49 protein-coding genes, 2 tRNA genes, 2 pseudogenes and 2 riboswitches (2 of these 55 running past the window's edge) are annotated in these 57,671 nt (G+C 59.2%); of the genes and pseudogenes, 18 read left to right on the top strand and 35 right to left on the bottom strand.

Annotation, left to right across the window (positions count from 1 at the left end; all coding sequences use genetic code 11):
• Both D8779_RS18085 and D8779_RS18080 read left to right on the top strand, forming a co-directional pair.
• On the top strand, positions 1-979 hold part of the coding region annotated (locus D8779_RS18085) for an Ig-like domain-containing protein (RefSeq protein WP_205895843.1) (this coding region is incomplete at its 5' end). 2,677 nt of the annotated region lie to the left of the window's left edge; 979 of 3,656 annotated nt are visible.
• Positions 980-1,052: 73 nt separating this feature from the next.
• A complete protein-coding gene (locus D8779_RS18080) occupies positions 1,053-1,391 on the top strand; it encodes a tryptophan synthase subunit beta (RefSeq protein WP_136665860.1) in 339 nt (112 codons plus the stop codon).
• A gap of 140 nt (positions 1,392-1,531) precedes the next feature.
• Here D8779_RS18080 and D8779_RS18075 read toward each other — a convergent pair.
• From D8779_RS18075 to D8779_RS18065, 3 genes and pseudogenes are all read right to left on the bottom strand, one after another.
• Positions 1,532-1,711: pseudogene (locus D8779_RS18075) on the bottom strand (EAL domain-containing protein); the annotation flags it as partial.
• Between the two features lie 113 nt (positions 1,712-1,824).
• Positions 1,825-2,076 carry a DUF1145 domain-containing protein gene (locus tag D8779_RS18070; RefSeq protein ID WP_136665859.1) on the bottom strand — a complete coding sequence of 84 codons (252 nt, stop codon included), beginning with the start codon at positions 2,074-2,076 and terminating at the stop codon, positions 1,825-1,827.
• A gap of 125 nt (positions 2,077-2,201) precedes the next feature.
• Complete coding sequence (locus D8779_RS18065; protein WP_136665858.1) at positions 2,202-3,989, bottom strand: alkyl/aryl-sulfatase; 1,788 nt, start codon at positions 3,987-3,989, stop codon at positions 2,202-2,204.
• Between the two features lie 96 nt (positions 3,990-4,085).
• Between D8779_RS18065 and D8779_RS18060 the strand changes: the two genes are divergently transcribed.
• On the top strand, positions 4,086-5,012 hold the full coding sequence (locus tag D8779_RS18060) for a LysR family transcriptional regulator (RefSeq protein ID WP_136665857.1): 927 nt from the start codon (positions 4,086-4,088) through the stop codon (positions 5,010-5,012).
• Positions 5,013-5,030: 18 nt separating this feature from the next.
• Here the strand turns inward: D8779_RS18060 and D8779_RS18055 are convergent, their stop codons facing one another.
• Together D8779_RS18055 and D8779_RS20570 are read right to left on the bottom strand one after the other, a co-directional pair.
• Entirely contained in the window at positions 5,031-5,486 is a 456-nt protein-coding gene (locus tag D8779_RS18055; protein ID WP_136665856.1) for a hypothetical protein, read from the bottom strand.
• 188 nt (positions 5,487-5,674) lie between these two features.
• Positions 5,675-5,845 carry a hypothetical protein gene (locus tag D8779_RS20570; protein WP_167492591.1) on the bottom strand — a complete coding sequence of 57 codons (171 nt, stop codon included), beginning with the start codon at positions 5,843-5,845 and terminating at the stop codon, positions 5,675-5,677.
• A gap of 244 nt (positions 5,846-6,089) precedes the next feature.
• Positions 6,090-6,211, top strand: a riboswitch (guanidine-I (ykkC/yxkD leader).
• Positions 6,212-6,266: 55 nt separating this feature from the next.
• Here D8779_RS20570 and D8779_RS18050 point away from each other — a divergent pair.
• Positions 6,267-7,343: a putative urea ABC transporter substrate-binding protein gene (locus tag D8779_RS18050; RefSeq protein WP_136665855.1), complete on the top strand. Its 1,077-nt coding sequence runs from the start codon at positions 6,267-6,269 to the stop codon at positions 7,341-7,343.
• A 122-nt stretch (positions 7,344-7,465) separates the two neighbouring features.
• On the opposite strand, the gene D8779_RS18045 is transcribed toward D8779_RS18050, so the two are convergent.
• The 10 genes and pseudogenes from D8779_RS18045 to bcsR form a co-directional block, all read right to left on the bottom strand.
• Positions 7,466-8,611 (bottom strand): alginate O-acetyltransferase AlgX-related protein, encoded by a 1,146-nt coding sequence (locus D8779_RS18045; protein ID WP_136665854.1) that lies wholly within the window; start codon positions 8,609-8,611, stop codon positions 7,466-7,468.
• A gap of 11 nt (positions 8,612-8,622) precedes the next feature.
• A complete protein-coding gene (locus D8779_RS18040; protein ID WP_136665853.1) occupies positions 8,623-10,038 on the bottom strand; it encodes an MBOAT family O-acyltransferase in 1,416 nt (471 codons plus the stop codon).
• 10 nt (positions 10,039-10,048) lie between these two features.
• Positions 10,049-10,726, bottom strand: coding sequence for an alginate O-acetyltransferase AlgF (locus D8779_RS18035; protein WP_405121100.1), 678 nt, complete (start codon positions 10,724-10,726; stop codon positions 10,049-10,051).
• Positions 10,723-11,382, bottom strand: coding sequence for an SGNH/GDSL hydrolase family protein (locus D8779_RS18030; RefSeq protein WP_136665851.1), 660 nt, complete (start codon positions 11,380-11,382; stop codon positions 10,723-10,725). Before D8779_RS18030 ends, D8779_RS18035 begins: the two co-directional genes overlap by 4 nt.
• 20 nt (positions 11,383-11,402) lie before the next feature.
• Positions 11,403-15,368: a cellulose biosynthesis protein BcsC gene (locus tag D8779_RS18025; RefSeq protein ID WP_136665850.1), complete on the bottom strand. Its 3,966-nt coding sequence runs from the start codon at positions 15,366-15,368 to the stop codon at positions 11,403-11,405.
• Complete coding sequence (gene bcsZ, locus D8779_RS18020) at positions 15,347-16,528, bottom strand: cellulose synthase complex periplasmic endoglucanase BcsZ (RefSeq protein ID WP_136665849.1); 1,182 nt, start codon at positions 16,526-16,528, stop codon at positions 15,347-15,349. Before bcsZ ends, D8779_RS18025 begins: the two co-directional genes overlap by 22 nt.
• Positions 16,529-16,536: 8 nt before the next feature.
• On the bottom strand, positions 16,537-18,807 hold the full coding sequence (gene bcsB, locus D8779_RS18015; RefSeq protein ID WP_240789759.1) for a cellulose biosynthesis cyclic di-GMP-binding regulatory protein BcsB: 2,271 nt from the start codon (positions 18,805-18,807) through the stop codon (positions 16,537-16,539).
• Positions 18,804-20,987, bottom strand: coding sequence for a UDP-forming cellulose synthase catalytic subunit (gene bcsA, locus D8779_RS18010; protein WP_136665848.1), 2,184 nt, complete (start codon positions 20,985-20,987; stop codon positions 18,804-18,806). The genes bcsB and bcsA overlap by 4 nt, the downstream gene beginning before the upstream one ends.
• Positions 20,984-21,877 (bottom strand): cellulose biosynthesis protein BcsQ, encoded by an 894-nt coding sequence (gene bcsQ / locus D8779_RS18005; RefSeq protein WP_205895842.1) that lies wholly within the window; start codon positions 21,875-21,877, stop codon positions 20,984-20,986. The genes bcsA and bcsQ overlap by 4 nt, the downstream gene beginning before the upstream one ends.
• Before the next feature lie 204 nt (positions 21,878-22,081).
• Positions 22,082-22,183: pseudogene (gene bcsR, locus D8779_RS21170) on the bottom strand (BcsR/BcsP family cellulose biosynthesis protein); the annotation flags it as partial.
• 628 nt (positions 22,184-22,811) lie between these two features.
• Positions 22,812-22,913: riboswitch (guanidine-I (ykkC/yxkD leader) on the top strand.
• Positions 22,914-22,979: 66 nt separating this feature from the next.
• Between bcsR and D8779_RS18000 the strand changes: the two are divergent.
• The 11 genes from D8779_RS18000 (at position 22,980) to D8779_RS17950 (ending at position 35,070) form a co-directional block, all read left to right on the top strand.
• On the top strand, positions 22,980-24,047 hold the full coding sequence (locus tag D8779_RS18000; RefSeq protein ID WP_136665847.1) for a putative urea ABC transporter substrate-binding protein: 1,068 nt from the start codon (positions 22,980-22,982) through the stop codon (positions 24,045-24,047).
• An 86-nt stretch (positions 24,048-24,133) separates the two neighbouring features.
• Positions 24,134-24,949 (top strand): ABC transporter permease, encoded by an 816-nt coding sequence (locus tag D8779_RS17995; protein WP_136665846.1) that lies wholly within the window; start codon positions 24,134-24,136, stop codon positions 24,947-24,949.
• On the top strand, positions 24,946-25,755 hold the full coding sequence (locus D8779_RS17990; protein ID WP_136665845.1) for an ABC transporter ATP-binding protein: 810 nt from the start codon (positions 24,946-24,948) through the stop codon (positions 25,753-25,755). The genes D8779_RS17995 and D8779_RS17990 overlap by 4 nt, the downstream gene beginning before the upstream one ends.
• Positions 25,756-25,764: 9 nt before the next feature.
• The gene (locus D8779_RS17985; RefSeq protein ID WP_136665844.1) at positions 25,765-26,493 is read left to right on the top strand and encodes an urea amidolyase associated protein UAAP1; all 729 of its coding nucleotides are present in this window, start codon (positions 25,765-25,767) and stop codon (positions 26,491-26,493) included.
• 10 nt (positions 26,494-26,503) lie between these two features.
• Positions 26,504-27,139, top strand: coding sequence for an urea amidolyase associated protein UAAP2 (locus tag D8779_RS17980; protein WP_136665843.1), 636 nt, complete (start codon positions 26,504-26,506; stop codon positions 27,137-27,139).
• 245 nt (positions 27,140-27,384) lie between these two features.
• Positions 27,385-31,023, top strand: a complete 3,639-nt coding sequence (gene uca, locus D8779_RS17975; protein ID WP_136665842.1) for an urea carboxylase — start codon at positions 27,385-27,387, stop codon at positions 31,021-31,023.
• 221 nt (positions 31,024-31,244) lie between these two features.
• Positions 31,245-32,720 carry a sensor domain-containing diguanylate cyclase gene (locus D8779_RS17970; protein ID WP_136665841.1) on the top strand — a complete coding sequence of 492 codons (1,476 nt, stop codon included), beginning with the start codon at positions 31,245-31,247 and terminating at the stop codon, positions 32,718-32,720.
• Positions 32,713-32,919 carry a cysteine-rich CWC family protein gene (locus D8779_RS17965; protein WP_136665840.1) on the top strand — a complete coding sequence of 69 codons (207 nt, stop codon included), beginning with the start codon at positions 32,713-32,715 and terminating at the stop codon, positions 32,917-32,919. Before D8779_RS17970 ends, D8779_RS17965 begins: the two co-directional genes overlap by 8 nt.
• Positions 32,920-32,921: 2 nt before the next feature.
• The gene (locus D8779_RS17960; RefSeq protein ID WP_136665839.1) at positions 32,922-33,614 is read left to right on the top strand and encodes a pseudouridine synthase; all 693 of its coding nucleotides are present in this window, start codon (positions 32,922-32,924) and stop codon (positions 33,612-33,614) included.
• A 402-nt stretch (positions 33,615-34,016) separates the two neighbouring features.
• Positions 34,017-34,901 carry an alpha/beta fold hydrolase gene (locus D8779_RS17955; protein WP_136665838.1) on the top strand — a complete coding sequence of 295 codons (885 nt, stop codon included), beginning with the start codon at positions 34,017-34,019 and terminating at the stop codon, positions 34,899-34,901.
• 95 nt (positions 34,902-34,996) lie between these two features.
• Positions 34,997-35,070, top strand: a tRNA-Gly gene (locus D8779_RS17950).
• A gap of 371 nt (positions 35,071-35,441) precedes the next feature.
• Here the strand turns inward: D8779_RS17950 and D8779_RS17945 are convergent.
• A complete protein-coding gene (locus D8779_RS17945) occupies positions 35,442-36,125 on the bottom strand; it encodes an NPP1 family protein (protein ID WP_205895841.1) in 684 nt (227 codons plus the stop codon).
• A gap of 454 nt (positions 36,126-36,579) precedes the next feature.
• Positions 36,580-36,654 (bottom strand) — tRNA-Arg (locus tag D8779_RS17940).
• Positions 36,655-36,788: 134 nt separating this feature from the next.
• Here D8779_RS17940 and D8779_RS17935 point away from each other — a divergent pair.
• The gene (locus tag D8779_RS17935) at positions 36,789-37,268 is read left to right on the top strand and encodes a GNAT family N-acetyltransferase (protein ID WP_136665836.1); all 480 of its coding nucleotides are present in this window, start codon (positions 36,789-36,791) and stop codon (positions 37,266-37,268) included.
• A gap of 80 nt (positions 37,269-37,348) precedes the next feature.
• Here D8779_RS17935 and D8779_RS17930 read toward each other — a convergent pair whose 3' ends face one another.
• On the bottom strand, positions 37,349-38,401 hold the full coding sequence (locus D8779_RS17930; protein ID WP_136665835.1) for a Glu/Leu/Phe/Val dehydrogenase dimerization domain-containing protein: 1,053 nt from the start codon (positions 38,399-38,401) through the stop codon (positions 37,349-37,351).
• A 198-nt stretch (positions 38,402-38,599) separates the two neighbouring features.
• Positions 38,600-42,067, bottom strand: coding sequence for an indolepyruvate ferredoxin oxidoreductase family protein (locus tag D8779_RS17925; protein ID WP_136665834.1), 3,468 nt, complete (start codon positions 42,065-42,067; stop codon positions 38,600-38,602).
• A 201-nt stretch (positions 42,068-42,268) separates the two neighbouring features.
• Between D8779_RS17925 and D8779_RS17920 the strand changes: the two genes are divergently transcribed.
• Entirely contained in the window at positions 42,269-42,736 is a 468-nt protein-coding gene (locus tag D8779_RS17920; RefSeq protein ID WP_136665833.1) for an Lrp/AsnC family transcriptional regulator, read from the top strand.
• A gap of 115 nt (positions 42,737-42,851) precedes the next feature.
• Here the strand turns inward: D8779_RS17920 and D8779_RS17915 are convergent, their stop codons facing one another.
• The 14 genes from D8779_RS17915 to phnC form a co-directional block, all read right to left on the bottom strand.
• Positions 42,852-44,045, bottom strand: a complete 1,194-nt coding sequence (locus tag D8779_RS17915; protein WP_136665832.1) for an MFS transporter — start codon at positions 44,043-44,045, stop codon at positions 42,852-42,854.
• A gap of 112 nt (positions 44,046-44,157) precedes the next feature.
• Entirely contained in the window at positions 44,158-44,922 is a 765-nt protein-coding gene (gene phnP, locus D8779_RS17910; protein ID WP_136665831.1) for a phosphonate metabolism protein PhnP, read from the bottom strand.
• The gene (phnN, locus tag D8779_RS17905; protein WP_136665830.1) at positions 44,913-45,518 is read right to left on the bottom strand and encodes a phosphonate metabolism protein/1,5-bisphosphokinase (PRPP-forming) PhnN; all 606 of its coding nucleotides are present in this window, start codon (positions 45,516-45,518) and stop codon (positions 44,913-44,915) included. Before phnN ends, phnP begins: the two co-directional genes overlap by 10 nt.
• Positions 45,518-46,663: an alpha-D-ribose 1-methylphosphonate 5-triphosphate diphosphatase gene (locus tag D8779_RS17900; RefSeq protein WP_136665829.1), complete on the bottom strand. Its 1,146-nt coding sequence runs from the start codon at positions 46,661-46,663 to the stop codon at positions 45,518-45,520. Before D8779_RS17900 ends, phnN begins: the two co-directional genes overlap by 1 nt.
• Entirely contained in the window at positions 46,653-47,372 is a 720-nt protein-coding gene (gene phnL, locus D8779_RS17895; protein WP_136665828.1) for a phosphonate C-P lyase system protein PhnL, read from the bottom strand. The genes D8779_RS17900 and phnL overlap by 11 nt, the downstream gene beginning before the upstream one ends.
• Positions 47,373-47,544: 172 nt before the next feature.
• Positions 47,545-48,354, bottom strand: coding sequence for a phosphonate C-P lyase system protein PhnK (gene phnK, locus D8779_RS17890; protein ID WP_136665827.1), 810 nt, complete (start codon positions 48,352-48,354; stop codon positions 47,545-47,547).
• Positions 48,351-49,238 carry an alpha-D-ribose 1-methylphosphonate 5-phosphate C-P-lyase PhnJ gene (locus D8779_RS17885; protein WP_136665826.1) on the bottom strand — a complete coding sequence of 296 codons (888 nt, stop codon included), beginning with the start codon at positions 49,236-49,238 and terminating at the stop codon, positions 48,351-48,353. The genes phnK and D8779_RS17885 overlap by 4 nt, the downstream gene beginning before the upstream one ends.
• A complete protein-coding gene (locus D8779_RS17880; RefSeq protein ID WP_136665825.1) occupies positions 49,235-50,326 on the bottom strand; it encodes a carbon-phosphorus lyase complex subunit in 1,092 nt (363 codons plus the stop codon). The genes D8779_RS17885 and D8779_RS17880 overlap by 4 nt, the downstream gene beginning before the upstream one ends.
• Positions 50,326-50,937: a phosphonate C-P lyase system protein PhnH gene (gene phnH / locus D8779_RS17875; protein ID WP_136665824.1), complete on the bottom strand. Its 612-nt coding sequence runs from the start codon at positions 50,935-50,937 to the stop codon at positions 50,326-50,328. The genes D8779_RS17880 and phnH overlap by 1 nt, the downstream gene beginning before the upstream one ends.
• Positions 50,937-51,383 (bottom strand): phosphonate C-P lyase system protein PhnG, encoded by a 447-nt coding sequence (phnG, locus tag D8779_RS17870; RefSeq protein ID WP_240789761.1) that lies wholly within the window; start codon positions 51,381-51,383, stop codon positions 50,937-50,939. Before phnG ends, phnH begins: the two co-directional genes overlap by 1 nt.
• 27 nt (positions 51,384-51,410) lie before the next feature.
• Positions 51,411-52,115 carry a phosphonate metabolism transcriptional regulator PhnF gene (phnF, locus tag D8779_RS17865; protein WP_136665822.1) on the bottom strand — a complete coding sequence of 235 codons (705 nt, stop codon included), beginning with the start codon at positions 52,113-52,115 and terminating at the stop codon, positions 51,411-51,413.
• Between the two features lie 36 nt (positions 52,116-52,151).
• Complete coding sequence (gene phnE / locus D8779_RS17860) at positions 52,152-52,946, bottom strand: phosphonate ABC transporter, permease protein PhnE (RefSeq protein ID WP_136665821.1); 795 nt, start codon at positions 52,944-52,946, stop codon at positions 52,152-52,154.
• A gap of 79 nt (positions 52,947-53,025) precedes the next feature.
• On the bottom strand, positions 53,026-54,030 hold the full coding sequence (phnD, locus tag D8779_RS17855; RefSeq protein ID WP_136665820.1) for a phosphonate ABC transporter substrate-binding protein: 1,005 nt from the start codon (positions 54,028-54,030) through the stop codon (positions 53,026-53,028).
• A 57-nt stretch (positions 54,031-54,087) separates the two neighbouring features.
• Complete coding sequence (gene phnC, locus D8779_RS17850) at positions 54,088-54,924, bottom strand: phosphonate ABC transporter ATP-binding protein (RefSeq protein WP_136665819.1); 837 nt, start codon at positions 54,922-54,924, stop codon at positions 54,088-54,090.
• A 391-nt stretch (positions 54,925-55,315) separates the two neighbouring features.
• On the opposite strand from phnC, the gene D8779_RS17845 reads away from it, so the two are divergent.
• Complete coding sequence (locus D8779_RS17845; RefSeq protein ID WP_136665818.1) at positions 55,316-55,633, top strand: Arc family DNA-binding protein; 318 nt, start codon at positions 55,316-55,318, stop codon at positions 55,631-55,633.
• Between the two features lie 164 nt (positions 55,634-55,797).
• Here the strand turns inward: D8779_RS17845 and D8779_RS17840 are convergent, their stop codons facing one another.
• Both D8779_RS17840 and oadA read right to left on the bottom strand, forming a co-directional pair.
• Complete coding sequence (locus D8779_RS17840; protein WP_136665817.1) at positions 55,798-56,937, bottom strand: sodium ion-translocating decarboxylase subunit beta; 1,140 nt, start codon at positions 56,935-56,937, stop codon at positions 55,798-55,800.
• Positions 56,938-56,949: 12 nt separating this feature from the next.
• Positions 56,950-57,671 carry the 3' portion of a sodium-extruding oxaloacetate decarboxylase subunit alpha gene (gene oadA, locus D8779_RS17835; RefSeq protein ID WP_136665816.1) on the bottom strand. The gene runs 1,048 nt beyond the window's last position, so only the last 722 of its 1,770 coding nucleotides appear in the window; its start codon lies off the right edge, out of view; the stop codon is at positions 56,950-56,952.

Raw genomic sequence — 57,671 nt, 5'->3', positions numbered from 1 at the left:
CGGCAGCGCCATGCTGTACGGTGCCCCAATTGCACTCCTACTCGCAGCACAGCTGGTCGACAAAGATGGCTCTGAGTCTCTGAGCCTCGTGCTTTCGGGGCTGCCCAATGGTGCCAGCCTGAGCGCGGGTACCAACAATGGCAACGGTAGCTGGACGCTGGCCGCCAGCGATCTAAGCAACCTGCACTTGTTGCCGCCTGCTGGCTACACCGGCACGCTGAACCTAACGCTAACCGGCACCGCGACAGAAACGGCTAATGGCAGCACGGCCAGCAGTACGCAGTCGTTTAGCGTGACTGTCGATGAGACCACCAACACTGTGACCACAGCGACTGCCGGTAACGACACACTTACAGGCACATCAGGCAACGACCTAATCCGTGGTTACAACGGCGATGACACCCTTAACGGCGGCGCCGGTAACGACCTGATCTATGGCGGTGCAGGCAATGACACGCTAAACGGTGGAGCCGGTAACGATCACCTTTATGGCGGTATCGGTAATGACACGCTGAATGGCGACGCCGGTAACGATTACCTCAGCGGTGATGCCGGTAACGACATCCTCAATGGGGGCGAGGGCGATGACATCCTGCGCGGCGGCCTGGGCAACGACACCCTCACAGGCGGTGCGGGTAGAGACCTGTTGCTCTGGCAGCGTGGCGACCTGGGGAATGACGTGGTCAAAGATTTCAATATCAGCGGCACATCGCGAGACACCATCGACTTGCATGACCTGCTACAAGGCGAGAATGACGGCAATATTCTCAACTACCTGCGCGTAGACACCGCCACCTCCACTCTGCAAATCAGCACAACTGGGGTGCTCAATGCCACAGGTAGCAACGCCGACATGACGATCAAACTGGAAAATGGTGGTAATCCGGTCAATATCAACCCTGGCAACCTGAGTCAGGCCGATCTGGTCAACTCGCTGATCGCCGGTGCGGACCCCATGATCAAAGTCGACCACACCTGATCAACCCAACCCCGCTACCATAAGGTGGCGGGGTTGTATTATTCGGGGCAGCCAACAAGGCAAGGAGCGGTCGATGTTGTATGTAAAGCGGGACGCCTGGGGCAATTTGCAGCAGGTGGAAGCAGCGCCTTTCGAAGGTATGGACGGCGAACTACTGGCCGATAGCCAGGAAGCTCAAGCCTGGTATGCCAATCAAACAGTCGAAAGCAGCCTGTTGCAACTCAAGCAAAGCGATCTGGACATGATTCGGGTGCTGGAAGATTTGATCACCGTACTGATCCGTAAAGGCGTAGTGCGCATTACTGATCTGCCGGAGGCGGCGCAGGGCAAGCTGGTAGGCCGCAGTAAGGCGCGGGATGCACTGGGTGGTTTGCACCGGTTGATCAATGACGATGAGTCAGAGCTTATCTAACGGTTTGCTACCCAGGCGGCTTCTGGATCGCACGCCCCATTGTTACTGCGAAATGGAAGCCTATCGTCGCGACGGTCTGCTCATAACAAATCGTCCCCAATCCCTATAGTCATTGCTCAGGCTGCCGCACCGCACGTCACTCAGCGCCAAGGTCCTGGCTCATCGAATAGGCGCCCTTGTACGCCGTTGATGCCCATAACACGCAGCATTCGCCACTCCCCTTCGCTTTCCACTCGCTCGGCAATCAGCGGCAGATCGATGCTGTTGGCTGCACGCTGCATGGCCTCGATAAACAGACGTTTGTCATTCTCCTGATCGATGTCCACAGCACTTGCGAGGGTAGTTGGCCGCAAACAATAAGGGCTGTTTGCGATGGCGGTCGCATTGCCCGCAGCAGGTAATGCGACCGCTAATCAAACACAGGCTTGGCCGTTTAAAGCTTGGGTAAACCACGCAGATGGATAAAGCCGAACAGCAGCACTTGCACGCGGTGCCACCAAGGTTGCGGCAGATTGACCAGGCGGGCATTGAACAGCAGCAGCTCGCCAACATGGGCCAGCAACATGGCACCGGCAATCAGGTTGACTGTCAGGTACCAGCCCTCTCCCATGGGGTAAATCAGGTTGAGCAACGCGAGCAACCAGAACGTCGCCAGTGCGCCTCTGACAAACAGCAGAACAGACATGAATCACTCCGTGGTCAGGTGAATAACCGCAGGCCAGCAGGCCATGAATAACGCCCTGCTAGTCTGCCCTGAACCTGCTCGGCGCCTATCCGCACTTTGGTCGGGTCGAGCCGCTATCAACTCATTCAGCGCAGCGTCAGAGCAATCGGCGCTTCGCTGAAATCGAAGCAGCCGAGGAACGATTTGATCTCCAGCAAGCTGCCATCGACCTTCACATCACCCAACAGCGCGCCCTTGAGTAAACCGTTCTCGCCGCTCATCACGGTATCCAAGTATGTCTTGTCGAGGGTCAGCTTGAGCGTGGTGCCCGCGGGAATGCCCTGATGCAGTTGCACCACACCGCGGCGCACTTCTAACGCCCACTCCTCGCCAATATCCGGGAAGCTGAAGCCCAGGGTCAGTTCGACATCATTGGCCTTGTCTGGGTCGACCCGAGTAATCCAGTTTTGCAGGAAGACTCGCGCCGGAAAGGTTTTCAGCATGTCGGCCGAGAGAAATGCGCTGCGCATGCTCAGTGCCATCTGCTGCACCTCATCACCGTCCAGCTTGCCTTCCAGCTCCATAGCACTCATCAAGTACCAGTTGCGCCAGTTGATATTCATGCTCGCGTAACCGAGTTTGCGGAAGCTGCGGGCCTTGATATCGCGGGCCAGCGGGTCATCGTGATCAAGACGGATGGCATAGCCTGACAATTCGGCGGCCCACTGATAATCGCCTTCGAGGTACGCATCACCGGCAGCCAACAATACCTTCTCACGCCCGCCCATCAGGGCAACCAGACGCTGCGCCTTATCCTGCGGTGGCAGTGGGTCCAGATCCACCGGGTCACCTTGAAACCAGCCCAGGTAGCCGTTGTAGATCTGCCGCACGCTGTGTTTCACGGTGCCGTAATACTCACGCAAATAAGGCGTGTAACCCGCTAGATGTGGCGGAAGTTTGACCTTCTCGACCAACTCATCCGGGGTCAGACCCTTATTCATCCAGCGCACGGTTTGATCATGGATATAAGCAATACCGTCGCGGGTCATGCGCAGCACTTCCTCAACGTTTTGCTCGCCACTGACGGGACGCCCATGCAACGGCACCATATGTTCGGCCCGGTAGGCGCGCAGTTTGTCCAGACTCTCGACCCACACCACCGGGTCGCGGAACTTGGTGCCGCGCAGCGTATGGATGTTCGGCAGGGTCGGCCCCTGCTCCACTTCGGCGCTAATCAGCACACGATTATCCGCTAGGTAAACGATGATCTCGTCCGGCGCTTCGCTAGGCACATGTAAAAATTGCAGGTCCAGACCGGCGATGCGGGTGTCGAGCTTGTCTTTGAAGGTCAGAGTCGGCGCAATAAACGTCGAGGCCTCAGCCTTGGCCAACGGACCGATACCCGCGTTCATCTGTTCATGGTCAGTGGCCGGTAACGCAGCCCCGAAGCTGTAGCCGGAACGCACCGAGAGTATCGGGCCAACCAGCGCACCTTGGGCCACCACATTAGCCAACAAGGTTTCATGGGCAATGATCTGCACCTCGCCACTGCGCACCTGCTCCTCCGTGACGAAGGCCTTCACGCCATTGATATGGTCCGGATGAAAGTGGGTGTAGACCACCGCCTTAACCGGTTTGTCGGTGATTTTGCGGAATTCAGCCATGATCTTGCGCGATTCACTGACCGACTCGCCGGTATCGATGATGATCAGCCCTTCCGGCGCCTCAATCATCGCTACGTTACCCAGCTGCCAACCAACGGCGGAGTAGACGTTGTCGGCAATCTTGTAGACCTTTTGCGCAAAATGCTTGGTGTGTTCGGCCAGTTCCGGGTTGATCGAGGCCGAGATCTGTTCATCCGGCAGGGCCGCGTGGCTCGCCAAGGGTAACGTCAGGCTCAGCAGCACCGCAGCAATTCGAGTGAGTGGAAACATGTGAGAGGCTCATTGTGATTGGCAGTGCTGGCAGATTGGTCAATCAACGCCAATAATTCCAATGCATTCCAAACCAAACATTGATGCAGAGCACGCATGAACGATCTACGCCAACTTCGTCACTTCATCGCCCTTGCCGAGCATGGCCATTTCGCGCGTGCCGCCGAGGCCATACACCTTAGTCAACCCGCACTGAGCCGCAGCATTCAAGCGTTGGAGGCCAGCCTCGACTGTAACCTGGTCGACCGGCACAGCCGTGGTATCAGCCTGACCACCCATGGCCAACTGGTATTGGAACATGCGCAACGCCTGCTGGCGGGTAGCCGCGCACTAAAGAACGCCGTCAGCCAGCTGGGCAATCTGCAAACCGGTGAACTGCGTCTGGGAGCCGGCCCCTACCCGGCCGCGCGCCTGGTGCCACGAGCCCTAGGACGTATGGCGCAGCGCTACCCACGAGTGCGCATCAATCTGCAGATTGGCAATTGGCAGGAGCTGCGTAGCAGCCTACTGGATGACGCCGTGGAACTGTTTGTCGCCGACAGCCGTGAGCTGCTCGCCGACCCTTTATTGTGCATCGAGCCACTGCAACGCCACAGCGGCGTGCTGTTCTGCCGCCCCAACCATCCGCTACTGCAGCAACCGGCGCTGCGCATGCATGACCTGCTTGATTATCCCCTGGCCGGCACCCAGCTCCCGCAGACAGTGGAGCAGAACTTGCGCGCACTCAGTAACCGCGAGCAGCCACTGAGTATTCAATGCGACAACTTTATGGTGCTCAAAGCCCTGGTGGCCGATAGCGATGTGCTGAGCATGGCACCTTGGGATGTGGTGGCTGAGGATATCCACGCCGGCCGCCTAGCCCAATTGCCGCTGGAAGCAGGCGCGTTGACCGAGCAATCGGCCTACGCCCTAATCAGCCGCGCCGGGCATAGTCTGTCACCGGCGGCGCAGGTTATGCGGGAAGAGATACTGGCCGAAGATCAACTCTTCGGCCGTCAGCTAGAGGACGCGTCGGGCTCGTAGCGCACCTAGATATGGCAGTCAGTTGCGCTGGCGCTCCCAACCCTTACGCTCATCGCGTCGGTCATCATCACGGCGCTCGCCACCCCGTTGTGCATCGTGACGCTGTGAGCGCTGCTGGTGATAGTTGTTGCGGGAGTGGTCGCGATCACGACGGCCATCCCAACCAGCGTGTGGTTGCACTACGCGGTAATCATGGCGCTTGTGGTATTGATTCGACTGGTAATGACGCGGCTGCGGGGCCGGGACGTAATAGCGCGGTGGGTGACGGTGCTCATCGTAGCGGCGCCCGTCATGGTGGTAAGCCTTGTAGCGCGGCTGCGGCACCACGTACACCGGGTAGCGTTGCACCTGGTAATAAGTATTCGAATGGCCACGATCATAACCACGGTGGCCATAACCACTGCCGCCGCCATAGACCGCACAACCGCTTAAAGACAAAACCAACAACGCCAGCAGCATGGATTTGTATGACATAGCGGCCTCCTCGACCGCAGGTGCGGCAGCGACCGTTGTCGCTGCCAGGGATTACTCCCAGTACATAGACAACGGCTGCGTCGACTGTACCGATCACAAATCGGTCATATTTCATGACAAATCATTTCACAGCTGACGCTGCCGCACTGCGCAACACTGGCACCGCCTGACCGCTGCCATAAGCCGTTTTAGCAGCGACCCTTCTTGGCCTGGCCGGGGGGGCAATGAGGTGGGCCGCCACCATCGTGGCCATCGCCGCCATTGCCGATATCGACGCCGATGCCCGGCAACCGCAAGCTGCAGGCTGGCAGCGAAATCAATAGAAAACCTGCCATCAACAAACCGATTAACGCTTTCATCGTAAACCTACCTTCTTATTGTTACAGCGACGGACATGATTGCCCGCCGTTACTACTTCTGCGACCACTCACCCATCGAGGTGAGTCGTCTGAAACATCAATATGAGCGCTATTGTCGGGTTCAACCAGTAAATTTGCTGAAGTGGCAAACCGGACGTTATGGCACGGTCTTCGCTTATGCGTTGCTGACGAATGGAATGCGTGTCGCTGCTCGGCTTACTAGCGGTTTGCAGCGTGAAAATTTGCAATGGCTGGCTAGGGTTCCGGTTCGCGACTAGTAGATCGCGAACGACTGGTCCGAGAGCTGGCGACCTCACGCAGCAATGCGGAACAGGGGTTACACGGCGGGATAAAAGCCCGGGAGAACGATGCAGCGCGGCTGCACGCCTTCCTGTGCCTTTTCCTGACCCCGAGGTTTTATATGCATCTTTCTGCTGTGCTCATTCGCCGTATCTGTATCGGCCTGTTCGCCCTGATACTGGCTGCCCCCGCTAGCGCTAGCGCCGAGCCGAAAACCTTCAAGTTGTGCTGGTCGATCTTCGCCGGCTGGATGCCCTGGGGCTATGCCGCCGATGAAGGCATCGTGAAGAAGTGGGCTGACAAATACGGCATTCGCGTCGAAGTCAGCGAGGTGCCGGATTACGTCGGCTCCATCGAGCGCTACAGCGCCGGTGAGTTCGATGCCTGCTCGATGACCAATATGGATGCGCTGACCATCCCGGCCGCTGTTGGCGTAGATTCCACCGCACTGATCATCGGCGACTTCTCCAACGGCGCCGATGCCATCCTGCTGCGCGGCACAGGCCTGACCTTGAAGGACCTCAAGGGCAAAACCGTGCTACTGGTAGAGAACTCGGTGTCGCACTATCTACTCAGCCGCGCCCTGGAATGGGCCCTACTCAAGCCTGAGGATGTGACCATCCAGCACGTTTCCGATACGCAAATCGCCGAGGCCTTCCTCGCCGGCCAGGGCGATGCGGTAATCACCTGGAATCCTATCCTGGCCAAGATCAAACAGCAGGCCCAGGTCAGCCAGGTGTTCAGCTCCAACCTGATTCCCGGCGAGATCGTCGACCTCACAGTGGTTAACAGCAAGGTTCTGGCCGCCCACCCGGAGCTGGGCAAGGCGCTGACCGGCGCCTGGTTCGAAACCCAGCGGCTGATGGGCATGCCCACCGATGCTGGGCGTGCGGCACGGGCCAAGATGGCCAGCGCGGCCGGTACCACATCGGAAGATTTCAGCCAGCAACTCGACACCCTGCGCTCGTTCTACTCGCCGCGTTATGCCCTGGCCTTTGCCCGCGCCAACAAGATGCCCGAGCTGATGCAGCGAGTCGCCCAGTTCGCTGACCAACAGAAGCTACTCGGCAACGATGGCAGAGGCCTGGAGAAACTCGGCATCTCTTTCAGTGGTGAACGCAGCCTGGGCAATGCCGATAACATTCTGCTGCGCTTCGACGGCAGCTACATGCAAATGGCGGCGGAAAAACAACTCTGATTCAACGCCCTGCGATGCAGCACGCCGCCCAAACTACGCACCGCAAGGGCGCACAGCTCACAGCTAGCCCGAGGTGGGCTCAACGCAGCTACTGTGAGGCACTGAGGCTTATCAACGGCGCCTCAGTGCTTGTTAAGGACAATATCGTCCACGTAGGGGCTTTGCAGATCCCGTTCTGGAATTTCCCAGACGATCAGTCGAGGTGGCGTCTGTTTGAAAGCGCTACTTTTAAAGTAGGCTTTGGCGGCACCCGAGAACTCGCCGCCATCCAGGGCAAAGTTGCCCACGCGAGCATTTAAGGCGCGCTCAAGAAAGGCGATGAAATTCGAGTTACGCGAGAACGATGTACCGATCACCGCAATATTGGGCAGCTCACTGTCGCCAAACAGATCATCTTCGCTCAGTAACGCATCGCCGGTTTCATCCACAACTTCCTGGAATTGCGTGACGCTAACGGTCTCGGGTTGCGGTTGCAAAGCCAGCGGCAGCCAGTCCAGCCCCGCCAACCGCACCAGGTCACCGGGACGCCGCGCCGGCTCGCCGAGCGTTGCACTGAACTGCGTGGCCGGCACCGCCTCAACACCCAGCGTGGCAACCCGCGCAGCAATAGCCTGGGCCGCAATGTCGGCGCCCTTCTCGCTCCAGTGTGTGTCTGTACGCAGAAACGCTGCATCGCCCAATGGCTGCAGCTGTGGCGCCAAATCCAGGCTTGCCACACCGGCGGCTTGTACCACCGTCAACCATTGCTGGGCACGCTCATCCAGGCGTGACGAACGGGCTATCCCACAACGCTGATCGGCCACGATGCGGCTCTTGTCCGGCACCAACGCCACTAACAACTCGATGCCCTGGGCAGCCAATTGCTGACGCAGCTCAATGACTTTCTGCGCCTTCGCCGCCGAGTTCGCATCGGCCTGCGGATGAATTTTCAGTTCATCGGCGATAAACAACCATCCATTACAGCCCTGACGCACGCGGCTGCCGGTGTCGCCAATCAGCAACCAGCTGGCCGCCCGCTCTATGTCAGCGGCCCGTTCGGCAATGGACACATTGGCCAGTTCTTTGGCAATGCGGTGGGTTACCGCGCCCTCAGAAATCTGCTCCCACGTGGGTGTTTGCGTGGGCTTCAACGCCACTTTGTCACTGACAAACATGGCCCACAGCACAGACGCCAAACCTGCGACCAAGAACACCAGCATGACCACGCCGGCTAACGGGCTTAGCTTAGCGGTCAGGCCTTCGGCAGATGAGTGTTGGATGTCAGTCATGGCATCAGGCCTTAAAACTGGAAGTACAGAAAGGGCACCGTTTCACGGCTGGCGATCAAGGCGAACGACAACAAGAAGCCCAGCACCGGCCATGACGCCCCCAACAGACAAAACAGTGCATTCTGGCCAAACCGCGCCTCGCAGCGCTGCTGATAGATCGGTGCGATCACGCAGAACACACCCAAGGCAGCGGCTATCGCGTGGGTCGGGCGCACGGTCGCCGCCAAGGCATCACCCAAGGCAAAGGCATGCAAACCGAACTGGCCGGCGTACATGTTCAATGCGCTGGCAAAGTCCGGCGCACGGAACAAGGTCCAGGCCAATGCAACAAAGAGAAGGGTCACAACGTGCGACATCACCCGGGGTATGCCAAATCGGCCGACGCCGGTCCAGAGCCGCGCCACACACAAGGCCACGCCGTGGGCCGCGCCCCAGAGCAGGAAGTTCCAGCTGTCACCACCGTGCCACAAGCCGGCAATGGCCATGGTCAGGAACAGATTGCGGTAGATCATCCACTGGCTGCCACGATTGCCGCCAAAGGGAATGTACAGGTAGTCACGTATCCAGCTGGACAACGACAAGTGCCAGCGCCGCCAGAAATCTTGAATGCTGCGCGCCAGGTACGGCCGGTTGAAGTTTTCCGGAAAATGGAACCCCAACATCAGGCCAATACCGATGGCCATGGCGCTGTAGCCGGCGAAGTCGAAGAACAGCTGCAGCGAATACGCCAGGCAACCAATCCAGGCATCGACAAAGCTCGGCTCTGGCAGCGCAAAGGCCACATCGACCAAGGGCGACAGGCTGTCGGCCACCAGCACCTTCATGCTCATGCCGATCATGAAACGCCGCGCACCCATACTGAAGTTACGCCAGCTCAGGCCTCGATTGGAAAGCTCTTCACTGACCCAGCTGTAACGAATGATCGGCCCGGCGATGGACTGACCAAACATCAGCAGATAGGTGGCGTAGTCGATAAAGCTGCGCTCGACCTTGACGGTGCGACGATGCACATCGACCAAGTAGGAAATAGCCTGCAAGACGATAAACGACAGCCCCGCCGGCAGTGCCACACGCTGCCACTCCAGCGGCATTGCCCCCTGAGACATCAACACCTCATTGAGGGTCGCAGCGAGTATGTTGGCGTACTTGTACCAGCACAGAACCAGGACGTTGAGCACAATCATGCCGGCCAACCAACGCACACGGCTCTTCGAGCCAAGTGGGGCACGGTCGATCAGCAGGCCACCCACCCAGGTAATCACCGTCAGCACGGTATGCAGCAGCATGAACATCGGGCTGAGCCAGCCGAAGAACACCCAGCTGCCGACCAGCAATACGCCGTTGCGCCACTGTGGGCGCGCCAGCACATAAATCAACAGAACCAGAGGCAGAAAGAGCGTCAGGAACTCGAGCGAGGTGAAGACCATGTTCTATACGTCAGTTCGCCAGGTTATCGAGGGCCTGGAACAGGCGTGGGCCTTGTGCCGACGGTACTAGAAACAGGGTATAGCGCTGCCCAGCCGCCAGATCGCCCAGGGCCAGAGGCTCACCGACAGCCGCGCCGGCGCAGCGCAGCTGCACGCTCAGGTTAAGCGGGTTGATCGAGCGACGCTCTAAGCTGCCGGTGGCGACTGCCTTGAAGATATCCACACTACGGCCAGCCACTTGCAGGCCGGCATCTACGCATTGCGCATCCAGGCTGTAGAACGCCAGCGAGGCTTTCAAGGCATTGAAGTCATCGGGCTGCTCACGCACGGTCAGTACCTGTAATGGCTGATCAGCCTGGGCAATCGCCACCACACTGGCAAACTCGCCCGGCGCCACGCTCACATCCAGCGCATGCTGTTGTTCGCCCAAGCTCAGTGAGCCCTGTACTGATTTATCCGCAGGCACGGTGAGAAAGTCCGAGACGCGCTGTTCGCCTTCCAGGCGCAAGCTGGCCCCGGAACCGGCAGCCGTCAGCTGCAAAGGGCTTTCGCTGGCATTGACGAAGCGCAGGAACGCAGAGTCTTCACTGGGGCCCGTTGGGTACAAAGGAATATCGGCCGCCTGGGCAACGGCCAGGCCAGTCAGGCTCAACAGGCCGGTCAGTGCATGCACAGCTGCTTTCATTATTTGCCACCCTTGAGCTTGTCCGCCGGCAGCTTGCTCATGGCCTCAGCAATCGCACCACCCCACGCCTTGTAACCGGCAACGGTGAAATGCTGACCATCGGTGGTCACCCACTGGCCAGGCTTGGACAGGCTCAGCGAGTCGATATAGCTGCAAGGCGCCACGTTGGCGGCGAGGAACTTGGACATCAGCTGGGTGCGCGCATCGTTCTTCTTGTACATGCCGCCTTCCTTACCCCAGGCCGGGCCAACCCAGACGCACTTGGTGCCCGTGGCGCTGATCGCCTTGGTCAGGTTAGTCACACTCTGCCAGGCCCAGGCCTTGGGGAATGCGGGCTTGTCATAGGACGCCATGGTGTCGCCGATGACCAGCACCACCACATCCGGCTTGTTCTTCGCGATCAAATCCTTGATCGGCGTGGTGGTCGCTTCACGCCCCTTGATCAGCAGTTTGCCTGTGCCCTTGAGCTCAGCGCCGCAATCGACCTTCTTGGTGATCAGCCAATCGCCCGCACTGGCACCACAGGCACCGATAGAGTGGACGATGGCACCTTTCTGAGTCAGGGCCGCATTCAACGGCTCAGTCAGGTGGTTCTGCAAGCTCATGTGGCTCTCACCCAGAACAAGAAGGGTCAAACCAGCGAGGGCGGAAGACGGCATGGGTACTACTCCTGACTAAATTATTTCAAATAGGGGGAACGATAAGGGCTGACGGGAAGCGCAAGCGGCTGGGTCGTACCTTTGAACATGTAACGCAGATAAAAACCGCGGTACCACTGACTGTAATCCTGGGCGTTGTCCAGCCCCATATAACTACCGATGAAGAAATTCGATGCCATTTCAAACTCAGCCGCGCCATAGAGGCTGTAAGCAAAACCGAGGTCACTGCTGCCTTCGTAAACCGCATCGCCAGCCTCAGCCTGGAGTGCCGCATCGCCTGGGAAATAGTCCGCGTCGGCCTGGTCAATGTATTGCACCCCCACCGAGCCTTTGATCTGGTAGGTGACCTTATCGAACCTCTGAGCCCACGTTACTGGCACACCCAAAGCAAGGAAGGTTTTCGGGCTGAAGTAGCCGCCATGGCCATAGGTGTAGTAGCCCAAGTTCTCTTGAAAACTCATGGCGGTCATACTGACGCCGGTCGTCAGCAGGTTGTCTTCGTTATTGAGTAAGTACCAATACGCGCCGCCACCCAGCTCAGCGCTGTTATTGGACTCGACATGGTTCCCCTCCAAGTGGCTCAACGCGCCGTAGGCATAGGCACCCACCTTGCGGTTATCAAAGCTCAACTCGGCCCGCCCACCATTGGCGGTGACCCCACCCCATTTCTGCCCGGTACGATCATCTTCAGCACCCGCGAAGGACAGCAGGCTATCGGTCACCGGACGCCGTGACAGGCTCGCGCCCCAACGTAAATGTTCCGTTGAGGAAAATCCACGGTCCAGGCTCACACCGCCGACCACAGTGCTGTAAAGAAAGCCCTGCGGTGTCGTGCCGATGTCAGCCTTGAAGCCCTCGGCAGGATTTTCGAACGCCAGCGCCAGACCAACGCCTGCAGCTGTCTGTGAGCCGGGATCATCCCCAGCTGCAGCAGGCCCACCACCAAAGCGGTCGGCCGCCTCTCCTGAGGCGCTGTCTGCATCGAGATACACGGGCGTCACTCTTAGCGCTAGGCGGTTATCCCCGATAGGAATATTCACCTCAGACGGCGCCTCATACGCTGTCAACTTGCTCAAACCGGACTCACCGTCATTACCACGTACACCCAACCCATGAGCGACGAAACCACTGCGCTGTTGCAACACATCATCGAGTGCGCGCTCTGCTGGGCTCATCCCCGCACGGGGGTCAACGCCGGCCTGCTCTACGGCAAATGGATTAGCGTCTTGACTGGCTGGCGCCACTGCCACGCCATAGCCTGCCACCGGATCAGGACGCGTATTGAGCAACGGATCGGCCGTCGCATAAGTCGGCGCCGCCAGCAGCGGATCAACGGCCACTGCAGCAGATGCAGGCGCAAACGGCGACGGGCTAGACAGCCCAGCTTGGCCAGACGGCAAACTCTGAACCGCGGGCGGAATTGCCGTAGCCAGTTGGCTAGGTTGATTCTTTGTGGACTTAGCAAAGGGGTTACTGGACTGCTCAGGGGCCGGCGTAGAGGCAACAAAGGCAGCCGTTTCCTGACGTTTTTCCTGCGCTACAACCTTTTTCAACAGCTCGGCAGCTTTACCCGTACGACCTTGGAAGCGATAGATGCGTGCCGCGGTGGTGAGTACGTCCGGGTCAGCAGGCGCCAGCACCAGGGCACGTTCCAAAGCATCCTCGGCATAATCACGCTCATGCACCTGAGCGGCCATGTCGGCTGCGCCAATCCACAACTGAGCATTTTCTGGCTCGCGCTTGACCAGTGGCTTATACAACTCCAAGGCTTTGCCGGGCTCGCCACTGGCTGCATACATGCGCGCCAATGCCGATACGGCCAGGCTGCTTTGTGGTCGCTCAGCCAAGGCCGGTGCCAGCGTATCGTAAGCCGTGACTAAATCACCGCGCTCACGCAACTGCTCAGCCTGACGAACGCGGTAAAGGAACAAGACATCGTCGTATTGCTTGCGCTGCTCAACATCAAGCAGCTGACCCTGCATGTTGCGCAAAATCGAACTGGCTTCCACATCCTGATCAGCTTGTAACAACACACCGGCATAACGCAGCGTCAGGCCAGGGTCTTGGCGTGGGCTGCGAGCCAGTAGGTCACGCATTATGCTGATCGCACGCTGAGGATCACCGGCCTCGGCATAGGCCGAAGCGATACTCTCCTGGCGTCCCGGCTGCCCTTCGGCCAGCGGCTCAATACGATTGAGGAAGACACGCGCTTCTTGGCGCCGACCGCTGGCCGAAAGCGCCTGGATTTGCTGCATTTGCAGGTTGAAATCGACGTCACGCACCAAGCGGTTGATATCCGCATTGCGGGCGCTGCGCGGAATCAGCGCGAGCGAAGCCTGCGCTTTGGGCAAATCGTCTAACTGAACTGAGAGTAAGGCGCTGGTGTAGAGCGCATCTGGGTTATTCGGTTGTGACACCAGCAGGCCATCAACCAGGCTACGCGCCTCATTGACCGCGCCCATGGAGACATACACCCGCGCCAAGGCAAATCGTGCCCACGCGTCATTCGGATCACTGCGCAGGGCGTCTTCCAAGGCCGCACGCATGCCCTCACGATCACCCCGCTGCTCGGCCAGCTTGGCACGCTGCATGGCTTGCTCGGCGCGGATACGCCCCAACCCTTCAATTTTCCCCTGCTCGTTCTTGGGCAGGCTCTCAATCAAACGCAGGGCCTCATCGTTCTTACCCGTTTGACCGAGTACGGCAATCAGCCCACGCCGGGCTTGCTGGTTATCGGGAAACTGTTTCAACAAGCGCTTATAACCCGCCTCTGCGGGTGCATATTGACCTTCGCTGGCCTGCAAGTCGGCCAGGGCAAGCTGCCCCTCGAGATCTTTAGGCTTCAACCGAATCGCTTGGTCCAGCTGACTGCGCGCCTGCTTAGCATCGCCCTTGGCACGGTTATCGGCCGCTCGCTTTAACAGTGACCAATAACGCACATCATTGAGCGCGCCTTGCCAAGACTTACCGCCCTTCTGCCGAGTGGCACGGGTGAGCAGCACCTCGGCGTCGTCCAACTTGTTCTGTTGTTGGCGCAAAACACCCAAACCGCCCAATGCATCAGCGTCGTTGGGGTGGGTTTTTAAACGGGCAGTAAACTCACGCTCGGCAGTGGCCTGGTCACCCGCTTCCAGCGCTTTCAAGCCGCGGGCCAGGCCAGGGTCCTGCTGCCACGCAACGGCAGCAGCCGCTTCAGGCTTGGCCCGTCCTTTAGCCAGCAAATCACGGATTTCCGTGTCGTCTGGGTGGCGTTTGATAAAGGTCTCGAACAGCGGGGCTTGGGCCTTGTTCGGAGCGCCCATCCAGGTCAGGGCCAGGCGCCAGGTTTCATCGGCATCACCGCCGATGTCTTCACGTTTAGCCAATTCGGCCAACGCGCGAATACCTTCGGCGCGCGTATCACTGCGCCGCGCCAAGTGTTTGGCAAAAAACAGGGCGACATAGGCATCATCTGGACGCTCACGCATAAGCCGCTCAAAACCGCTGCGCGCCTCACTCCAGTGGCCCTCGGTAAACGCCAGGTTGTTATAAAACTCGCGCCCTATCAGCCCTTGCGCAGGTTTACCGGCCAATGCCTGACGATAGACGGCAACGGCCTTCTCGCGCTCACCGTTATCCACCAGCAACCGCGCCTGCTCTAACAATTGCGCGTTAGCAGGGGCGACGAGCCGAATATCCTGCTCCAGTTGCAACGCCTGTCGCGGCAACGGCTCAAGGGCCTGCAAGCGCTTCAAGTATTCTTGAGCACGGGGCAGCTGTGCACCCTCTACGGCGATAATCCCCAAGCCATACAGGGCATCCGGCTGGCTGGCATCCAGCAGCAGCACTTTTTCCCATGACTCGGCGGCGCGCTTGGGCTTGTCCTCGGCCTGCCAGAAGAAACCCTGCTCAATCAACAGCGTCTCTGCATCGCTGGCTTTAGCCAGACAAATGCCCGGAATAACGGCGGCCCATAGACCTAAGGTCAGTGCTGTGTGGCGGAACATGCAGACTCCCAAAACAGTTTCACCCGACCGTCCACCTCGAATAGGTAGCGCTTTTGCGCCCAACCGAGACCGAAGAGGCTAAGCATATAGTCGTAATAAATCGGCGGCAGGCTCTGCGTTTGAACGCCCTTGAGCGCCAACTCGAGTCCGCCGACTGCGCGTTTGTGTTGTAGCTCAGCCAGCCAGGGCTGGCTGCGCGCTTGAAAGTAAGGAATCAACGCTGCAGAGAAGCCGAAAGGGCCATGCCCTTCAGTCGTGCCTTGGGCAACTTGCACCTTCTCAGGGGGTACACCGGTAGAAGCCGTGGCACTGGCCATACCTCCAAGGCTATCGAGAATGGGCTGAGCCAGCGGGTCTGCGCTGGCCGTGATCCCAGCCCAAAGGTAGACACGAATAGCGTCGTAACTGCCAATGTCGCCCTTGAACGGATCGCTAACGAACAGCCCGTTACTGGCCGAAACACCACGATAACCGACCCAGTCGGCAGCAAACCCGCGAGGCCCCGCATGCGCGATCAACTGCGCCGTGCTCTCGGCAATCGCTTGCCACGGCCCTTGCGGCTCGAACTGCGCCAGACGACGCAGAAGCGGAATGGGCATATAGCTGGGGTTCAAGCGCCAGAGATGATCAGGATGCACAAACCCGACCGTCCCGGGTAACAACACAGCACCCAAGCCTGGCAACTCAGCCACTTCATGTTGCTTGATTTGAGCCAAGAGGTGCCGCGCATCAGTCTCGTACTCAGGCTTTTGCCACAGCCTTGCGGCCTCAAGTAGGGCATAGGCGAACCACAGGTCAGCATCTGATGCCGAGTTGGCATCCTGCACCTGCCAATTGCCATCTTTGCCCTGCCCCCACAGCCAGGCCGGCAGGATATTCTGCAGATCGTTACCCGCAAGGTTTTCGCGGCTCCAACTCCAGATTTTGTCAAAACGCGCCTGATCGTTGGCAACCAACGCGAAGAACAGGGCGTAGGACTGACCTTCAGACGTGCTGTGGTTCTTCTCCATACTGGATTCCAGAACACGGCCATCCGCTTGCACCCAACGCTCGGCAAAACGCTGCCAGTGCGGCCACTCGACCTGACACGCCGCATGACTCACGCCACTGGCAAATAAGGTCAGCAGAGCAATGGCAGACGCGCTCAGGTATCGGGGCATGCGCCAGTTCAATCGTTCAACCTCGCACGGGCGCGAGCCCGCAGCATGAAGTAGAACAGCACACTGGTCAGAGCGACCGCCAGGAGCGTGAACAGCAGCATCCAGGCGAGGTTATGCGCCAGCAGCCATTGCAGGTAACGGAAAAAGCCCAGCTCACCTACGTAGTATTGCTGCTCAGCCACCAAATTATTTATCCGCCCGCCATTAACCACTGCCAGGCTGCCCTGAAGCGAGTCCTCGTAATCCTCCCCCCCTCGAAGCGCCGTGCTGACATCGATCAACTTCTCAGGGCTGGCAGCGGCAATCACAACCACGCTGCGCTCACTGCTCAATGGCGACTCAAACCCCGCCACGTAAGCACCCGCACCGCCCGTCCCGACAGCCAGACTGCTGCGCGCCTGGCGCAAATTGGCACGGGTATCTGAGCCGGTCCAGTAGCGTACACGGTGCACTAAATCAGACAGTTCGAAGGTCGCTTCACCGTTCAGGCTCGCCGGCAGCAGATCAGCCCAACGTTGCAGCAGCGGCTGGTTGCCGGCGGCGGCCAAGATCAGCAAGTCCCTGTCTTTCAGCTGTGTATCGTCATCGCCTTGGGTAACGGTCACCGCCGTCGCCGGCAAACCGGTGGAGTCGCCGAAGCGGCCAAGCACATCCAAATAGAAAGAAAACTCCTCAGCCCCCGCACCTGCCGGCATCACAATTGCCGTTTCAGCCAGGTCTGCCATGCGCGTAAAGGGGAAACCACTGCTCTGGAACACCCCGAGGTTAGGCATGGCAATGAAGTGCTCATAGCCACTTAAATCCAAGGTGGAATCTGGCTCGATGGTGCCGCGCATGTTGTCGATGATGATGTCGCGGCATTCACCCTGCTTGATGTAGTCGTACATAAAGCGCAGCTGTAGAGCAGACTGCAATGGCAAGCTGTTCAGCGGCAGCAGCAACTCCGCCTCGCGTAGCAAGCTGTCATCCTGCTGCAGCTTGGCCATCAGTGACTCATCATCCTTCAGGCTTTCCTGGGATGGCAGAGGCAGGGATTTGATGAACTTACCGCCGACACTGATAAGCAGTGACGAGTTAGTCGAGACCGGCTGTGGGGTGTAGCGGTATTTAAGGTGTAACGGCACACCTTTTTCGCGCCAGTTGAATAGATCCGGAGGCAGGCGCATCGGCAGGTTGATGGTACCCGGGTTATAACCCGACACGTTCAGCCGCTTGGCTTCAATAAGCTCACCCAACTGCACTGGCCGGTCGCTCGGCAACCAGTTCGGCGCGTCATAAGGTTTGCGGCTTTGCAGACTATCTATCCGATCGATGCGCGCCGCCGCCCCTGACAGGACATGACTGCCGCTAACCAGTGCAAGTGCCGCTTGCTTGAGTTGCTCACCATCACGCCCGGCAATCACCAGCAACTTGCCATAAGGGTCGTTAGGGTTAGCAACCAGCGTCAGGCTGGGGCGAGCGCCTTCTATGCCCTCGACTCCAGCAACCGTTGCGGCCCCCACCATGAGAACAATGGCATTACCCTTCTCTGGCAATTGGCCAAGGGCCACAGGGAAATGTGCGCCACGGTAGCTGGCCATCGCACCAAACCAGGATGAAACGGCGCCAGCGGCCTCCAAAGCCAGATTGTCCGGTGTGCTGGCAAACACGAAAGGCAGCTCCAGCGCCCGCGAGTCTCGCCCATCAAAAAAGGGCAGTGGTAGTCTGCTCAGGTCGTCTGGCAGCACGATCGGCGTGGTTTCCAGCTCCAACGTACTGGTGTTGCTGACCTTGGCCCACAGGCTGGAGTGCTGGGGGTCTTCACACATCATGGTGTAATGACCAATAAGCTGCAGGGTCAGGCGGTTAAACTCGGTCACCAAATGCGGCGGAATATCGATGACCTGCTGCTGCAGCGAGCCTGCTGTTTCTGCCGGTACAGGTAAGCTAGCCGCCACCTGATCGTTAACCATGACGTTGATCTGCGACAGATCGCTGAGCAGCGACGGCGAGTAGCTGTATTCCAGATTAACCCGCGCCTTGGTCACAACCTGGTCGGCACGCACGTCGAAGCTGACGCTGTCGCTCCCCTCAATGCCACGCAAGTGCATGGTGTAATTGGCACCTAGCTGCTTGAGCGTGGCGCTGTAGGTGGGCACAAACTCGGCTATAGCGTCCTCGAGTACTGACGCGTCCTCTTCGGCTACGTCGGCAGGCTCCTCAGCCCAAGCCGATGACATCAGCAACGGGATTGACAGCGCGAGCCAGAGAAATTGCATTCCATTACGCTTCTGACTCATGAGTTCCTCGGAGTAGTGCGGGAGAAAAAGGATAGGGAAAAGCGCCGACGCGAAAGCTCATTGAACGTGGCCCGGGAAAGCAAACGCATACCACGCCAGCCAATACCAGTGACCTCCGCCAGCGCGCCAAGTGGCGTATCAACAACGCCCTTGCCCCAGTTGGCGGCCCAAATATCGGCTCGGGAAAAGGTCATGCGCGTCAGGTCACTTTGTTGCTGCAAACTGAGGTCAAGGTAGGTCAGCCCTAACGTCTGACCACGACTGAACACCACACTGGCCGGGAGGACAACTTCCTCACCCTCGCGGAACAATGAAACCAGAACCTGCTCACCCTGCGCGACCTCTACGCCCTCGGGAAGGTTGATCCCTACACCACTTTGGGAGAAGTCGTTGGTCTGGCACACGATGGTCTTACCATTGGCCAGGCTAAGCATGCTGGCCAACTTGGCATATACCCGCGGCTCGACACGAATCTGTCGCACCTCACTGGCTACTGCAACAGATGCAGAACTGATGATGATGTTGTAAACCGTCCAAACCAAATTGATCAGGATGGTCGCAACACTCGCATCTGGATCAAAGCCCAGCTTGAACACACCGAACAGCATGCCGATCACGTTCAGAATCAATACAACGATATAGGGGCGGGCCATCTTCCAATCGAAGTAGCTTTTGTCGGTTATCCCGCCCTTGGCCGTTACGTTGAACTTACCCAGCTTGGGGTTGACCATGGCCAGCAATACCGGACGCATGATGTACCAGGCCAGCACGGACTCGTAGACCTCATTCCAGAATGAATGACGGAAGCGACCTTGGATCGTCGAGTTGGTCACGCTGGCGATCAACATATGTGGCAGGGCATAAGCGATGATCAACAAGGCAGGCGCTTGGAATATCTGCGCCTCAAATACTAAAAACGCCAAAGGCGCAGTGAGAAACACCAGGCGCGGTAAACCATAGAAGAAGTGCAGCATCGCATTCAGGTAGCACAGTCGCTGACCCAGTTTGAGCCCTTTGCCGAGCAGCGGATTGTCCGTTCTAAATATCTGCGCCATGCCCCTGGCCCAGCGAATACGTTGGCCAATATGGCCAGACAGGCTCTCTGTTGCCAAGCCTGCGGCCTGGGGAATCGCCAGGTATGCGGTGTTGTATCCCAGACGGTTGAGTTTCAGTGCGGTATGGGCGTCTTCAGTCACTGTTTCCACAGCAATGCCACCCACTTCTTGCAAGGGTCCGCGTTTGATAACAGCGCAGGAACCGCAGAAGAACGTCGCGTTCCACAGGTCGTTGCCGTCCTGAATCAAGCCATAGAACAACTCACCTTCGTTGGGCACCGTACCAAAGGTGTCGAGGTTTTTTTCGAACGGGTCAGGCGAGAAGAAGAAGTGCGGCGTCTGCAGCATCACCAACTTCGGGTCTTTGAGGAACCAGCCCATGCAGACCTGCAAGAACGAGCGCGTGGGCACGTGGTCAGCATCAAAGATGGCAATGAATTCGCCAGAGGTCTGAGTCAGCGCGAAGTTGAGATTGCCGGCTTTCGCATGGTTGTTGTCTGGCCGAACGATATAACCAATCCCGACCGACTCGCAGAACAGACGAAACTCATCACGTCGCCCATCATCAAGAACGTAAACATTAAGTTTATCCCTCGGCCAATCAATCGCCTGAGCGGCGAAGGCGGTCAACTTGATGATATCCAGCGGCTCGTTGTATGTCGGGATATACACATCCACGCTGGGCCACAAACCGCTATCACGAGGCAAAGGATGGGGCTTGCGCTGCAACGGCCAGGCTGTCTGCACATAGCCCAGCAGTAGCACCAACAAGGCATACAGCTCGGCCAGGACCAGGCCATAACCAAACAGCATGTCCAGGGGGTTCTCGAAGCCCAGCGAAGACGTAAGTCGCCAGTACATGTAACGCAAAGAGGCAATGACCGAGAGCATGATCATGGCCAGAACCGCTAAGCGGTTAGCCCGTCGGCGCAACACCAATGCAGCACCCAGGCAAACCGCACAGAACAGCATCTGCTGCTGCAAACCCAAGGGCGCCGCAATCACAACACCTAACAAACAAAAAGCCAGGAGCATCAAGAATGCCTGGCACTTACTATTTGTAAGGAACTTACTTATTCCAGAAGACGGCGCAAGGGCACCGTCTTCATTGGAGGCTGGCGTCATGCAGGCTGCTCGATTCGTGTATCAGCGGCCAATCGACCCAACAAGGTTTTGGCGCAGTTCATTACATCAAAACAACCGCGCCCATTGGGGCTGTACTCCATGACATTGCGGTTGTACGCCAGCGCTTCAGAAATCGACTGATCACGGTGCACCACCCCAATAACCTGTTTACCTAATTGAGCCAACATGATCTGGGTAATGTCTTTACTCAGCTGCAGTGAGCTGTCGAACTGATTAATCAGGTAAGCAGGGCCTATAAAGTCATGACGCTTAGCGGCATAGGTTTTGATTAAACCTTCAATCAGCGGCAGCGCTGTATAGGAAGCCGCATCGGACAAGCTGACCACCAACGCGATATTGGCCACGGCCAAGGCTTGCTGCAAATACAACGAGGGGCCTGGCGGCGTGTCGATCACGACAATGGCTCCCTCCACCAGCTGCAAGTCACTCAACTTATGCGCCAACCATTGCGGATCATTGGCCAGCTGCAACTCGAATGCACGCCGCTGATCTTCGTCCACACCCCCGTGAGGCAACACCAACACCCCAGTACTGCTTGAGATGCCGATTGCCTTCCAGTCTTGATCTGGATGAGCAATACCCTCACTTACAGCGTCACACTCCTGCCCAGCAGCCACCTCAAAATGGTGGTGCAGAGCATTTTGCGGATCAAGATCAACGGCCAGTACAGGGCGCCCTTCATTATGCAGAGCAGCCGCCAGGTTGGCAGCCATGGTGCTTTTGCCAACACCACCTTTAGCCGAAACCACCGCGATGATTTTAATCTGAGACAGCTGCGGTCGAGCTCTCATCTGTAACGGCGCGACCACGTCATCGACAGCAGCATTGTTACGCCCCTCCTCGGCCAGTTTCGCGAGAAGGCTTTGCAAGCTTTCACCCGAACGAGCAGTTGGCAGTGCCGCTTTGACAGGCTCTACCGCGACTGCAACAGGCGGCTCAGACGCTGCGATAACAGGCGCAGCAACTGCTTCAGCCAGCGGTACGGAGCCACGCGATGAAAACAGTTCAGGCGCTTTTTCCTCAGCAATCGCACGCGAGGAGTTTTCCGCCCGGGCAATACTTGGCCAGCGTTCAAGAGACGCATGCTGGGTATCTGCCTTGCTAATTTCTTGGTATTGGTCCGGCCGGCCACCGAACTGCTTAAACAAACTAGAAATATCGCTCGATAAACTCATACTTATGCACTGTCTTTAAGGGTAAGGGCAGCAATTCCATACAGAGAACAACTCTCTGGCGTCAAAAAACAAACGCTCCTTATAGTACTTTGCAATTACGTCAATTCTACAGCGTACTAAGGAGATGATGTCAAGGTGCCACTTAATGGCCTGACATCTATTCCATGATTTCCCCAACGCCGCTGCGAGCCGAATGCATCATTCAGACCAGCCCTGTGGGAGCAAACGTACGAAAAACGCCACAACGCTCAACCCTAAGCACAGCGACCAACGGTGGCGATAAACGCGATTGATGGCTCAGCTGTTTGCTCGGCATGATTTGCTTAATGCACATATAAGCCGTTGAGCAACTTACTCGTTACCCAAGCTGAAAATGCCAGCGCGCTTCCTCAAGCCCACATTCAGTCGACCTTAGGTTGAGCACTTACTCATTGAGCGCCGCACGCAAGCGCAAGCGTGCCCCGCAATACAGCACGCACGCACAGCAATGCACCGCCAAGGCGCACAACTCTGACCTGATTGCTGCAAAACCCTTGTGCTAGAGGGCTCATACGAAATGGCACGATGTTCGCAATACCTACCCTGTGCAGGAATAACCCGCTAGGGCGGGATCGCGGCACCACAATTTGCAATAGCTGACTAGGGTTCCGATCTGCTGATCAACAGATGACTGGTCCGAGAGTTGGCGACCTCCTTCGAGGTTACACGGCGGGATAAAAGCCCGGGAGAACGCGCCCCACTCGTGGGGAAACCGCCGCGCACTCCTGCCCGCCCATTTCGAACTGGAGGTTCCACCATGCGTAAGACCCGTCTGTGTTCAGTGCTCGCCGCCGGCCTTGCCGCCGCTATCAGCCTTAATAGCCACGCCGCACCGAAAAGCGATTTCAGCGTTTGCTGGACCATCTACGCCGGCTGGATGCCTTGGGAATATGGCGAGGCCTCCGGCATAGTCGATAAATGGGCGAAGAAATACGACATCAACATCGATGTGGTGCAAATCAACGACTACGTCGAGTCGATCAACCAATACAGCGCAGGCCAGTTCGACGGTTGCAGCATGACCAATATGGACGCCCTGACCATTCCAGCCGCCGGCGGCATCGACAGTACCGCGCTGATCATCGGTGACTTCTCCAACGGCAACGACGGCGTTGTGCTCAAGGGCGAGAAGAAGACTCTCGGGGACCTCAAGGGCCAAAACGTCAATCTGGTCGAACTGTCGGTTTCCCACTACCTGCTGGCCCGTGGCTTGGAAAAAGCCGGTCTCAGCGAAAGAGACCTGACCGTGGTCAACACCTCTGACGCCGACCTGGTCGCCGCCTTCAGCACCGACGACGTGACTGCCGTGACCACCTGGAACCCACTGCTGGCCGAAATTGAAGCCACGCCAGGGGTGACCAAAGTATTCGACTCCAGCCAGATCCCCGGTGAAATCATCGACCTGATGGTAGTCAACAGCGACACCCTCAAGGACAACCCGGCCCTCGGCAAGGCCCTCACCGGCGCTTGGTACGAAATCATGGCGACCATGAGCGCCAACACTCCAGCCGGTAAGGCCGCCCGTGAACACATGGCCAAGGCTTCTGGCACTGACCTGGCTGGCTACGAAGCGCAGTTGGCCGTGACCAAGATGTTCTACTCGGCCAAGGATGCCGTGGCCTTCGCCACCAGCCCGAAACTGCCCGCCACCATGACCAAAGTTGCCGAATTCTCCTTCAGCCACGGCCTGCTCGGCGAAGGTGCACAGAGTGCCAACGCCATCGGTATGAGCTTCGCCAAGGGCGTAAACACGGGCGAGCAAAGCAACCTCAAGCTGCGGTTTGACCCGAGCTATATGCAGATGGCGGCTGACGGAAAGCTGTAAGGGCATGCGTTGCATCTGTGGGAGCGGTTTCAACCGCGATCGCGGCTAAAGCCGCTCCCACATTTCACTCCTGACGAGAAACTGCCATGCGCCTGATCAACCGACACCCGGATCGCAGCGGCCGCTTGCTGCTGGTTCTGCTGCCTTTTGCCCTGCTGCTGTTTGCCTATTTCGCAGGCTCCACGGCACGCCTGGCGGAAAACCCCAACGACAAGCTGCTGCCCAGCGCGACACAGATGGCCAGCGCAATCGACCGCTTGGCCTTCACCGAAGACAAACGCAGCGGCAAGTACCTGTTCTGGGAGGACAGCGCCTCCAGCCTCAAGCGCCTTGGCATGGGCATCGGCATCGCTGCATTGGTTGGACTGTGCCTGGGCATCGCCGCTGGGATTTTGCCGCTGTTCAGCGCGCCGCTCTCACCGCTGCTGACGGTGCTGTCGATGGTGCCACCGCTGGCGATACTGCCGATTCTGTTTATCGTCTTCGGTCTGGGCGAGCTGTCCAAGGTGATGCTGATCGTGATCGGCATCACCCCGGTTTTGGCCCGCGATCTGGAACAACGTGCCCGCGAGATCCCCACCGAGATTCTGATCAAGGCACAAACCCTCGGCGCCAGCACCTGGACACTGATCCTGCGCGTGGTGCTGCCGCAACTGCTGCCGCGCCTGCTGATCGCCCTGCGCTTGGTGCTCGGCTCGGCCTGGCTATTCCTGATTGCCGCCGAAGCAATCGCCTCCACCGATGGCCTCGGCTACCGCATCTTCCTCGTGCGCCGCTATATGGCGATGGACGTGATCCTGCCTTACGTCGCATGGATCACCCTGCTCGCCTGGCTGATGGATCTGGGTTTGCGCCGCCTGACTCAACTGGCCTTCCCCTGGTTTGAAGGGAGCAAGGTATGAGCACGCTAAAAAGCAGCACCTTTATCGAGGTGAAAAACGTCTGGCAGCAGTACGGCGACCAAGTGGTGTTGGAGCGCCTCAACCTGACTATTAATGAAGGCGAGTTCTGCACCCTGGTCGGCGCTTCCGGCTGCGGCAAGTCAACCTTTCTGCGCCTGCTGCTGGGCCAGGAACGCGCCAGCCGTGGCGAAATTCTTCTCGCTGGTCAGCCGCTGGCCGCCGAACCCGATAGCAGCCGTGGCGTGGTATTCCAGCGCTACTCGGTGTTCCCGCACCTGAGCGTGCTGGACAACGTCGCCATCGGCCTGGAACTGCCGCGCTCGCCACTGCTCGGCCGACTGTTCGGCGCTGCCAAACGCGACGCCCGCGCGCAAGCTGAAGTCATCCTCAATAAGGTCGGCCTCGGCCACGCCCTCGACAAATACCCCAGCCAGCTCTCCGGCGGCATGCAGCAGCGCTTGGCCATCGCCCAGGCGCTGATCATGAAGCCGCGCGTGCTGCTGCTCGACGAGCCCTTCGGCGCCCTTGATCCGGGTATCCGCAAAGACATGCACGTCCTGCTGCTAGAGCGGTGGCGCGAAACCAAGCTGACCGTCTTTATGGTCACCCACGATTTGAGCGAAGGCTTCAGCCTCGGCACCCGTCTGTTGGTGTTCGACAAAATCCGGATTGATCCGCACGCCCCCAACGCTTTCGGCGCGCGCATCACCTACGACATCCCCCTGAACAGCGACCGCCGCGCCACCCGCGCCGCTGTCGAGGCGTTGCCGGCGCATGTCACCGGCACCGTGCAACCGGCCCTGTAAGGAATAACCATGACCACATCCCTGAGCCTGCGCCCCAGCCTGTATGAAGAACTCGTACCCGGCGGCGGCCACACCTCCTTCGTCCTTAAACGCGGCCAACTGCTGCGCATCACCGACCTCGAAGGCGGCGCCAACGTCAGCCTGCTGCTGCTCAGCGCCGCCGAAAAAAGCGAACGGCTGAACCTGCCCGACACCCTCAAATGCCAACACACCGCCAAGCTCACTGCCGGCCACTGCCTGTACTCGGACATGGGCCGGGTGCTGGCCGCCATCACCGCCGACACCTGCGGCTGGCATGACAGCTTCGGCGGCGTACTCAACGCCGCCGAAGTCGCAGAGAAGTACGGCGCCGGGCGCTACCAAGAACTGCGCAACGGCTTCTTCCGCAGCGGCGTGGACAACCTGCTGGTGGAAATGGGCAAGTGGAACCTGAACATCCAGGACCTGCTGATGGCGCTCAACCTGTTCAGCAAGGTCAGCGTCGATGGCGACGGCCGCTTCCACTTCGAGCCCGGCAACTCCAAGGCCGGTGACTACATCGAGCTGTACGCACCGATGGACACCCTGGTGGTGCTGACCGCGCTGCAACACCCGATGGACCTCAACCCCGCGTACGCGCCCAAGCCGGTGCAACTGAGCTGGCACCGAGTCGAGAGCGACGGCATCAGCGTGCTTTGCCGAACTTCACGTCCGGAAAACGGCCGTGGTTTTCATAACACCGAACGTCAGTACCTGTGAGGGCCGCAGCATGTCTCTAACCGAAAGCACCCTGCACCCAGAAGCCGCCGTGTACCGCGCTGTGATCCCGGCCGGCGAACCCTTCCTCTGCGAAGTCAAAGCCGGGCAAACCGTGCGCCTGCTCGACCTCGAAGGTAACCAAGCAGTCGACACGCTGTTCTTCAGCGCCAGCAACCCACGCGAGCGCTACGACCCGCAACGCACCCTGCGCAAACAAAACAGCGTGTACCTGACCACCGGCACCGTTCTCTACTCCAACCTGGGCAACCCGCTGCTGACCATCAGCGCCGACACCTGCGGGCGCCACGACACCCTCGGCGGCGCCTGCGCTCAAGAGAGCAACACCGTCCGTTACGCCCTGGATAAGCGCTACATGCACAGCTGCCGCGACAACTTCCTGCGCGCCAGCCTGCACGACGGCCGCCTGGAGAAGCGCGACATAGGCGCCAACATCAACTTCTTTATGAACGTGCCGGTCACCCCCGAAGGCGGCCTGACCTTCGAGGACGGCATCTCTGGCGCCGGGAAGTACGTCGAATTAGTCGCGCATATGGACGTGATCGTGCTGATCTCCAACTGCCCGCAACTGAATAACCCGTGCAACGGCTACAACCCAACCCCAGCCGAGGTGTTGGTATGGAATTGAAGCTAAGCAACTTGCGCCGCTGGCTCCTGCAGCTGTGCCAAAGCCGTTCAGGCCAGTGCCTGCAGCAGCCCCCGAAGGACTTGTAGAGATGACCGTGGGAGGGGCTTCAGCCGCGACAGCTGCACAGACCAATCGCGGCTAAAGCCCCTCCCACAAATCCGCAACAGAGCATTTTCAACCACGGACGACCGTGGTGCAGACCGAATACTGCGGGACGGCCCGCCTTGCCTTTCGAGGGCAAATCCATGTTCAACAAACTGCTGATCGCCAACCGTGGCGCCATTGCCTGCCGCATCCTGCGCACCTTGCGCGACCTCAACGTGCAAGGCGTGGCCGTCTATTCCGAAGCCGACGCCGCCAGCCTGCATATCCAGCAGGCCGATGAAGCCTTTAGCCTCGGCGAAGGCCCCGCGGCCGGCACCTATCTGGTGGTCGATAAAATCCTCGCCGTCGCCAAGCAGACTGGCGCCACCGCCATTCACCCCGGCTACGGCTTTCTCTCGGAGAACGCCGCGTTCGCCGAAGCCTGCGAGGCTGCCGGCATCGCCTTCGTCGGCCCGACGCCGGAGCAACTACGGGTATTCGGCCTCAAGCACACCGCTCGCGCCTTGGCTAAAGAGCATGGCGTACCGATGCTCGAAGGCACCGAGCTGTTGGAAAACCTCGACGCCGCGCTGGTCGCCGGTGAAGTGGTCGGCTACCCAGTGATGCTGAAAAGCACTGCCGGCGGTGGCGGCATCGGCATGCGCGTGTGCAACAGCGCCGCCGAGCTGAGCGACGCCTTCGAGGCGGTCAAACGTCTGGGGCAGAACAACTTCAGCGACAGCGGCGTGTTTATCGAGAAGTACATCCAGCGCGCCCGCCACCTGGAAGTGCAGGTGTTCGGTGACGGCAAAGGTGAAGTGCTAGCCCTCGGCGTACGCGATTGCTCGGTGCAGCGGCGCAACCAGAAAGTGCTGGAAGAAACCCCGGCGCCGAACCTGCCCGCAGGCATGGCTGAAGAGCTGTGCGCAGCGGCGATCAAGCTGGCCAAGGCGATCAATTACCGCAGCGCCGGCACCGTCGAATTTGTCTACGACAGCGCCGCCGAGCGCTTTTACTTTCTCGAAGTAAACACCCGCCTGCAGGTCGAACATGGCGTCACCGAGCAGGTGTGGGGCGTCGATCTGGTGCGCTGGATGATCGAACTGGCGGCCGGCGATCTGGCTCCACTGAGCGAACTGGGTAAAGGCCTGAAGGCCAGAGGCCATGCGATTCAGGCACGCCTATACGCCGAAGACCCGGGCCGCGATTTTCAGCCGAGCCCCGGCCTGCTCACCGCAGTGGACTTCCCCACGGCCGATGGCCAAGCCCTGCGCATCGACACTTGGGTCGAAGCTGGTTGCGAAATTCCACCCTACTTCGACCCGATGATCGCCAAAGTCATCGCCTGGCAACCCACCCGCGAGCAAGCCAGCACCGCACTCGGCCAAGCCCTGGCTGACACCGTGCTGTATGGCGTGGAAAGCAACCGCGATTACCTGCGGCAGATTCTGCTCGACGTGCCCTTCGCCAGCGGCGAGCCGTGGACCCGTTGCCTGGAAGGTTTGGTCTATCAGGCGGACACCTTCGAAGTGCTGTCCGCCGGCACCCAGACCACCGTGCAGGACTTCCCCGGCCGTCTCGGCTACTGGGCCGTCGGCGTGCCGCCATCGGGGCCGATGGACGATCGCGCCCTGCGCCTGGGCAACCGCCTGCTCGGTAACGAAGAAGGCGCCGCCGGCCTGGAAATCACCATGAGCGGCCCGCTGCTGCGCTTCAACACCGATGCAGTGGTGGCAGTGACCGGTGCGCCAATTCCGCTAAGCGTGGATGGCGTCGAGCAAGCTATGAACAGCGCGCTGCTGATCAAGGCTGGTAGCACACTCAGCCTCGGCACCATCGCCGGCAGCGGCGCCCGCGTTTATCTCACCCTGCGTGGCGGTCTGCAGGTACCGGAATACTTGGGTTCGAAAAGCACCTTCACCCTCGGCCAGTTCGGCGGCCACGGCGGCCGCGCGCTGCGTGCCGGTGACGTGCTGCACCTGCTGCCTTTGGCCGACAGCCAAGCCGACGCGCAACTGCCCGCCGAGCTGCGCACTGATTTACCTGCGGTACGCGAAATCCGCGTGATTTACGGCCCGCACGGCGCACCGGAATACTTCACTCCGGCCTACATCGAGACGTTCTTTGCCACCTCCTGGGAAGTGCATTTCAACTCCAGCCGCACCGGCGTGCGTTTGATCGGCCCGAAACCCGAGTGGGTGCGCGACAGCGGCGGCGAAGCTGGCTTGCACCCATCGAACATCCACGACAACCCCTATGCGATTGGCGCGGTGGATTTCACCGGCGATATGCCGGTGATCCTCGGCCCAGACGGCCCGAGCCTGGGCGGCTTTGTTTGCCCAGTGACCATCATCGAAGCCGACCTGTGGCAGCTCGGCCAGCTCAAGGCCGGCGACAAGCTCAAATTTTTACCGGTGGATATCGCCACCGCACGCCTGTTGGCCCAAGCAAAAAACCGTGAATGCGCGGAGCTTTGTGGGAGGGGCTTTAGCCTCGACCCAAGCGCCACCGATATCGCGGCTGAAGCCGCTCCCGCCCTAACAGCCTTGACCTCGCCCATCATTCTCGACATTGGTGCAGACGATAAGCGCCTGGTCGCGCGCCTCTCCGGCGACACCCACCTACTGCTGGAAATCGGCGCGCCGGAGTTGGACCTGGTACTGCGTTTCCGTGGCCATGCCTTAATGCAGGCCCTAGAAGCCAAAAACTTGAATGGCGTCGTAGACCTGACTCCCGGCATCCGCTCGCTGCAAGTGCACTACCAGCCGGAAACCCTCGCGCTAAATGACCTTCTCAACATAGTCGCCGGCGAGTGGGACGCGGTGTGCAACGCGCAAGACCTCAAGGTGCCGTCACGTATCGTCCATTTGCCATTGTCTTGGGATGATCCGGCCTGCCAGTTGGCCATCGACAAGTACATGACCACCGTGCGCAAAGACGCGCCCTGGTGCCCAAGCAACCTGGAGTTTATCCGCCGGATTAACGACCTGCCCAATCTGGATGAGGTCTACAAGACCGTGTTCGACGCCAGCTATCTAGTGATGGGTTTGGGCGATGTGTATCTCGGTGCACCGGTGGCCACGCCACTGGACCCACGGCATCGTTTGGTCACCACCAAATACAACCCGGCGCGTACTTGGACGGCCGAGAACTCGGTGGGCATCGGCGGCGCTTATATGTGCGTGTACGGCATGGAAGGCCCCGGCGGCTATCAGTTCGTCGGTCGTACCTTGCAGATGTGGAACCGCTACCGCGAAGTCGCGGCCTTCGATGGCAAGCCGTGGCTGCTGCGCTTCTTCGACCAGATTCGTTTCTACCCGGTGGGCGCCGAGGAGCTGCTGCAAATCCGTCGCGACTTCCCGCTCGGCCGCTATGAACTGCGCATCGAAGACAGCGAGTTGGCCCTGGCCGACTATCAGGACTTCCTCGACAAGGAAGCCGAGGGCATCGACGCATTCCGCCAGCAGCAGCGCGGTGCCTTTGACGCCGAGCGGCAACGCTGGATCGAATCCGACCAAGCGCACTTCGACAGTGAAGAAGTGCTCGCAGATTTAGGCGAAGACGTCCCGCTCGCAGCCGGTCAGCACAGCATCGACAGCCATATCGCCGGTAACCTCTGGCAAGTCCAGGTCAGCGAGGGCGACCACGTGAAAGCCGGTGATGTGCTGGTGATTTTGGAGTCGATGAAGATGGAAATACCTCTGCTCGCCCCGCGCGACGGCGTGGTGCGCGAGGTGCGCGTACAACCGGGTTCGCCGGTACGCGCCGGGCAACGGGTGGTGGTGCTGAAAGAGGCTTGAAGCTAGCCGCAGTACTGCGTGGGAGGGGCTTTAGCCGCGACTGATCTAGTCGCGGCTAAAGCCCCTCCCACGCACTCGTCGATAACGCTGATATGCCTCAGCAAAACCAACTGCAATAAAAACCACCCGCCACCGCCATCCAGGTAGCGACCTATGTTTCAGCAGCGCGATGCAGGAGCGGGCGCTACAATACGGCCATTATTTTGCCAGTAGAGCTTTGCATGTCGCAGCCATTCCCCCCGACCCGCCAGTGGTCACTGATTGCGCTGTTGCTGGTGCTACTTGCTGGCGGTTTCCTCGCCACCTCCCTGGTCAGCTATTACACCGCCCTCGAATCAATCCGTGCAGGGATCATCAACACCGAACTGCCGCTGACCTCGGATAACGTCTATTCAGAGATCCAGAAGGACCTGGTTAGGCCCATCCTGATTTCCTCGATGATGTCGCGCGATACCTACATGCGCGACTGGGTATTGGCCGGTGAACAGGGCACCGAGCAAATCACCCGCTACTTGCGCGAGGTGCAAGAGCACTACATCACCGTCACCAGCTTCTTTGTTTCCGAAAAAACCCACACCTACTACCAAGCCAAAGGCGTACTCAAACAGGTCAACGAAGCCGACTCACGTGACGCTTGGTACTTTCGCGTACGCGACATGCAGACGCCCTATGAAATTAGCGTCGATGCCGATATGGCCAACCAAGACCGCCTGACTGTGTTTATCAACTACAAGGTTTTCGACTACGACCAGCGCTTTATCGGTGCCACAGGCGTAGGCCTGACGGTGGACGCCGTGGTCGACCTGATTGATACCTACCAGCAACGTTACAAACGCAGCGTATTCTTCGTCGACACTGAAGGGCGTGTGGTGCTGACCGGTGCCAAAGGCGGCCCATCAGGGGCAAAAGTCGGCCAATCTCTCAGCGAATTGCCCGGTTTAGAAGACCTGATGGCCAAACTGGCGAACCCGCAGAACAGTAACTTTGAATACCAAGAACATGGCCGCGAGCACTTCCTCAATGTGCGCTTTATCCCCGAACTGAACTGGTACTTGTTAGTTGATAAACATGAAAACGGCGCACTGACCGGTATCCGCAAGTCGTTGTACATAAACCTGCTGATCTGCCTGTTAGTCACCCTCATCGTCATCAGTTTGGTGGGCTTCGCCCTGCGCCGTTACCAGCAGCGTATTACCGCTCTGGCCACCACCGACCTGCTAACCGAACTGCCCAACCGGCGCGGCTTCAACCTGCTCGCCAACCAGGCCGTGCAAGAGGCACGGCGTAACCAAGACACCCTATGTGCCCTGATGCTCGACTTGGACAACTTCAAGCAACTCAATGACAGCCAGGGCCATCTGGCCGGCGACGCCGTGCTGCGCGGCTTTGCTGCCAACCTGCAGAGTGCGGTACGTGAGGCAGATATTCTTTGCCGCTGGGGCGGCGAAGAGTTCATCCTGCTGCTCAAGAACACTTCCGTAGAGCAAGCCCGCGAACTGGGTAAGAAAATCCGCGAGCAGACCGAACGCAGCCACTTCAATTACAACGGTATTGACCTGCAAATCACTACCAGTATTGGCCTGGCCCAGCTGCAACCGAATGAAGTCCTCGAGCAGCTGATCGCCCGTGCCGACCGCGCGCTGTACCGCGCCAAACAGAGCGGGCGCAACCGCCTTTGTGAAGAAGCACATGGATAATGAAGCGATTCGCTGCCCAAGCTGCGGCCAGCTGAATCAGTGCGCCCAAGCCACGGCCAATGCGCCGGTAGAACACTGTTGGTGCTTCGACATCACCGTTGATGCCCTGGCGCTGACGCAGCTACCCGCCGAACAACGTAACCGCGCTTGCCTGTGCCCACGCTGCGCTCAAGGCCTGCACGAGCCGGCTAGCGACTAGCCATGCGCCTCGATCGTTTTCTCAGCAACCTGCCCCAACTCAATCGCCAAACCGTCCGCCGCCTACTGGCCAGTTCTCGTGTACGAGTCGATGGCGCGGTGGTTTGCGATGGTTTGTCCGAAGTCAGTCAGTTCAGCCGCATCGAAGTTGATCGCGAGCTGCTACAGGCCGGCAAAGCCGCGCGCTATTTCATGTTGCACAAACCGACAGGCGTGGTCAGTGCCACCGAGCATGGGCAGCACCGCACCGTGCTTGATCTGCTCGACGAACCGGACAAGACCGACTTGCACCTGGCCGGTCGCCTGGACCTGAACACCAGTGGTCTGCTGCTAATCACCAACGATGGTCAATGGTCGCGCCGCCTGACCGAGCCTCGCAGCCGCCTGGGCAAGGCCTACCGCGTCGAGACCGAACAGCCAATCAGCCCTGAGTACATCGAGGTGTTCGCCCAGGGCCTGTATTTCGCCTATGAAAACCTCACCACCCTGCCTGCCGAACTGGTCATCGAAAGTAGCCACAGCGCCCTGCTGACCTTGCACGAAGGCCGCTACCATCAGATCAAGCGCATGTTTGGCCACTTCCAGAACAAGGTCATCGGCCTACATCGCCTGAGCATGGGCGCTATCCAACTCGACCCGCACCTCGCCCCCGGCCAGTACCGCGCCCTAAGTGCAACGGAAATCGTCTGCATCTAAACAGCCCATGCTCAAGTCACATACTTAGCTAGCTAACCGACAAACGGCTGTTCGATACTCCAATATTCACTTGCGCCAGCACGAACGCGGCTGCTTAAATCAAACCATAAGGTCTTGTCGTGACCACTCAGTCACGAAAGCCATCTAAGTATGCTTTCGGTTACTTGCGCACTGCGCGAAATGGGTTCCTGCCTGGTCAAAGACGCCACTCCACACCTGCAAAATGGCCGTGGACGGATGCTCTATTTCAGCCCTAACTGATTGAAAATAAATAACTTATAAAATCCTCCAGCCTGACATCTTGCTGTCACGTCCAGGCGCTTTCCTGACTGTCCTAACTTAGCCCGGTTCAACGGCACCGCCGTTTTGCCATGCCCATTTTTTGCGCCAGGAGGAAACGACATGAAGCCAGCCATCGCTGTCGTCGATATTCACAGGACGTTCAAGGTACACACGGAGTTTTACGCCAACCCCAGCGCGCGCAAGACCATCATCCTAATCAACGGCTCGTTGGCCACCACCGCCGCGTTCGCGCACACCCTGAAATACCTGCAACCACAATTCAACGTGGTGCTGTATGACCAGCCATACGCCGGCCAGTCCAAGCCACATAACAGCCACGTACGGCCGATCAGCAAGGAAGATGAAGCGACCATTTTGCTGGAGCTGATTGAGCAGTTTCAGGCCGACTATCTGCTGTCGTTCTCATGGGGCGGCGTGGCTGCCATGCTGGCACTGGCGCAGCGCCCGGCGCGTATCGAAAAGGCGGTGATCAGCTCTTTCTCACCGCTGCTCAACGCCCCCATGCTCGACTACCTGGAAAAAGGTATGACCTACCTGCATGCAAGCGACGGCGAACAAGTCGGTCAACTGGTCAACAGCACCATCGGCAAGTACCTGCCCTCACTGTTCAAGCGCTACAACCATCGCCATATAAGCAATCTCGACAACCACGAATACTTGCAGATGCACGCACACATCAACCAGGTGGTGCATATGGATAATCACTGCCAGATGGAGTGCCTGGCGGCCATCGATATTCCATTGCTGTTCGTCAACGGCGAACACGACGAATACACCTCGCCAGATGACGTGCGCCTGTTTGCCGAGTACCTGAGTGACTGCCAGTTCGCCACCATCCGCAATGCCGGACACTTTCTCGACATGGAGCACAAAGGCGCATGGCAGCAAAGCCAGGCCGCTCTGCTGAACTTCCTGCAAGCCCCAGCACGCAACAGTTCCAGCTACCGTGCACAGCCCGATCTGCATCACGCGATTGCCGTATGAAACAGCGCTGCACCCCACGCCTGCAGCGCGCAAGCACAGATAGCTGCGCTGCAGGCTTCATTTAACCCAAGACTTCCGGTATAAAGGCACCCGCTGCGGGCGTCGTATAGTGGTAATACCCTAGCTTCCCAAGCTAGAGCTGTGGGTTCGATTCCCATCGCCCGCTCCAAATCGCAGAATCTAAAGCCCTGAAACCAACCGGTTTCGGGGCTTTTTGCTTTTTGCTTTTTGCCTTGGCTGAAAGAAACAGCAAGCTAAAAGCGTGAGCGTGCATGTGTTGAGCCCGGAGGACGGACTCCCCTCGCCTGAGGTAAATGTGGCCTTGGAAAAGCTGGACAGTAAAACCTGGGGCGTGCTCAACAGCGGTGTCACAAACGAACAAGACCACGTTCCGCTGCTGCGCAGCTCTTACCGTTTCTCGACTTATCGCGGTAACAGATGCTTAGGGTTTGAGACAAGCGAAGCGACTGGCCAGAAAAAATGCCCGCGCCAGCGAGCATGAATCGCCCCCTCTTAGCTCCGCTCATCTAAGTGATGGTCTTAGTTCGAGGCCGTCACATCCGTACTTGAGAAGGCGGGGTAACTGGACGGTTTCCCGTTGTTGATGTTGTTCAGGAAGTTACTGTCTTTGACCGGCAGGTTCGCGGAGCCGTAATCGAAACTATTGAGTAACGAACGCATGCTCTGATTCGACAACCCGTCACCGACCATTCGATACCAGCTGACGATAGTCGGGGTCAGGAATGAGCCATAGGGGTTCTCGGCATACTCAACACTTTTCGCAAAGCGAAAGGCATGAGTAGTGACACCATCCTTGTGATAGACAATCTTCAGATGGCCATTTTCAAAGGGTAACTCTGCAGCGGGCTTGGTTGTCTGGTTGCCGTGGGAGCTGTAGGTGCCATGCGTCACAACTCCGTTTTTGGTCCAGACAGCGGCATGTTCCCAATCATGGCGATGGCCGCCACCAAAATAGCCGGTCAACTGGTCTTTCTCGAAATAGAGCGCGTATATATGGCCGCAATACTGGTTGCCACTGACTGTTCTACACACGTAGCGATGCAGGGTGTTTGAGGTCAGTAAAAAATTACCTGAGCGGCAGCTGCCCGTAATTGTGCCCGTCGTATTAAGGCCTGCATTTTTTTGCCCCAAACGGCTGATACCCGCGCTGGGCAAACAACTATCGCCGTCAAAATCAAAGACTGGCTGCTTATTGTTGATCACCCCGTTTGTCGGCAGGGCTTGATCCAGCTTGGCAAAATCGCTGGCCAGGATGAAATTGCTGGTTAATAGCAGTGCCAGGGAGGCAGTTAAGCTCGAAAAAACAGTGTCGGTTTCTTAAACATGCTGATTTCCCAATGTTTTATTTTTGTGGGCGTGGGGTGCCTTAGGCACTTCAAAGCGTGGCACGCAGCATGTGGGAAAACTATTCCCCGAATGGGTGTGAACGATAAGAGGTGTGGATTCAACGCTGCTTTCGTTCGCGCCCAATCGAATACTTCAGCGCCCTGAAACCAGCCGGTTCGGGGGCTTTTGGGGGTACTGGTTTAAACACTGCGCACAAGTCAGCCCCAAACAGCATTGGGCTGAGTGATAAATACAGGAGAACGAAGTAAGGCGCAAAGTAGGCGAACCATGCCTAAGCACTCGGGAACCGGTGCTGGCGGATTGCAGTAGATGGCGTTCCCAACTGGATTCGAACCAGTATCTAGCCCTTAGGAGGGGCTTATTCTATCCATTGAACTATGGGAACCAAGGCTGGTTAGACGGGCTACCAGCGGGCGGCATCTTAGCGAGCCTGAGCTAGTTTGTCATGCCGCTGCCATTATCTCAGCGCCATACTGCCAACTGACTGCCAACCGGCCGTCATAAAGAGAGGAGATCGCCATGCGCCCCGCTGCCTCGCCTTATCTGCCGGATTCGCCTTTTGCCGACTTTAACCTACGTGCGGCCAGCGTTACCGATGCCGCAGCGCTCGCCACGTTGCTGCAGCAACTGGCACCCGACGAGCCGCGTGCTGATGCCAAGCTGCTGGCTTTACGCCTGAGTGAGTTGTCAGTGAGCTGCGTGGTACTGGTGGCCGAGCGTGACGGCAAGTTGCTCGGCACCTGCACGCTTAACCTGATTGAGCACCTGGCGCACAACTTCGCTCGCTCAGCGATTCTTGAAGATGTAGTGGTGGATGGTGAAGCGCGCGGCCTGGGGATTGGCCAGGCGCTGATGGGCAAAGCCATCGAACGCGCCCGCACCTGGGGTTGTTACAAAGTGGCGCTGTCCAGCAGCCAGAGCCGTGAGGCCGCCCATGCTTTTTATGCCAACCTGGGCTTTAAACCGCATGGTATTAGTCTGGCGCTGACAATCGATTAATGAAGCTGCTTTACGATCTCGCGAGCTAGAGCCTGTTTTTAACGCAGCAGGGCCGACGCGCAGCAGATCGTAAACAGCCTCTAACGGCCGAAGCGCTCTTCGGCCAATTGATCAGCAATCTCCACCGTGGTTTTACCGCTCGCACCTGAGCGCTGGAAGATTTGCTCCAACGTTGCGCCGACGCCTTCGATATGCGCTTTGAGTTGTGCAGCGCTGCCGCCGCTACGGCCATAGTAGACATCGATAATGCCGCCGGCATTGATCGCGTAATCCGGCGCATACAGGCACTCGTTGCGGCGCAGGGTTTCCGCCAGGCTAGGATCGGCCAGCTGATTATTGGCGGCTCCGGCGATAATCGGCGCGCGCAGCGCTTCTAGGGTTTGTTGGTTGATGATTGCGCCCATGGCGCAGGGCGCGAACACATCAACATCCAGGCCGAAAATCGCCTGCTGGGTGACAGCAGTTGCGCCCAGTTGCTCAACCGCACGGCGCACATTGGCCTCGACGATATCAGTCACCCACAGCTCGGCACCGGCTGCTTTCAATTGTCGGGCGAGATCAAACCCCACCTGCCCTACCCCTTGAATCGCGACTTTGAGGCCACGCAAATCATCACGGCCCAGGCGGTGCTTGACCGCAGCCTGAATGCCGATAAACACCCCGTAAGCGGTGGCCGGCGACGGGTCGCCATTGCGCGTACCACCCGCGAAGGCTTCGCGCGACTCCGCACCGGATACGTGGCGAGTGCGCTCGGCCATAAGCTGCATTTCTGCCACGCCGGTGCCGGAGTCGGCGGCAGTGATATAGCGCCCGCCAAGGCTGTCGACAAAATCACCCATGGCCTGAAACAGCGCCGCGCTCTTGCCGGTATGAGGGTCGCCGATGATCACCGCTTTGCCGCCACCCAGTGGCAGATTGGCCAGGGCCGATTTGTAGGTCATGCCGCGCGACAGGCGCAGCACATCGCGCAGGGCCTCATCGTCATTGGCGTAGGGCCACATGCGGCAACCGCCAAGCGCCGGACCGAGGTTGCTGTTGTGAATGGCAATAATCGCCTTCAGGCCGCTGGCCTTGTCATGGCCATAGACCACCTGTTCGTGGTGGTCGAAATCGATATGGGAAAACACGGACATAGGGGTTCCTTGATTGTTCTTGTAGTTGAAATAAAGAGGGGAAACAGGCGGTGTGAAACGTAGCGAGCGAAGGTCAGGCAAGGCAAAAACAGGCTAAAAAGCGACTGGGGTCGCACTCGACTTTACGACTGTAAATGAGCACTTTTAGCCTGTTTTTAACGCAGCATCACCGATGCGCAGTAGTTTTCACGCTGCCTGTCAGGCAGCGGGTTCGAATAGTTGCACCGCCGCAATCTCACTGATGACCATGCGCGCCTTGAGCTGGCTGCTCTGCTCGCGCACCTTGGCCAGGCTGCGTTCTTTGACGTGGCCATAGCCGCGGATCTGCTCCGGCAGCTCAGCCAGGGCCACCGCGCTACGGTAGTTGTCGGCGTTGAGTTCCTTAAGCAGGTACTCCAGGTTTTGCTCATAGTCCTCGATCAGCTGCAGCTCCAGCTTGCGCTCGGCGCTGTAGCCAAACAGGTCCAGCGGCGTGCCACGTAGGAACTTGAATTTGGCCAGTACGCCGAAGGCCTTGAGCATCCAGGCACCGAACTGACGCTTGCGCGGCTCGCCGCTGCTTGCATCTGGCTTACTCAGCCAGGATGGAGCCAGGTGGAACTCCAGGCGGTAATCGCCGCTGAACTGCGCTTCCAGCTGACGGATAAAGCTGCCGTCGCTGTACAGCCGCGCTACTTCGTACTCGTCCTTGTAGGCCAGCAATTTGAAGTAATAACGTGCTACGGCCTTGCTCAGCGCTTGGTCAGCACTCTTGTCGACCTGTTGCACCCGCGCCACTTGCTCGCGATAACGCTCGGCGTAGGCGGCGTTCTGATACGCAGTCAGACGCACCACGCGGTCAGCAACGATTTCGTCCAGGGTCTGGCAATGCGGTGCCTCGACCATCTCAGGCTTGGCCAGTCGCTCCACAGCGGCCGCATCATGAGCCGCGCGACGGCCCCAGAGGAAAGCCTGCTGATTGAGCGGCACGGCCACGCCGTTGAGCTCGATAGCCTTATCGATGGCTTCGGCAGACACCGGCACCAGGCCCTTTTGATAAGCGAAACCGAGCATAAACATATTAGTGGCGATGCTGTCGCCGAGCAGGCGCGTAGCCAGGCGGCTGGCGTCGACAAAGTGAGTCTTGCTTGCCCCCACGGCTTCGATCAAGGCTTCACGCATGGCCGCACCCGGCACCTGAGCATCCGGGTTTCGGGTGAACTCAGCGGTGGCCGCTTCATGGCTGTTGACCACCGCATGGGCGATCTTGTCATTCAACTTGGCCAAGGCTACTTCGCTGGCCGACACCACCAGATCGCAACCCAGCAACAGGTCGGTTTCCCCAGCGGCGATACGCACAGCAAAGATATCGTCCTGCTTGGCGGCGATGCGGATATGGGTGATCACCGGGCCGAATTTCTGCGCCAGGCCGGCTTGATCGAGCACGCTACAACCCTTGCCTTCGATATGCGCGGCCATACCAAGCAATGCGCCAACAGTGGTCACACCACTGCCGCCAACGCCCGGAAGGAGGATATTCCAAGGCCGCTCCAGTGTCGGCTGACGCGGCTCCGGCAGGGCAATAAACAGCGCACTCAAACCCACCGCTTGCGGTTTACGCAGGCTACCGCCGTGCACGGTGACGAAGCTTGGGCAGAAGCCCTCAACGCAGCTGAAATCCTTGTTGCAGGAGTTCTGGTCGATCTCGCGCTTGCGCCCTACTTCGGTTTCCAGCGGCAGCACCGACAGGCAGTTGGATTTAACGCTGCAATCACCACAACCCTCGCACACTGCCGGGTTGATAAAGGCGCGCTTCTGCGGATCAACCAGCTTGCCGCGCTTGCGCCGACGGCGCTTCTCGGTGGCGCAGGTTTGGTCATAGATGATCACCGAGCAACCCTTGAACTCGCGCAGCTCGCGCTGCACCGCATCCAGATCGCGGCGATGATGGAAAGTGACGATAGGCGCGAAGGTGCTGCGATCCGGGTATTTCTCCGGTTCATCCGTCACCAGAGCAATACGCTTAACACCCTCGAAAAACACTTGCTGGCTGAGCTGATCGACCCGTAGCTCGCCGTCAATCGGCTGGCCGCCGGTCATGGCCACCGCATCGTTATAGAGAATTTTGTAGGTGATATTCACCCCAGAAGCCACGGCAGCGCGGACAGCCAGATGGCCGGAGTGGAAGTAGGTGCCGTCACCAAGGTTCTGGAAGATGTGCGCGGTATCAGTGAACGGTGCCTGACCAATCCAGGTCGCGCCTTCGCCGCCCATCTGAGTAAAGGTGTCGGTGTTGCGGTCCATCCACTGGGTCATGTAATGGCAACCAATACCGCCTTGGGCGCGGCTGCCTTCCGGCAGCTTGGTAGAGGTGTTATGCGGGCAACCCGAGCAGAAATGCGGGGTACGCACGGTGGTGTGTTTTGGCGCCGCCAGCGAGGCTTCTTTGGCCGCGAGAAAAGCCAAGCGCTCGTCGATGCTGGCGCTGCTGTAGATCGGCGCAAGGCGCTTGGCGATGGCCCGGGCGATCATCGCCGGAGTCAGCTCAGACAGGTTCGGCAACAGCGAATGACCAGCCTCGTCGAACTCGCCGACCACCACCGGGCGCTTGCCAAGCGGCCAGTTGTAGAGCTGACCGGTGAGCTGGTCTTCAATGATGCCGCGCTTTTCCTCGACCACCAGAATTTCATCCAGCCCCTCGGCAAACTCATGCACCGACACCGGTTCCAGCGGCCAGCTCATGCCGATCTTGAGCACACGCAGGCCAACCTGAGCGCACAGCGCCTCATCCAAGCCAAGATCATCCAGCGCCTGACGCACATCCAGATAGGACTTGCCGGTGGTGATAATACCCAGGCGCGGGTTGGGTGAATCCAGCTTGATCTGGTTAAGGTTATTAGCCAGGGCGAAGGCGCGGGCTGCGTAGATTTTGTAGGTATTTAGGCGCGCTTCCTGAGCCAGGGGCGGATCTGGCCAGCGGATATACACGCCGTCTTCCGGCAATTGGAAATCGTCCGGGGCTCGCACCTGGATGCGCAGCGGGTCGACATCCACTACGGCGGAGGAGTCGACGTTTTCGGCGATGGTTTTCAGCGCGACCCAGCAGCCGCTGTAGCGCGAAAGCTCCCAACCGATGATGCCGTAGTCGAGAATCTCCTGAACGTTGGCCGGGTTGAGCACCGGGATCGACGCGGCGATAAACGCATGCTCACTTTGATTGGCGATGCTCGATGATTTGCAGCCATGGTCGTCGCCGGCCAGCAACAACACACCGCCATGCTCGGACACCCCGGCCGAGTTACCGTGTTTGAACACATCACCGCAGCGGTCCACGCCCGGGCCTTTGCCGTACCACATGGCAAACACGCCGTCGTAGCGAGCACCGGGGAACAGGCTGGTCTGCTGGCTACCCCACACCGAGGTGGCGGCCAACTCTTCGTTGACGCCCGGTTGGAAGTGGATGTGGTTGTCTTTGAGGTACTGCTTGGCATCCCACAGGCTCTTGTCGAGGTTGCCCAGCGGCGAGCCCCGGTAGCCGGAAATAAAGCACGCGGTATTCAGGCCATGGGCTGCGTCGCGTTGCTTTTGCAGCATCGGCAGGCGGGTCAGCGCCTGGGTGCCGGTCAGGTATAGGTGGCCTGTGGCAAGGCGGTACTTGTCATCCAGGCGGATCTCGGCCAGAGACATAACTGCGCTCCTTTTATTATTTTGGCGAGCTGGGCTGGCAACGGTAGGTGCCGGCCTTGTTAAGCCTAGTGCGGGATCACCACACAAGGCGCATGACCAAGAATATGAACGGAGCACGCGGCTTTTTTATTTCTTTTTGCTGGCCGTTTTGCAGATACTGCGCATGATTAATCCAACAAGAACAAAAAACTCGGAACAGTCATGCAAGAAAAACTCAGCCCCATCGACCGCAAGATTCTTCGCCTGCTACAACACAACGCCGACCTCTCTGCCGCCGAGATCGCCGAGAAGGTCGAGTTGTCACAATCGCCCTGCTGGCGGCGCATTCACCGCATGCAGGAAGAAGGCATTATCGAGCGCAAGGTCGCCTTGCTCAGTCATAAGCAACTGGGCTTCAGCATCACCGTGTTTGTCGATATCAAGCTCTCGGCCCACGGCCGCAGCAACCTGGAAGAATTCGAGCAAGCGGTGGTCGGTTACCCGGAAGTATTGGAGTGCTTCACCATGGCTGGCGGCTCAGATTACCTGCTCAAGGTGGTCGCCAAGGACATCGCCAGCTATGAGCGCTTTCTGCGCGACCACCTGCTGCAACGCCCGCATGTGCACGAAGCCCACTCGCATATCGCCATGAGCGAGGTGAAACGCACCACCGAGCTGCCGTTGGATTAAGGCTGGGATGGCACAACGTGCGCGGGGCTTTAGCCGCGACAACTCTTAAACCCCGCTGCATGTCGCGGCTAAAGCCCCTCCCACGAAAGCCCACACTTCTTGCATGTCTGCTGCATCAAGCAACACTTCGTTGCGCCTTGCCGGCCCACCACAGCGCCAGTGGCCCGAGCACCAGCAGCACGCCCATCAGGGCAAACGCTGCCCACCAGCCGAGCAGGCTTTTGTCGTCCAATAGATCGAGGCTCATACCGAACAACAACGGGCCGAGAAAGGCTCCGCTAAAGCCGGTGCAGGAGTACAACGCCATCGCCGCACCGCGATGGCTGGCTGGCGCTTCGGCAATCAAGCCGGCGGTCAATGACGCCGAATCGGCAGTCACAGTGATGCTGTAGAGCAACACCAGCACGACCATCAACCAGAATGGCAACGCCGCGCTCAGGCCGATAAACAAGGCCAGTACGGAGGAGCACAGCATTACCGCGATCAGCCAGCGCTGCCGGCCAAACCGCAGCGCCAACTCATTACCGAAGATGCTCGCAGGCATGCCGATCAAGGTCGCCAGCATCGCCACCCAGGTACCGGACAGCCAGGGCGTGCTGCCCTGCAATTGCCCGGAAAACACCACAAACGCCACCAGCCAAGCGCGCAGCGCAAACAGCTCCAGGTTATGTACGGCATAGGCTAAGCAATAGGCCACAACGGCGCGGTTCTTTAACGGCGCCAAGTCCAACCACCTGCGCGGTGCCTGCTCAACCACCGCCTTAGGCGGCAAGCCCCAGTACACCATGGCCCAGGCCAGCAACGCGCAACCACCACTGAGCAACGTAGGTAGCTGCCAGCCGCCAAACTTGGCCAGTTCGCCGGCGAGGATAAACGACAATGCCGTACCCAGGCCGAAGCTGGCCGTATAAAACGCTACTGCGCGGGACTGGGCCGGCCCGTCGATGCGCTCGGACAAAGCCTTGAGCCCCGGCATATAGGTACCCGCCATGCCGATACCCGCCAACACCCGCCAGGCCAGCGCCGACCAGAAGCCATCGGCGAAAACGAAGCCGGCATTGGCCACGGCAGTCAGCAGCATTGCGGCCAGGTAGATGCTGCGCGCATCATGCCTATCGGTCAGCCCAGTGAGGATCGGCACCGCCAGCATATAGCCGAGGAAAAAGCCGCCGCCGATCCAGCCCGCCTCGGTATTGCTCAGCCCCCACAACGCCTGAAAATCCGGCAGTAACGCGGCAAACAGGGCAAAGCCGGCCATACCCAGGGTTTCCGCACTGCACAGCAGTAAGGTCAGACGGCGGGCATTCATCGGATTCTTCTAATTAACGTGGGAGGGGCTTTAGCCGCGACAGCGTTTAAGTTCAGCTGCAGCTCGCGGCTAAAGCCCCTCCCACCCTCTAATGCCCAGGCCAACACGCTGCTCACAGCACCTGCCCATCAAAGGCCAAACTAACGCCTTCCGGCAAAGCTTCCGGGTTATCCAGCAGCCAGGCATCGAAGGCGTGGCCTATATGGGTCAGCACCGCCGCGCGAGGCTTGAGTTGCTCGATCACCTCCAGCGCGCGGGTTAGGTCGTTGTGATTGCGCGGCGCAATCGGTTGCGGTGCGGTGGAGCAATCCAGCACCAGCAGATCCAGCGGCTGCTTCATCAGCACCGCCGCGCTGGCGGCGGGCACGCCGAGGGTGTCGGTGAGGTAGGCGATACGTCGAGTGGCACCAGCCTCATCGACACCTTCCAATAAGTAGCCAAAGGTTGGTTTGGAGTGATTGAGCGGCAGCGCCGTGACGCTCAGCTCGCCCAGTTGTCGCCGTTCGAATGCAGCAAACGGCTGGCTGAAATCGAGAATCCCCGGGTGCTTGTACAGGTCGGCCAAGCCTTCCGGGTCATCCGGACCGTGCACGGGAATGATCAGCCCCTGCCCCCAACGCAGATGCAACAAACCCTGGGCATGGTCGGCGTGGTAATGGGTTTGCAGGATGCCGCTGAGGCTGTGGGGCGGAAACCGCTCGGTTAGGTCTGGCAACCCGGAGTCGATCAGCCAACGCTGCGCACCGCATTCGATCAGCGCGCTACAAGGGCCACGGCGGCGCGCCGGATACACCCGCGCGCTGTCGCAGGCCACGCAACTGCAGTTGTACACCGGCACCTGCCGCGCATCGCCTGTGCCGAGCAGGGTCAGGCGCATGTGCGGTTATCGCTGAGCAAATGCAGCATCTGGGTTACGGTCTGTTCAAGTGATCCGGAGTTATTCAGGACGATAAGGCGCTCGGTTGATCCTGGCGTGGGAGGGGCTTCAGCCGCGACAGTCGCCGCTGAAGCGCCTCCCACAACAAAGCTGCGATTACGCGCCAAGCGCGCCTCGATCTGCTCGGCACTTTCCCGACCGCGCGCCAGTAGGCGCTGGCGCAGGGCGGCTTCGTCGACCTGCAGAAGAATCGCCAGCAGCTCCGGGTAACGCTGCCGGGCCTGTGCTAGATAAGCCCGTGAGCCGTTGACCAACACGTCCTGCCCCGCCGCCAACCAGTCATCGATCTGCCGAGGGATGCCGTAGGCCAAGCCATTAGCGCGCCAGCTCAGGGCAAAACCGCCAGCAGCCTCCTGCTGATCGAATTCGGCCGGGGAAACGCCAATGGCGTCCTCACCGACCGCTTCCGCCGAACGGGTGATCACTCGTCGCACAATCACGCAATCACGCTCGGCTAGACGCTCACGCGCGGCATCCAACAGGCTGTCCTTGCCCGAGCCCGAAGGCCCTATCAAATAGATCAACCTGCCGCTCATCAAAACACCCTGTTGGCTTGTCGCCATACTTGTTGGATCACCGCCTGCCCCTCGTGCACCTTGGCCTGGAGCAGATCGGCACGCAGGCCGACACGGATTTCGCCGCGATCAAGCAAACCCGCCGCATGGGCCGGCTGGCGGCTGACGGTGGCAATCGCCCGGGGCAGATCATAACCGTTGTCTTGCGCGGCCAGCATAAAAGCAGCCTGCAACAGGCTCGCCGGGTAATAGTCACTGGAGAGAATATCCAGCACCTCGTGACGGGCCAGTTCGGCAGCGGCGATATTGCCCGAATGCGAACCACCGCGAACGATATTCGGCGCGCCCATCAACACCTTGAGCCCCAACGCATGGCTGGCCGTGGCGGCCTCCAGGGTGGTGGGAAATTCGGCGATGGACATGCCAAACCCAGCCGACTCCTGCACATGGGCCAAAGTTGCGTCATCGTGGCTGGCCACTGATAAACCACGGGTATGACAGTCCTCGACAATCGCCCGGCGATGGCGGTCGCTGAACTCGAGGGAGTTGGCCACCTGCTCTTTGACAAAGGCGTCCATCTCGGCCTCGCTCAGGTGGTACTTGCCCATGTAGTACTCGCGGTATTTGTCTTCCTTGGCGAACTGACGCTGACCCGGCGAGTGATCCATTACCGACACCAGCTGCACCAGCGGGTGCTCCACCAGATCGCGGAACACTGCCAGGCTATCGGGATGACACAGCTCGCAGCGCAGGTGCAGACGGTGATCGGCGCGCAGGAGCCCGCCAGTGGCCGCCGCTGCGATGGCTTCGAGCATGGCCGGCAGTTGCTGCATACGTTTGCCACGCGGATTCACATCGCCAATGGCCAGGGCATCGAACACCGTGGTGATGCCGGCTGAGACAATCTGCGCGTCATGGGTCAGCACCGCCGAGGCGGACGGCCAATCCACCCCGGGGCGCGGGCTCATGTATTTTTCCAGGTTGTCAGTGTGCAGTTCGACCAGGCCCGGCAGCAGGTAGTCGCCACCCAAATCGATAGCCTGGGACAAACCACTGACGCCCTCCTCCACCTGCGCAATCAAACCATCACGCAGCACCACCGTGCCGACGAACTCCTGCTCAGCGGTGACCACCCGTGCATGGGTCAAAATCTGTTCAACTGGCATACACATACTCCTGCTTGGGCGCTGCATCGTGGGTCATGTCGAGAAAGCGATCGGCTACCGCCTCGCGGGCGGCGCGGTCGTGGAAGATGCCGATCAATGCGCTGCCTGCGGCTTTGGCTTCGTTGATCAGCTCCAACACCACCTGGCGGTTGGCGTCATCCAACGAGGCCGTCGGCTCATCCAGCAACATCAGCGGCCAGGCCACCATAAAACCGCGCGCGATATTCACCCGCTGCTGCTCGCCGCCGGAGAAAGTGCCCGGCGCCAGCTGCCACAAGGCTTGTGGGATATTCAGGCGACCCAGCAGGCGCTCGGCCCGCGCCTGCGCGTCGGCCTTGCTCCAACCCCGCGCCAGGGCCGGCTCCATCACCACATCCAGGGTCGCGACACGCGGGATCACCCGCAGAAACTGGCTGACATAGCCCAGGGTCTGGCGGCGCACGGCCAATACCTGACGCGGCTCGGCACCGACTAAATCGACCCAAGCACCGTCGTGCAGCATGCGGATGCTGCCGCCTGCGGCCAGGTAGTTGCCATACAGGGTGCGCAGCAAGGTCGACTTGCCTGCGCCAGATTGCCCATGCAGCACCAGGCACTCGCCAGCGCGCACGCTGAAGCTCAGGCCGTTCAATACATTCAGCACCACGCCATGCTGCTGGTGCAGGGTGAAGGTTTTGCTGAGATCGGAGACCTCGATAAGCGTATTCATACAAACCTCGGTGCCGTAGGAGGGGCTTTAGCCGCGATGGCTGTTGACATCTGCTCGCGGCTAAAGCCCCTCCTACATGGCGGAGTTAGTTTCGTAGGGTGGATGGCGCTTTATCCATCCACCATGGCAACACGTAGGTGGATGAAAACAGCGTCATCCACCCGACCCAGCGTTAAGGCTGCAGGACGGACGACACCAGCAACTGCGAATAGGGATGCTGCGGATCATCGAGAATCTGATCGGTCAACCCGGCCTCCACCACATGGGAGCGGCGCATCACCATCAGGCGGTCGGCAAGTAAACGCGCCACCGCCAGGTCGTGGGTGACGATCACCACCGCCAGGTCCAGCTCGCGCACCAGGCCGCGCAACAGGTCGAGCAGGCGCGCCTGCACCGACACATCAAGGCCACCGGTGGGCTCATCCATAAATACCAAGCGTGGACTGGAGACCAGATTGCGAGCGATCTGCAACCGCTGCTGCATACCGCCGGAGAAAGTGCGCGGCAGGTCGTCGATGCGCAGCGGGTCGATTTCCACTTGGCTCAACCAGTCGATGCCGGCGGCGCGCAGTTCGCCGTAATGGCGTACGCCTTGGGCCATCAGCCGTTCACCGATATTGGCGCCGGCCGACACACCCATGCGCAGGCCGTCACGCGGGTTCTGCTCAACAAAGCCCCACTCGGTGCGCAGCAAGGTGCGGCGCTGCGCTTCGCTGGCGCTGTACAGATCAACCAGGCTGCCGTCGCTATTGCGGTAGCTAACGCTGCCGCGATCCGGCGGGCAACGACCGGAGAGCAGGCTGAGCAAGGTCGACTTACCCGAGCCCGACTCACCGACAATGCCCAGCACTTCGCCCGGATACAGATCGAACGATACGCCCTGGCAGCCCTTCTCCGGCCCGTACAGCAGGGTTAAGTCGCGCACACTGAACAGCGGCTGGGCAGTCTCGTTATGCAGCTGTAATTTTTCGGCGGCACTCATTGCACAGCCTCCCCGGTCATCTCAGTGGCATCACGGCGTTGCATGCAGTAGTCGGTATCGGAGCAGACAAAACGCGTGGTGCCGGCGTCGTCGACGATCAGCTCATCCAGATAGGAATCATGGCTGCCACAGAAGGCGCAGCATTCGTCCCAACGCTGAATTTCAAAGGGGTGATCGTCGAAGTCCAGGCTCACCACCCGGGTGTAAGGCGGCACCGCATACAGGCGCTTCTCGCGGCCGGCACCGAACAGCATCAGCGCCGGGCTCATGTGCAGTTTGGGGTTGTCGAATTTGGGAATCGGCGAGGGGTCCATCACGTAGCGCTCATCCACCGTCACCGGGTAGGCGTAGCTGGTGGCGATGTGGCCGAAGGTGGCGATGTCCTCGTACAGCTTGACGTGCATCACGCCGTAATCCTCCAGCGCGTGCATGGTGCGGGTCTCGGTTTCCGAAGGCTCGATAAAGCGCAGCGGCTCGGGAATCGGCACCTGATAGACGATGATCTGGTCATTACTCAGCGGCGTTTCCGGGATGCGGTGACGGGTCTGGATCACCGTCGCCTCGGGTGTACGGGTGGTGGTTTTGACCCCGGCGGTGCGGGCAAAAAAGCGCCGGATCGACACCGCGTTGGTGGTGTCATCCGCGCCTTGATCAATAACTTTGAGTACATCCTCGGCGCCGAGGATCGCGGCAGTCAGCTGCATACCGCCGGTGCCCCAGCCATAGGGCAGCGGCATCTCGCGACCACCGAAGGGCACCTGATAACCGGGAATCGCCACCGCCTTGAGCAGGCCACGGCGGATCATTCTTTTGGTTTGTTCGTCCAGATACGCGAAGTTATAGCCCACTTCGGTAGCTGGCTGGGTTTGGGCCTGGGCATTCATGCGCGTTGCTCCTCGGCGGCGGGCTGCTCACAGCGCTGCTTGCGCAGTTTGCGGATCAGCTCCAGCTCGGATTGGAAGTCGACGTAGTGCGGCAATTTCAGGTGGGAGACGAAGCCAGCGGCTTCAACGTTGTCGCAGTGCATCAGCACGAATTCTTCCTGCTGCGCCGGGCCTTCCACTTCTTCGGCGTACTCGGCGGCGCGCAACGAGCGGTCGACCAACGCCATGCCCATGGCCTTACGCTCGGCATAACCGAAGGCCAGGCCATAACCACGGGTGAACTGCGGATCGATGCCCTTGCCACCGACGAACTGGTTGACCATTTCACACTCGGTCACTTCGATATCGCCCAGCGGCACGGCAAAACCGAGCTCTTCCGGCTCCAGCCAAACCTCGAGCTCACCGATACGAATCTCTCCAGCGAACGGGTGGTTACGCCCGTAACCACGCTGGGTGGAATAACCCAGCGCCAGCAGGAAGCCTTCATCGCCACGGGCCAGCGCTTGCAAGCGCTGGGCACGGTTGGCAGGAAAATCCAATGGCTCGCGAGTGATATCCGGCACCGCGTTGCCATCATCGACTTCGCGGGCCATCAGGCCTTCATCGGCGAGAAAATCCAGCACCCGTGGGCAGTCACTCAGCTCGGCGGCGGGATTCACCTGTGGGCCGGGCTGTTCACCCTCGGCCAGCAAGGCGAAGTCCAGCAAACGGTGGCTGTAATCAAAGGTCGGGCCGAGTAGCTGGCCGCCGGGCAAATCCTTGAACGTGGCGGAGATACGTCGGCTCAGTTGCATCTGCGTGGTGTCCAGCGGCGCACTGGCGGTAAAGCGCGGCAAGGTGGTGCGGTAGGCGCGTAGCAGAAAGATCGCCTCCATCAGGTCGCCGGCAGCCTGCTTGATCGCTAACGCGGCCAATTGCGGATCGTACAGCGAGCCTTCACTCATCACCCGAGCCACAGCCAGGGGCATTTGTTCGCGCACTTGATCGACGCTGAGTTCCGGAATCGCGGTATCGCCACGGCGCTTCTTCGCCAGCAGCAGGTGGGCATTGTCGATGGCGCGCTCGCCACCTTTGACGGCAACGTACATCAGGCCACCTCCTCGGCATTGAACAGCACGTGGGTGCTGCGCGGCAGGCCGATCACCTGTTCGCCAGCGGCGAAGAAAACGTCCAGACCACGGGGGAATGCACTGCGCGCTTGGCGTTGCTGCCAGAAGCTGCTGCGCAGCGGCAATTCGACGGCACGCACATCCTTGATCCCCGGCCCACGCCAGCGTAGGTGCTCACCGCCAGCCAGGGCATCGAGCTGAATCAGCAAGGTGCAGGATTGGTCCGGGTAGCGTTCGCTGCCGTTGTCAAAATCCGCTAGGTCGTCAGCGCCCGACTCATCGAGCAAAGCAAACAGCGCCGACTCACGCTCGGCGACAATTGGGCAGCCACAGTGGAACAACAGGTTGGCGCGAATCGCCGGGGTGTCGAAACAGGGGGCCAGCCACAGCGGCGTGTCGCCATCGAGAAAAGCCAGACACAGGGCATAGGTCGCCGGATGCAGGTTTTCCAGGGCCAAGGCGCGGTTCATCGATTGCACCAAACCGGGCTCAGCCAAGGCTTTGAGCGCGGTACGGAAGCTGGTCTGCGCATCCAGCACCGGATCATTGAAGGCCGGTTGCAGCCATTGCGAGCTGTTCGCCGCGTTCATCAGTCTTCTCCTCTGACCAGGGTGAAAAATTCCACCTGGGTGGTTGCGGTTTCTGCAGCATTTTCGGCCTGTTGGCGCTGCTGTAGAGCGGCCAGCGGCTCGATCAAGCGACTCAGCCAATGGCCGTGCTCGGCGCCTTGCAGGTGTGCATCGGCCAGGGCGGCGAGCTCGGCATGCTGCTTGTCGCGGCCCGCCACGTAGCTGTAGCCGGTACAACCATCGGCCAGGCGCACCACGCAGCGGGTCACGGTCATCTCACCGAGGTTGAACGGGCTGCCGGTGCCGCCCATGCGTCCGCGCACCAGGGTCATGCCGATCTCCGGCGCGCGGATCAGGCTGTACTCGGTCTCTTTCAAGGCCGACTCATAAGCGGTTAAGCCAGTGCCGGCGCGGGCAAGTACGCCCATCCAGCGTTGACGTGTGGCGATTTGCGGGTCGCTGTGCAACAGGTTGCGGTTCATCACAGGCCTCCATCAAAGGGCGAGCTGGTACTGGAAACGGTCGGCGCGGCTGGTCGATAACGACAGCTCCACCGGCTGGCCAGCCAGATCGCGGGAAAGGGTTTGCACACTGAGCAGCGGTGCATGCTTGGGCATCATCAAGCGCGCCGCCTCTTCACGGCTGGGCAGCCGCGCGCCGATCAAACTGAAGGTGCGGGTCAGGGGCATCCCGCGCTGGCTCAGGTATTGGCGCAGCGAGCCGCCCTGGTAATCCGCCAACAACGGCGCGTGGATCACGCTGAAGGCATGTCGAATCAAGCTGACGGGCTGCCCTTCAATCAGACGCAAGGTGGTCAACTCCAGCAGCTGCGCACCTTCTGGCAATTGCAGGTAGCCACGTTCCTCATGGCTGGCCGGGCGCACGCGGCGTTGCAGTAACTGCGCATCAACCTGATGCCCCAGCGCCGAGAGTGAGGCGCTGTAGGCACTGCCGGCCTGCATTGGGTAGATCAATGGTTTAGCCAATACCCGAGTGCCTTTGCCCTGCTGGCGCAACAGGCGACCTTCCAGCACCAGCTCATCGACGGCGCGGCGCAGGGTGTGGCGATTTACTGCAAAACGCGCCGCCAACTGCACCTCGGCAGGCAAGTAGTCACCAGGACTCATGTGCTGCAGCTCATCACGCAGCACGGCAGCCAGTTCGCGGTACAAGGGCTCAGGTTGTCTAGACAAGTGCATGGCTAATAAAGGGCATCCGCAGATGCCCAATCTCCGTCAGATAAACTGTTTGCGCAGGCGCTGAGAGATGATGTCGAGCACGCTCACCACCATGATGATCACCAGCAGCAAGGCGCAGGTTTGGGCGAACTGGAAGCCACGAATCGCCTCCCAGAGAATCACCCCGATACCGCCCGCCCCGACCATGCCGACCACGGTGGCCGAGCGCACGTTGGACTCGAAGCGATACAGCGAGTAGGAAATCCACAGCGGCAGGACTTGCGGGATCACCCCGTAGATCACTTCCTGCAGGGCGCTGGCACCGGTAGCACGCACACCTTCGACTGGACCGGGATCAATCGCTTCCACCGCCTCAGCAAACAGCTTAGCCAGCACCCCTGTGGTGCCAATAAACAGTGCCAGCACCCCGGCAAACGGCCCCAGACCCACCGCCACCACAAAGAGCATGGCAAAGACCATTTCATTGATTGAGCGGCAGGCATCCATCACCCGGCGAATCGGCTGATAGACCCACCACGGCACAATATTTTCAGAGCAGAGAATGCCCAGCGGAATGGCGCAGACAATCGCCAGCACCGTACCCCAGAGGGCGATCTGCACGGTGACGATCATCTCCTTGAGGTACAGCTCCCAGTTGCTGAAATCCGGCGGAAAGAAGTCCGCAGCAAAGGTCGCCATGTTGCCGGAGTCGCGGATCAGGCCGAGCGGATTCATCTCCGCGCCCTGCCAAGACCAAGCCAGCACGGCGAAGAACAGCCCCCAGCCAATCAGCTGCGTCCAGGAACGCTTGGCCGATAAATCAGGCACAGGTGCGGTAGTCAAAGTGGTCATAACGACTTCTCGATTGAAACGACAAAGACGATCGGCCCGCCCTTAGGTCATGCAAGGTAAGGCGAGCCGATCTAGGCAATTAACCCGCGCTGGCAGGGCTTTGCTTGGCGATTTCAGCCAGGCGCTTTTCCAGCTTGGCCAGCTCGCGATCCAACTCGGTGAGCTGTGCTTGCTTGTCGCTTGCCGAAAGCTTGTCGTTGTTGGCCACTTCGGTGCGTTTCTTGAACAGTTCCAGTTGGCGGATCGGCAGCAGTTGATCGTCATCCGACGCTTTGAACTTGGCCCACTGCAGACCTTCAAGCACTTTCAACTCAGCCGGTTTGTCGCCGTAAGTCATGAAGAAGGTACGCAGCTTGGTTTTGGCGTCTTCATCAAGGTTCTTACGCCATACCATCGGGTCGGACGGGATCAGCGGCGAGGTCCAGATCACTTTCAGCTGAGCCGCTTTGTCTGGCGCAGTTACCTGTAAACGTTCCATGCCTTCGCTGTTGAAGGTGCCGACATCGATCTGCTTGTTGGCCACCGACAGGGCGTTGACTTCATGGCTGCCGTTGAGGGCGCGCTTGAAGATCTTGTTGGCGTCAGCATTGTTTTGCGCAAACACGTAATAGCCCGGTACCAGATAGCCCGAGGTGGAGTTCGGGTCACCGTTGGCGAAAGTCAGGTCTTTAGCGTTTTTCAGCATGTCGTCGATCGAATTGATCGGGCTGTCCTTGTGCGCCACCATCAGGCTGTAATAACCCTGAGTACCGTTGGCGGCGACGGTCTGGGCGAATACCTGACCACCCGCACGGTCTACGGCTTCCATTGCGGCCTTGTTGCCGTACCAAGCCATGTCGACCTTATCGAAGCGCATGCCCTGAATAATTCCCGCATAGTCAGGGGCAAAGAACGCATTGATCTTCAGGCCAGTCTGCTGGCTCATGTCCGCCAGGAAGGGGTCCCACATGGTTTTCAGATTCTGCGACGATTCAGTGGAGATGATGCCGAAGTTGATCTCCTGCTCAGCGGCTTGAGCAGCCCCTAGAACCGAGCCTGCCAGCAGCGTGGACGCGACGAGAACGCGACTGATACGTTTGAACATGCAAAGCACTCCTAGTGCGGATGGACATACAGGGATTGGCATAACAGCGAGCTAAACTCAGGCCTTGGCCAGAGTCAGCGGGACTTTCGGGGTGCGAGCGCGACGGGCTTTCTCGATTGGCAGCCGCTCTACTTCAAGCTCGGCACCATAGAGATCGTTGAGGAAGTTAGGATGCAGCTCGGCCGCGGCGCCGTCGAAATGAATACGCCCCGCTTTCAACGCCACGGCGCGCTGGCAATAGCGCATGGCGTAATCCACTTGATGCAGGGTGACCACCACGGTGGTGCCGTCTTCGCGGTTGATGTCAGCGAGAATCTGCATGACCTTGCGTGCGGATTCAGGGTCCAGTGAGGCAATCGGCTCATCGGCGAGAATGACCTTGGCGCGCTGGCACAAGGCACGGGCAATCGCCACACGCTGCTGCTGGCCGCCGGACAGGGTCGACGCCCGCTGCTGCGCCAGATCTGCCAAACCAACACGAGCCAGAGCCTGCAGTGCCTGCTGCTTTTCTTCGGCACTGAACAGACCCAAGGTGCCGCGCCAGCGCGGTATGCGCCCCAAGCAGCCGAGCAGTACGTTTTGCAATACGCTGATACGGCCGACCAAGTTGAACTGTTGGAAGATGTAGCCGATATCGGCGCGCAGACGGCGCACCTCACCATTCAGCCTACCCTCCGCTTGCACTTGGCGACCGAGTACCTGAATGTTGCCGCCGCCCTTACGGTCGCAGCAGGCCAGGCCCGCGACATGGCGCAGCAATGTGGACTTTCCAGAGCCAGAGGCGCCGATCAGCGCCACCATTTCACCGGGCTCAACGGACAGCGCCAGATCAAACAGCGCCTGCTTGCGGCCGAACGTTTTGTTCAGGCTCTCGACCCGGATCACTGCGCTCATGGAATGCCTCCTTATTAACGGTTACACCGCGGCACTAAGCCGCCTTCTGGTGTAGACCAAGGTAGGCAAATCCTGTGTCAGGCCGGTTAATGAGCCATGACACTTACATGACCATTGCTTGAACATTTTTCGGCCAACGCCAGATTTCTCTGGCTTTTTGCACAGCACGGCGCATTTCTGATGACTGGTGCTGGCATAACGCCTTTATTCAACGCAATATTCGACACGAGATTGGCGTCAATTTACCGACTGCTCTACCTGCAGCGTTATAAGCGACCTAAGCGGCTTTCTGGCTGAACGGTTAGTGCTATAGGAGGTCAAACCGGTGACAATCCTATAGCCCATTGCCAGTATCGCTTTCCTAAACTAACCGGTTTAATGTACGCGCCCTATGAAACCAGCACTCTATTCCAGCCGCACCGCTGACAAATTCGTAGTTCGTCTGCCCGATGGCATGCGCGAACGTATTGCGGATGTCGCACGCAACCATCACCGCAGCATGAACTCGGAGATCATTGCTCGCCTTGAGCAAAGCATGCTCCAGGAAAGCTCTCTGGGTGATGACCTCAACATGCGCTTGGACAGCCCAGATTTGTCCTTGCACGAGCGTGAGTTGCTGCAACGCTTCCGCCAGCTTTCACGCCGTCAGCAGAATGCCCTGGTGGCATTGATTGCTCATGACGCCGAGATGGCTGCCGAAGAAGCCTGACTGCGCTGCAAACGACAAAACCGGCCTAGGCCGGTTTTTTTGCTGCCCATAAAAAATGCCTGATATCCATCTTTAGCGCTGCACCGCAACCGCTTGCAAAGTGCCGCCAGGGATGACGAACAATAAAAAACCGCCATTCGGCGGTTTTTTATTGTTCGTGTTAATCAGCCAACGAAACTGAGCAGTACACCGGCCGCTACTGCCGAGCCGATCACCCCCGCAACGTTCGGCCCCATGGCGTGCATCAGCAGGAAGTTCTGCGGGTTAGCTTCCAAACCAACCTTGTTCGACACCCTAGCTGCCATCGGCACCGCAGACACCCCAGCCGAACCAATCAGTGGATTGATCTTATTGGTGCTACTGAAGACATTCATCAACTTGGCCATCAATACACCGGCAGCCGTGCCGGCGCAGAACGCCACCATGCCCAGACTCAGAATGCCCAGCGTTTTCAGCTGCAGGAATGATTCTGCCGAGAGCTTCGAGCCTACAGTCAAGCCGAGGAAGATAGTGACGATATTGATCAGTGCATTACGCGACGTATCAGCCAGACGCTCGACCACACCCGCCTCGCGCAGCAAATTCCCAAGAGCGAACATACCAATCAGCGGTGCGGCATCAGGCAGCAGCAGACCAATCATTAGGCACAGTACGATCGGGAAGATGATCTTCTCGGCCTGCCCCACAGGTCGCAGTTGCTGCATGACAATGGCGCGCTCCTCCTTGGTAGTCAGCGCCCGCATGATCGGCGGCTGAATTAACGGCACCAGCGCCATGTAGGCATAGGCCGCCACCGCAATCGGACCGAGCAAGTGCGGAGCCAGCTTGGAAGTCACGAAAATCGAGGTTGGGCCATCGGCACCGCCAATGATAGCGATGGATGCCGCCTCCTTGAGCGTGAACTCAAGCCCCGGAATACCCAATGAAGTCAGCGCTAACGCCCCCATCAGGGTGCCGAAAATACCGAACTGGGCCGCCGCACCCAATAACAGGGTTTTCGGGTTAGCCAACATCGGCCCGAAGTCAGTCATGGCCCCGACGCCCAGGAAGATCAGCAGCGGGAAAATACTGGTGGGCAGACCCACCTCATAGATCATGTGCAGAAAGCCGGCACCCTCGGCCATATTGGCCACCGGAATGTTGGCCAGCAAACCGCCAAAGCCAATCGGCAACAGCAGCAAAGGCTCAAAGCCCTTCTTGATCGCTAGATAGATCAAGAGGATGCACACCGCGATCATAAATACCTGACCGACTTCGATGTGATACAGCCCGGTGCTGTGCCAAAGTTTGAGGAGCTTTTCCATTACTGCGCTCCCTTAACCGATGGTCAGCAGGCTATCGCCCACCGCCACCGCATCACCGACCTTGACGTTGACTGCACCAACGGTGCCGGCCTTGAACGCACGAATCTCGGTTTCCATCTTCATGGCTTCGAGGATGATCACCAACTGCCCTTCTTCCACCGCCTGGCCTGGCTGCACCAGCACCTTGAAGATATTACCGGCCAGGGGAGCATTCTGCGGCTCGCCTGCGCCAACCGGCGCGGCCACAGCTGTCGAGGTTGCCCCGCCGACAGCCTTGAGCCCTTCGATATCGCCACCGTCATTAACCTGGACCACGTAGGACTTCCCGCCCACTTCAACGGTGTAGACCTCAGGCTGGCCGGCTTCACGCGTAAGCGCTTCCTTACCGGTGGGTACTGGCTCGAAAGCCGCCGGATTACCGCGATTTTCCAGAAATTTCAGGCCAATCTGCGGAAACAGCGCATAGGTCAGGACGTCATCAATCTCATCCTTAGCCAGTTTGATGCCTTTTTCCTGAGCAATGCCCTTGAGCTCGGCTGTCAGCCTGTCCATCTCATCGTCGAGCAGGTCGGCGGGCCGACAGGTAATCACTTCGGCACCATCCAGCACCCGCGCCTGCAGCTCTTTATTGAAAGGCGCAGGCGCTGCACCGTACTCACCTTTCAATATTCCGGCTGTTTCCTTGGTGATCGACTTGTAGCGCTCACCGGTCAGCACGTTAATCACTGCTTGGG

It is taken from the genome of Pseudomonas leptonychotis (genome assembly GCF_004920405.1).
Lineage (GTDB): Bacteria > Pseudomonadota > Gammaproteobacteria > Pseudomonadales > Pseudomonadaceae > Aquipseudomonas > Aquipseudomonas leptonychotis.
Note: the sequence above shows the minus strand (reverse complement) of the source record. Positions and strands in the feature narration are given on the sequence as shown.

Bases quoted from the DNA above. Each gene is read 5' to 3' on its own strand.
- D8779_RS17990 (WP_136665845.1), top strand. From the start codon at position 24,946: ATGAGCACGCTAAAAAGCAGCACCTTTATCGAGGTGAAAAACGTCTGG.
- D8779_RS17955 (WP_136665838.1), top strand. From the start codon at position 34,017: ATGAAGCCAGCCATCGCTGTCGTCGATATTCACAGGACGTTCAAGGTA.
- D8779_RS18000 (WP_136665847.1), top strand. From the start codon at position 22,980: ATGCGTAAGACCCGTCTGTGTTCAGTGCTCGCCGCCGGCCTTGCCGCC.
- D8779_RS18055 (WP_136665856.1), bottom strand. From the start codon at position 5,486: ATGTCATACAAATCCATGCTGCTGGCGTTGTTGGTTTTGTCTTTAAGC.
- bcsB (WP_240789759.1), bottom strand. From the start codon at position 18,807: ATGAGTCAGAAGCGTAATGGAATGCAATTTCTCTGGCTCGCGCTGTCA.
- bcsA (WP_136665848.1), bottom strand. From the start codon at position 20,987: ATGACGCCAGCCTCCAATGAAGACGGTGCCCTTGCGCCGTCTTCTGGA.
- D8779_RS17985 (WP_136665844.1), top strand. From the start codon at position 25,765: ATGACCACATCCCTGAGCCTGCGCCCCAGCCTGTATGAAGAACTCGTA.
- phnF (WP_136665822.1), bottom strand. From the start codon at position 52,115: ATGCACTTGTCTAGACAACCTGAGCCCTTGTACCGCGAACTGGCTGCC.
- D8779_RS18040 (WP_136665853.1), bottom strand. From the start codon at position 10,038: ATGGTCTTCACCTCGCTCGAGTTCCTGACGCTCTTTCTGCCTCTGGTT.
- D8779_RS18065 (WP_136665858.1), bottom strand. From the start codon at position 3,989: ATGTTTCCACTCACTCGAATTGCTGCGGTGCTGCTGAGCCTGACGTTA.
- phnK (WP_136665827.1), bottom strand. From the start codon at position 48,354: ATGAGTGCCGCCGAAAAATTACAGCTGCATAACGAGACTGCCCAGCCG.
- uca (WP_136665842.1), top strand. From the start codon at position 27,385: ATGTTCAACAAACTGCTGATCGCCAACCGTGGCGCCATTGCCTGCCGC.
- D8779_RS17845 (WP_136665818.1), top strand. From the start codon at position 55,316: ATGAAACCAGCACTCTATTCCAGCCGCACCGCTGACAAATTCGTAGTT.
- D8779_RS17925 (WP_136665834.1), bottom strand. From the start codon at position 42,067: ATGTCTCTGGCCGAGATCCGCCTGGATGACAAGTACCGCCTTGCCACA.
- D8779_RS17995 (WP_136665846.1), top strand. From the start codon at position 24,134: ATGCGCCTGATCAACCGACACCCGGATCGCAGCGGCCGCTTGCTGCTG.
- D8779_RS17920 (WP_136665833.1), top strand. From the start codon at position 42,269: ATGCAAGAAAAACTCAGCCCCATCGACCGCAAGATTCTTCGCCTGCTA.
- phnC (WP_136665819.1), bottom strand. From the start codon at position 54,924: ATGAGCGCAGTGATCCGGGTCGAGAGCCTGAACAAAACGTTCGGCCGC.
- phnL (WP_136665828.1), bottom strand. From the start codon at position 47,372: ATGAATACGCTTATCGAGGTCTCCGATCTCAGCAAAACCTTCACCCTG.
- phnH (WP_136665824.1), bottom strand. From the start codon at position 50,937: ATGAACGCGGCGAACAGCTCGCAATGGCTGCAACCGGCCTTCAATGAT.
- D8779_RS17935 (WP_136665836.1), top strand. From the start codon at position 36,789: ATGCGCCCCGCTGCCTCGCCTTATCTGCCGGATTCGCCTTTTGCCGAC.
- D8779_RS18060 (WP_136665857.1), top strand. From the start codon at position 4,086: ATGAACGATCTACGCCAACTTCGTCACTTCATCGCCCTTGCCGAGCAT.
- D8779_RS17930 (WP_136665835.1), bottom strand. From the start codon at position 38,401: ATGTCCGTGTTTTCCCATATCGATTTCGACCACCACGAACAGGTGGTC.
- D8779_RS17900 (WP_136665829.1), bottom strand. From the start codon at position 46,663: ATGCCAGTTGAACAGATTTTGACCCATGCACGGGTGGTCACCGCTGAG.
- phnP (WP_136665831.1), bottom strand. From the start codon at position 44,922: ATGCGCCTGACCCTGCTCGGCACAGGCGATGCGCGGCAGGTGCCGGTG.
- D8779_RS17880 (WP_136665825.1), bottom strand. From the start codon at position 50,326: ATGTACGTTGCCGTCAAAGGTGGCGAGCGCGCCATCGACAATGCCCAC.
- D8779_RS17960 (WP_136665839.1), top strand. From the start codon at position 32,922: ATGCGCCTCGATCGTTTTCTCAGCAACCTGCCCCAACTCAATCGCCAA.
- phnD (WP_136665820.1), bottom strand. From the start codon at position 54,030: ATGTTCAAACGTATCAGTCGCGTTCTCGTCGCGTCCACGCTGCTGGCA.
- D8779_RS17915 (WP_136665832.1), bottom strand. From the start codon at position 44,045: ATGAATGCCCGCCGTCTGACCTTACTGCTGTGCAGTGCGGAAACCCTG.
- D8779_RS18045 (WP_136665854.1), bottom strand. From the start codon at position 8,611: ATGACTGACATCCAACACTCATCTGCCGAAGGCCTGACCGCTAAGCTA.
- D8779_RS18030 (WP_136665851.1), bottom strand. From the start codon at position 11,382: ATGCCGTCTTCCGCCCTCGCTGGTTTGACCCTTCTTGTTCTGGGTGAG.
- phnN (WP_136665830.1), bottom strand. From the start codon at position 45,518: ATGAGCGGCAGGTTGATCTATTTGATAGGGCCTTCGGGCTCGGGCAAG.
- phnE (WP_136665821.1), bottom strand. From the start codon at position 52,946: ATGACCACTTTGACTACCGCACCTGTGCCTGATTTATCGGCCAAGCGT.
- D8779_RS17885 (WP_136665826.1), bottom strand. From the start codon at position 49,238: ATGAATGCCCAGGCCCAAACCCAGCCAGCTACCGAAGTGGGCTATAAC.
- D8779_RS20570 (WP_167492591.1), bottom strand. From the start codon at position 5,845: ATGAAAGCGTTAATCGGTTTGTTGATGGCAGGTTTTCTATTGATTTCG.
- D8779_RS17980 (WP_136665843.1), top strand. From the start codon at position 26,504: ATGTCTCTAACCGAAAGCACCCTGCACCCAGAAGCCGCCGTGTACCGC.
- bcsZ (WP_136665849.1), bottom strand. From the start codon at position 16,528: ATGCCCCGATACCTGAGCGCGTCTGCCATTGCTCTGCTGACCTTATTT.
- D8779_RS18080 (WP_136665860.1), top strand. From the start codon at position 1,053: ATGTTGTATGTAAAGCGGGACGCCTGGGGCAATTTGCAGCAGGTGGAA.
- D8779_RS17840 (WP_136665817.1), bottom strand. From the start codon at position 56,937: ATGGAAAAGCTCCTCAAACTTTGGCACAGCACCGGGCTGTATCACATC.
- D8779_RS17970 (WP_136665841.1), top strand. From the start codon at position 31,245: ATGTCGCAGCCATTCCCCCCGACCCGCCAGTGGTCACTGATTGCGCTG.
- D8779_RS18050 (WP_136665855.1), top strand. From the start codon at position 6,267: ATGCATCTTTCTGCTGTGCTCATTCGCCGTATCTGTATCGGCCTGTTC.
- D8779_RS17965 (WP_136665840.1), top strand. From the start codon at position 32,713: ATGGATAATGAAGCGATTCGCTGCCCAAGCTGCGGCCAGCTGAATCAG.
- D8779_RS18025 (WP_136665850.1), bottom strand. From the start codon at position 15,368: ATGTTCCGCCACACAGCACTGACCTTAGGTCTATGGGCCGCCGTTATT.
- D8779_RS18070 (WP_136665859.1), bottom strand. From the start codon at position 2,076: ATGTCTGTTCTGCTGTTTGTCAGAGGCGCACTGGCGACGTTCTGGTTG.